The following is a 56890-nucleotide window of genomic DNA, read 5'->3' on the forward strand; positions in this document are numbered from 1 at the left end:
TTAATATTTTAAAATTAGTCATTTTGATATAATTGATATTATTAAAAATAATTAACTATGAGGTTTTTAATATGAAATATTTAGGGTTTGTTAATGTAGAAAAAGGGTGGAAATGGTTAAAAAGTTTAGAAAGTAAATTAGAAAAAGAAAGATGGAATAGAAAAATAAATTGTAGTGGTAGAAAGTGTTTGTGGTTTGGTGTAGGAGTTGAGTTAGGTTTTAAAAATAGTATTTTTGTAGGGGAAAAAATTAATAATGGTTTGAGAAAAAGATGTAATGAGTTATGGGGTGGTGAAGATTGGAATAGTATTTTAGTTTATAAATATGAAAAGGGTGTAGAGTTAAAAGATCATATAGATAGAGATATTTTTGATAATAAAGTAGTAATTATTAATTTTTGTAAAGATTTGATGAGTGGTTTTAGATATGACGGTGATATTTATTGGTTAAAAAATGGTGAAGTAATAGAAATAGATAATAAAAAAAGACATGGTGTTTGTAAGGTTAATGAAGAAAGATGGAGTGTAAGTATTAGAAAAGTTATTTGTTAATAAATAATATTTAATAGTTGTTGTGGTAAAACAAGACCGCGTTCTAAAAAAGCTGTCGGTGGGGCAGTCGCCTGGCGTTTTTTTTTCTTTTCAAGATTCATAATTTAAACATTTTCACTTCGGTTTGGCGAAAAAAAAATTCACTACGTCGCACAGGCGACCGTTAATGGGGGAAAAATTTTCAAATGTATCAAAATAACTAACTTGCGCGATGGCTGTGTCCCTTGCTGTGGCTGGGTTTTTGCTTGTTTTTGCTTGTCAGTCGTGCTATAATTGTTGTTGTTGGTTCTTTTGTTTTGCTGTGTCTGTCCTCGCTTCGTCGTCTGTTTTTTCTGGGGTTGTGTCCGTTGGTTTTTCGGGTTCTCGTTCCCCGTCTGCTGCTGCTTCTGCTGCCTTGTCTGCGCTTTTGCGGGTCGTTCCTTCTGGTGTGCGTGTTTCCGTTGGTTGCGCTCGTGGCGTTGACTTGCTTTGTCGGTCTTTCTTCGCTGGTTCTCCTTCTCTGCTGATGTTCTCCGTTGCCTCTGGGCAGTTCGGTTCTGGTCGTTCTGCCTTTGCCCGTCGTTCTTCTCGCTGCGTGTTGTCTGTGGCTGCTGGTTTTCGCGGTCTGTTGGTGGCTCTGCCTTCTGCTGCCGTTCCTCCTGCTGGTGTTCGTCCTTCCCGTTCTTTCTTCGGTGGTGGTTCTGGTTCGTGGGGTTCGCTGGCTTTTGCCCTCGGTCGCGGTCGGCGGGTGTTGTTGTGGTTGCCCTCTGGCTGCTTGCCTCCTTCGTGGTCTGGGGTTTCTTGGTCTTCGGCTGGTGCTTTGGGTGCTGCTGATGGCTGTTGGTGGCTCGGTGTTCTCGTTCCTGTTGCTCCTGCCCCTGTGCAGTTGTCCCTATTTTAGTTTTCTTTGGGGGGTGTTTGCTCCTCCGTTACCCGTTCAATCTCAGAGGCGATCGCCCTTCTTGCTACCTCTTGCCAATCCTCAATTAATCCCGCTTTAATTGCTGCTTTCATCCCTTGAGGCATACGCAAAGTCATTTTTTCAGTACAAGGTTCGTCCCAGTCATACTTCTGCTGAAACTGATACTTTTCTAATTCTGGGTTGCCCCCTGGTCTACCTTTAGGCATTGTTATCATTATTAACTTCACCTCAATCATAGCAAGCCAGACATCCAAAAAAACTTTATTTTACGCGACCGTCATGCTATAATATCTTTAGTTCAACTAAAGGACACCGACCAATGAAATTAAAATTAAATCAATATCCCCAAGTCATTGCAGAGATAGAACTAAAAATCCTCAATGCTTCTTGTCAACTCGAAATTCAAACCGAGCAGATCGGCTTTATGGATGGAGAAATTGAAGTAGAAATCGCCTCTAATTCATCCTTGACTAACGAACAGCATCGCAAAGCCAAGCGTTTGGAGTTAAGACAGCAGCCAGACTATTTAGAATCTCTAGCAAAACTCAAAGCAATCAAAGAGCAAAGAGAAAAATTAACCATTAAATTAAATCAGCTACGCAATGAATTTTCAGTTGCCAAGCTCGAAACCAGAATGACCATTGCTCAACTTGAAGCAGCAGCTTAATAAAACAACCAAAGCCGAGAGGGACACCGACCAAAGCATCTTTCTCTCGGCTTACCTACATCAATTTTAATGAGGTAATTATCATGTTAAACGATTCAGTTTTAAAAGTTTCCCCAAACGGAAGCTTTAAAGTTACGCAACTATGCCAGAGTGTAGCAATTTGTGAAGCCCTCAAAGAAGACCGTCACAATTGGGGCAATGCTACCGAAACCGAACCAGCTTTTATAGTTTATCTAGGCTGCAAAAAAGACGAAATAGCCGAAAAAATCAGATATTTAAATCAAGCTCTTGGGTGTTATTGGTGTGAAATTCGCGAACCAAAGTATCTTAAAGAATTTGAAGCTGAAATCAAAATCAGAGGAATGATTAGACATTCGACTGAAGAAAGGAATGGCTTAGATTTTTTAGTTTGGGCTGAAAACGATTTTAATTATATCGAATTCGACGAGTACAACTACTACACCACAGGCTACCAACCACGCTGGTAAGCATCAAACAGTAACGGGGCGTACAAGCCCCTGAATTCGATTCAGGGGACAGCCCCTCACCAGTAAATAACGCTGGTTACTTCCCTTCAACGATTAAAGTTTCAAGAGTTTCCAAGAAGATGATTATCCGATCTAAATCCTTCCAAAATTGGTTTAAAACCAACCTAAAAGAACACGCTGAAGACATCGCCTTACATGGGGCTGACGCAGGATATCCATATATTACCTATACCGCCCATACTGTCAAAATTTTCGATAAATTTGCTGACGAAATTTGGGAGATGGCGGTAGAAGATGCCGAAGCGATGGGCTACAAAAACGTAGCTGCGATGATTGCTGAGTTTGGGCGTAGCGATATGCTCTCTAGCATTGACTCTTTTAAAAATCTCATGGTGTGGTACGCCTGTGAGAAATTCGCTCAACAGCTAACTGACGGTAACTGATGACTCATCCCTGGTGTAGTCAAAATCTGACTACACCCATCATCAAAACTTTTCAAACATAAATTCAAGTTCATTCCAGGAAATAATTCACTATGACTCAGAAAACAGACCGATACACCATTTCTCTATCTGATTGTCTCGAAGACATCGCCGAAAACTTTATCTATGCAGAAAGTGAATACAGTCACGTTCCCTCCTTCGTTTTAGTTCCCCTAATGTATGAGGCTGTAAACGATTTGATTGACGAATTCTCAACCAATCCAGAGAAATATATTAGCGATCGCCTTCGTCAAAAGATAGATGAAGCTGTAAGCGAATATCTAGCAGCATAAACCCACCATTCAAGCCATCGCGGACATTCAATTCAAGATTTCTCGCGGTGGCTAATCAAGGCATTTTCAGGCTCGACCGAAATGAATTACATACAGCTATCCCTCGACCTTCCAGGCTATCAAATTCGACCTAACACCCGCGTCCTAATCCTTGCCCCTCATCGTGAAGCAGGAAAAACAGGAAGAATCAGCATGAGATTTGACAGCGATTACTTAACGGACATCTCACGGGTTTGAGGAGACCTCAAACCCCGTGTCCTCATCAATCTGCGCGGGAAAGTCACCAGTTGTCATCGCAACCAACTAGAAATCATCGACAAACGCAGGGGATTTAGACAGGGAAATCATACCTATCCTGCTCGTTGGCAAAGGTACACCTACTACTAACAACATTCACACCCTGGCTTACTGTCAGGGCAATTTGGAATTCGTCTGATGATGCGGTCTCAGCTTCGCTGAGGCACTTCGTGGTCAGGCTTCGCCTGGCGCGTACGCGATCGCTTGGGCAGCAAAAAAGTTACCCGACATTCCCCGCGATCGCTCTTTAGCTGAGTTTAATTCTCTCGATAGTAGAAATGGTAAAAAAGCTTTAGCTTGGATTAAATATATCGAGCGACAAACGCAAAATTTCTAAATAAACCACCTTACTTTAAAGTAGTTTTCTGATAACATTTTTGTTATCGTAGGAGGTAAATAATCTAGTGACTCAATGGAAGATTGAGTTTTATCAGTCCCCCAGTGGCAATCCTGTAGTCTATGACTGGTTTCTAGAGCAAGAAGCCAAAGTCAAAGCTAGGTTTGCCCAAATCTTCGATCTACTTCAGGACAAAGGTACATCGGTAGGAATGCCTTACGTGCGTCCCATCGTTAACACCAAACTGTATGAAATTCGAGTCGAACAAAGTACCAATATCTATCGCATTTTCTATTTTGCCTACACTGGACGACGATTTATTTTATTACATGGATTTCAAAAGAAGACTCAGAAGACACCAAAGAAAGAGATTGAATTAGCTGAAAAGAGAAGAAAAGAGTTTCTAGCTCAAGAAACACAAGTTCAGCAGCCGAATAATAGCAAAACTAAGAAAAAGAGGAAAAAATAATGAGTGCTAATACTATTACCTGGGATTCTATCCGCGATGAAATATTATCCGATCCACAAGTAAAAGCGGAATATGATGCCCTCTCCCCTGAATTTGAGCTAGCCAGGGCAGTTATTACTCTGCGAGAAGGAATTGGTTTAACTCAAAGAGAATTTGCTGCCAAGGTAGGTATGAAACAGTCTCAATTAGCCAGAATTGAATCGGGAAAACAAACACCGAAATTGAAAACTTTAGCCAAGCTTGCTGCTGCTGCTGGTTATGAGGTTGAGGTTAACCTCGTTCCTGTTGAGGGAGAGCATGAAGGAAATGCTAAACCATTACGTTTGACTGCTAATGAATTGGTTAATAGTTGAAAAAAAGCGACAAGTCATATTTGCTTCAATACTTTTTACTTTTTTCTCCAGCCAATGTAGTCAAAATTGGTTCAATTGCTTCAACATTCAACTGTGTAAGCATTACAGCTTCAACGTTTGCTTCAACAATTGCTTCAACATTTCTCACAACTGCTTCAACGCAATCGCGCTTGTCGCTTTTATCTTCTCAAACAAGCAACTGTCATTCAAAGATAAGCAAAGTTATATTGGTTAAGCAGTAATTAAGAACGGATTAGCCCATGTCTTTAACCTAATTTCTCTATATTAGTCAATATAAATCATAAATATTAATAAATTTGAGATTATTTAGAGAATCTACCCCCTAAAAGAATATAAATATGAAAACTACTAACAAAAATACCAACCAGCAACAGATTCCAGTTTACAATTCTCTTATCTGAGTAAAAAACTTAGAAAGCAGTTGCCCAACTGACCAAAGTTAACAACTGCTCTCTGAATGTAAACCCCGCTTTCTCTGTAATTAGAGATGGCGGAATCATCATATTGAAAATACATACACCCATGATAACAGAAAATCTTCAGCAAGTAACCAAGCACAATCCCTGTCCTCACTGCGGAAAACCCGATTGGTGCTATTTTCTAGGCAATCTGTCAGTTTGTAAACGCGATGCAGAACCCGCTCCCAGTTGGAAAATGACCAGCAAACAAGATTCTGAGGGAAGTTATTATTATGCCCCAGAAGATAAGCCCCAAAAAGCCATCAGACCTGCTCAAAAAAGAACTTGGGAGTATCCCGATCGCCAAGGAAAGCCTTTAGTCCGCGTAGTTCGCATCGATGACGGCAAAGGTAGCAAACCCAAACGCTGGCAAGAACGCTGGAATGGTCGAGAATGGGTAAAAGGGTTAAAAGGAATCGAGCGAGTAGATATTCCTATTTATCGCTATCGGGAAATAAGAGAAGCGATCGCCCAAGGAAAAACTATTTTTATAGTAGAAGGTGAAACGTGTTATACGCCAGATACAGAAGTCTTAACACCTGAAGGATGGGTAAAATTAGAAAACTACAAAGAACAATCAGTTCTTCAATACAACTCAGACGGAACATCAAGTTTCGTTAATCCCTCAAGAGTCATCAAAAATTCTTATTCAGGGGAAATTATTCACACCTATGTCAAAGGACTGTCAATTATGACAACCCCAGATCATGACATGGTGGCATTAGATTATAAAGGTCGATTATTCAAACATAAAGCAGAACAAAGACCCGCTTTCTGTTCTTTTTTACCCCGCACAACCAAACACAGTGGCAATGGAATAAATCTAGCTGACAGCGAAATCCAATTAGCTATAGCCATTAGTGCTGATGGGCATTTTGTTCGGCGCAAAAAGTCTTCTAAATGGTCAGAAGAAGAACATTATCATGTAACCATTGAAATCAAGAAAGACAGAAAAAAACAACGACTCAAACAAATACTAGAATCAAGTGGTATCGATTATGATGAACAATACAGACAGAAAGAAAACTTTACTGCAATAGTATTCAGTCTTCCTCTTGATTTTCCTTGTTTCCGCGAGTTTCCTTGGGATTGGTTAGAGCAAACAACACTACAACAAAAAGAACTGATTTTATCAGAGTTAGTCCACTGGGACGGTAATAGTGTTCCCAATCGCCAACAGCACGAATATAGCTCAAAACATCACTCAAATGCTGTTTGGGTTCAAACCTTAGCTCATCTTACAGGAAGAATTTCAACTCTGATGCACCGCCAAAACCAACTTGGCAGTTGGTATAAAGTTTCTATTTTGCACACGAAAAAAACTAATAGCTGGCAAGCAATCCAACAGACAAAATTACCCTATGAAGGTTTGGTTTATTGCCTAACGGTATCTTCAGGAATGCTGCTCATCCGTAAAGACAATACTATCTCAATTTGTGGAAACTGTGCCGATGCACTTTGGAATTTAGACTTACCCGCTACTACTAATATTGGTGGTTCTGGCAAGTGGCAAGCGTCAGATACCCAAGATTTAAAGGAGGCTAAAAAAATTGTCCTCTGTCCCGATCGGGATGAACCAGGAATCAAGCATATGGAAACCATAGCTACTGACTTTAAAGATGCCCAATGGCTCTATGCTTTTCCTAACTCTCCTTTCTGGCATAACTTACCTTCATCTGGAGGAATCGATGTAGCTGACTGGATCGAAGACTACAATTTAACTAAAGCCCAAGTCTGGGAAGCTATCGAACCGTACCGAGAAGAACTTCCTAACCCAGAAGTTCCCACAACACCGCCCCCATCCGCAAAGAAGTATCCCCAAATGTGTATAGACACTATTTTCTCCGACACTCACTGGATCTCTTTTAACGGCAAGCTTTATCAGTGGGTTGGCACTCATTATCAAAAGGCTTGTCGAGTTAAAGCCAGAAAACGAATCGTTAATTGGTGCGACACCACTCCAGTAGAAACCAAAACAGGTTGGAAATACGCCTACGCCGATGCTACCCATGTCGAAAATATCTGGAAATGGGTGCTGGAATACTTTGAAGTTGCTCCCGAACAAATCAATCCTCCAGGTATTAACTGTCTCAACGGAGTAGTTAAAATTAACTGGAACAATGGAGTTGCTTCCTGGGAATTAGTACCCCACGACCCCGAAGTAATTTATACCTACGTCAGCGAATTTAACTTCGACCCCGATGCCGACTCTACCCAATGCGACAGGATGTTAAGCTGTCTCGAACCCGAACAGCAGCAGCTATTCATTCAGACAATGGCAGCTTCCTTGGATTTAGCCACCATTCGCAAATACCGAGGACGAACAGTTAAGGCTTTACTATGCAAGGGAGACGGTAACAACGGTAAAGATACTCTCAGAGAAGCAGTTAGATTGTTGTTCGGCGAAATTGGCATGAGCGACGCTACTATTGGTGACTTTAAAGCTTATGACAATGGTAGAAAATTCGATCTTGCCAAGCTAGAAGGAACGAGAATTAACTGGAGCAGTGAAAACAGTAGTTATGACGAGCTAGACCGCATTGAATCTCTTAAAAAAGCGATTACTGGTGAATCTTTAGATATGGAACGCAAAGGGGTAGATTCCCATACCATGAATCTATCTACCGTATTTTTGTTCAACGTCAACGAAACCCCCAATCTCAAAGCTGGACTAGAAGCAATTCAATCTCGTTGGGCGGTACTCAACTTCGACAAAACCTACAAGGTTAATGCCGATCCATCCAAAGGGGAATTAGAAGCCGACAGCCGTTTTCGCTACGACCCCTACTTTATTAAAGAGCAAGTTTGCCCAGCCCTACTCAACAAAATGTTGAAGGCATTAAAAAACTTAGCAGTCAATGGTCTTGACTATAGCTGCACCGAACAGGCACTACAAGATATTCAAAAAGAAACCAACCACCTTTGGGCATTCGCTCAAGATATGGGTTTGGAATATCAAACTGGCAGCAAAATCTATATTAATGACCTTTGGGAATCACTCAGGGAATGGTATATCAACAATGGCACATTAGAAATTGTTGCGACAGATAAGGGCAAAGAGAAAAAGATTTGGCACGACCAGCCAAGACGGGGCGATCGCAACGTCAAAGCTCCCAATCAGATCTATCAACGATTTGCCGAACTATTTCCCAAGATTAAGAAACAACGAGAAAAGAAAGATTCTCAGAGAAAAGGTCAATTTTATTTAACCGACATCAGCTTTAGTGAAGCAAATCGGATAGCTAGTGAAGCAACAGTGAAGCAATCAGTGAAGCACCAAACCCAGTCGCAGAGCGAGAATGAAGCAAATGAAGTCAAAAATTCCATAACTCAGGCAAAAAAAATTATTGGTGAGTTAAATAAATCGGAGCAAAAAGCTTTAATTTCCTGGTTGACAGCCATTGAGAAGAGTGAATCTAATTGTTCAACCGCTAATAAAAATTTATCTGCTAATAAAAATTCAGCGAAAGGTGAAAAAATTGCTTCACCTGCTTCACCTTTAGATACAGTAAGCGTTACAGCTTCACCAACTGCTTCACTAACAGCTTCACCAGACGAAATCACTGCTTCACTAATTACGAAGAAGCATTTTGCTTCACTTAGTTCAACAGTAGATAGAGAAGGAGTTACAACTTCTACCAATGGTTCACGCTCCGAATCATTAACCTTTGAAATAGGTTCTTCCGTCGCTAATAACAACCCTGAGAAAAATTCCTATAACTGGCACGGTACGATTGTTGGTTTTGACGGAGATGGTGCAGATGTTCGTTGGGATGAGCGCAAAGGAATGAAAGGAGGTCAAGTCCTTTGGCATAACTTATCCGAATTACGGCTTTTGTAAGATTGGGCGATTTGTTTCCATTAGTTTTATCTGTCGCATATCAGGCTAAATAACAGTGGTGAAGCAGTTGATTCTGATGTTGAAGCAAATGCTGAAATAAACGCTGAAGCTGAAAGCCTTATAGATCGAGATGTTGAAGCAGTTGAGTCAAATATAGCTACTTTGTCTTCTGAAGTTGAAGCAAAAGATGTTTTAGAAATTATCGATCTATTATCCTCACAAGATAAAAACCTAATCAAACAAAGGCTTATAGAGGATTTAGCAGACAGTGAAACCTAAAAAACAAAATTGAAAATTTAAAGTAACTTTTTTCCTGGCTGAAGTTGATAAAATTGCTTTAATTGCTTCAACAGTAGACTGTGTAAGCCTTACAGCTTCAACAACTGCTTCAACAATTGCTTCAACATTTAAGTTGACTGGAGAGAGTGCATCGATTCGGGTAAGTAACCCACAGATTTCGTAAGTTGGGTTAAACAACTACTAGCTCGACTTTCTCACCCAACCTTCGCCCTTAACTTCCCATTGTTCGGTTAATGCTTTGGCTAAAGCTTGTCCTCTTGGCTTTTTGCCTTTGACTCGATAATCACTAATTAAAAGATTGCTGACACCTAAAAGCTCTGATAACTCCATATCACTCAGTATCTTCTCATCCCCTGTCGTCTCTGATTTTGCTATCGGTGCAGTAATATTAACTCCCAATAACTTATTTTCCACTGTCCTCAGTCGCAAGTTAAGAAGTTCAATTTGTTGCCGTAACTCATCTGTTACCTTTTGGTTGGTTAAATCTTTGGTTACAGGTAACATTGATTCTATATGTGCGATACCAATTTTAATCAGTTCCAAAATGGTTGGGGTAACTTCTGGTTTGTTGCTACGATGATGGATTTTGGCATTGAAATGATGGAGAGCGATCGCTACAATCTCCTCATAAAGTTCATTGGGAATGCGAACATCGACCCTAGTAACATTTTCTGTCCTTCTGCTCATCATATCGGATAAGATCGGTATTTATCGGATAAGACTGAGCGTATCATGTAAACTCAATCAACAAGTAGAATTATTTCGCGAAGAAGTAGAAGTAGCTGTATTTAACCGAAACGATCTTGAAGATGGTTATGTTAGAGTAATCTTTGCTGCTAAGTTTCCAGAGAAGGTGTATATAAGAAAATAAAGAATAATAATATTTTTAAATTAAAAACAATAAATAAGAATTCCGAAATTAATACTTCAAATCTCAAGTTTTATTTGATGATTATTGTGACGGAGAATCATCCCGGTCTTGCTGAAAGTGTAGTTTGTAAAAATATAATTACATTAGGTAAAAAGCTTGAGGTAGGTGTACATTTAATCGATCCTATTGAACTATCTTAGCTTGTAATGAATTCTAAGAATAAAGATAATTTTTGGCAATTATTAGATCATAGATGGTTTCTGTCATCTACGAAAAGAACAGTTCACTTTAAATATCAAGATTAATCAATTTTTTATTAATGTTATCAATAGATAAAAACTAATTTTGTAGAAAAAAACTAACCAGATTTAACTGGAGATTTGTGTTTCCTACCCCGCTTATCCACTCGTTTAGCTTCTGGCTTAATTTCGCCAATTTCAATCATATTTTTTCGCACTTTACCTACGAAGGGAGCAGAGACTTGGCATTCAGTAGCAACTGCGCGATCGCTCCTGTTAGAATCCTTTGATAAACAATTGAATACCCTGTCCCATTTTTCCTGAGTCACTTCATCGGTGAGCAGGGTTAATAATTCGCATTTTTCCTCATAGCTAAAAAGTTTCTTAATCAGCAGCATCACGCCTGAGACATCAATTGAACTGATAGGTTCACTTGAATTCAATTCAAGTGCTTGCCTAGCAGCGCATTCCGCGCTTTTATGATCAACTAACTGTAAATTCTTTACAGTAGATAAGAGGCTGTCATCTGAATTTACTTCAGGTGCTTGAATGCTTCCTTCGGTTGCGGAGGGCGCGTCTTCCGAATTTACTTCGGAAGCTTGTGTCGCCCGTGATATTTCTAATTCTGCGGTGGATGTTGCTAATGCTTCAGAATCTTTATCTGTATTGCCATTAGATGTTTCCCCAAACGTTGCCGATGTTTCCTCATCTTCATCTTCATCCTGTTCATTATCTTTTTTAAACCAGTCTGGTTTACCAACAATATACAAAGTAGATTTACTACGAGTGAGGGCAACGTAGAGTAAATTATCCTCCTGCTCTTTTTGCCATCCCAGTTGTCTTTCCCAAACCATCGGCATATCTTCGGGCTTGATAATAAAAATGCGATCGCCTTCTAAACCCTTAGCTCGATGGCAGGTAGAAAGGGTAATAGGAGACTCGTCATCGGAAAATAGATCGTCAATATAATTGCAGAGATGTTCGATACAGGTGGCATTGGGTTGGCTACTGTAAATCGTGAAGAGTGCGTTGAGTTTGTCAGCAAGATTCTCCTTCAGTTGCTCGGCATTGTCTAAGTTCTCGTAGGTTTGAAATTTGAACTCGCGGTATTGTTCTACGAATAAATTAAACTCTTCATACCGAAAGCCTGTAATGTCGGCAATCGCCTCTAGTTCAGATTTGATTTGCTTACCAATATCTTTGCCCTTAACCGTCGCAGCAATTCCTTGACCAATTAACCTAATACACAAACTAACTAATGGTGCAGTCTTGCGAGACAGAACCATATCCCCTACTTTAAGATGAGCCTCATGTTGATCCGACCACAAATCATTGTTGTCGATTTGCTCTAAAATTCCTTCTGGTGCATCCTCCGATGGCTCAATAGGAATATCTGGAAAGATGCGATTGACCAAATTAATATGACGAGTAGGACAGCGATAACAAAGAGAGAGGGGTAATTCAGTTGCTTGTGTGCGCTCTACTATCTTTTGATAGCTTTGATTATCTGCTCCACTGAAGCCATAGATAGCCTGACAATTGTGAGTAACAATTCCGTCCGCTACATAAGTATGATATTTTTCTACATCCAGACTAAAGACAGAACCTTCATATCTTTCCTTTGATACGGTTATTTGCTCCCAATCCTTTTTGTAACAGTGAGGATGATTTTTATAAGGAAGCATCAAGCAACCATCTACTAGATTTGAGGCTTGTACTACCATCGGACGCTTTAGGCTTTGCAGCCATTGCCGATCTCTTTTGAATAGTGGATAGCGAATATCTCGACCAAAGTAATCGAGGCACTCCGCAGCACGCTCGAAATTATTGCCAATGAACTGCCAAGCTTTTTCTAATAATTGTGGGGTTCTAATTGGAGCATCTGAAAACACTAACTGTGGCAATCCAAACCTACCTGATATCGCTTGCTCCATGATGAATGCTTCATCTCGACTTTCATAAAATTCCAGAATCCACATTGCATCTGCACCTTCGTTTCTCAGCCGAGCTACTGGTCCCGTTCCTCCACTCTCGTTTATCGATACTTTGCTCATTCCTACCCGAAACTGCATCCCAAGCTGCATCAGATAGACACAATAATGATTTTTAAATGGTTCAAAGGATGCTATGCAGTGGTGATTTTTGGTATATTTGCTTATCAGTCCAGATTTGGTTTTGACAACTACCAATTCGTCTTTATAGTATCGTTCGGTAATTCCTGTAACCTTACAAGATGTGTAAAAATGCCCATCTTGAGCAGAATAAGAATAAACACAATCTCCTACTTTTAAATCTTCAATCTTCACCCATTCAGTTTTGATTTTGTGTCTTCCCCTGGGACGCTTTACAATCTTCAATACCTTAGTACCTGGTGGCTGACAGGGATCTCCAACATAGAGCATTCTTCCATTATCACCAGCCAGCATCAAACTCAGTTCTAGCTGCGCTGCATTTAAGTCCTGGCATTCGTCAGTGAGAACGAACTGGTAAGTCTGAAACCAGCTTTTTTCATTTAACGCCCATTCTACAGGCAGCCAAACCATATCTGTAAAGTCAATCCGATGGTTATTAATTGCCTGTTCCTGACCCTCTATCAAAATATCAGCGATCGCCCTACTGACTCGTTTGAAATCGTGAATTCCCTCAAGATTATGATGATAGGCAATTCTTTCAATGGATTCAACGGACAAATCCGATAAAGTTAGTCTGGCGAGGTCAATGAGAGTTAAAAAATGTTCGACTCTGCTAATGGCTTTACTTTCGGTCAATGAACCTTTGTAAGTTCTCTTTTTGGTTTTTCTAGGTATGAGCTTTTTTTGTTCCGCTATCTGACGGTATTTAGAACTAACTACCCGTTCATCTCTACGAAACTTACCAATTTCCTGTTGTAAAATCTTGAAACCTACTGAATGTAAAGTTTGAATTGAAAATTTCCACTCTTGACCAAACTTGGCAATTAAATCGAGGCTGTTTTGTTTGCCGAAGACAATTACCTTGATATCTCTAGGTTCGAGTCCCATCGAACGCAGTTGTTGGGCTGCCAGCTTTAATGTGGTGGTTTTTCCCGAACCTGCCACCGCATTACAGGTAGCATTCCCCTTGCCATTAGCTAACCAATCTAAAACCCTTTGCTGATATTTACTTGGCTTCATTTATCTAACTAGCGATCGCCAATCATTTATTTATGATTGCTTAACCTTTATCTAGTGTAAACAGTTTACACTAGAGATAAAAATATTCCGACTATTTGTGAAACTGCAATCAATATGAAAACTCTTGTTTGCTCTTACAAAGAAGCAGAACTTTATCAAGAATACTTTCCTAACTTTGCTGTCGAGCGCGATAAATACACTTTCGTAATTAGAGCAAAAAAAAGTAAGCTTCACCCCTTGGGAATACACGACGGTTTAGGAAATATTCCCATGTCGAAGGAAAAGGCTATCAAGAAATTTAAGGAAAAAATTGATAAACATATTTACGCTCAAGAAAGGAATGAAAATCTAGACGATCTGCTTGAAATGGAAGATTATCAGAGAGAGCATACTGGATTACTACAATGGGAATCTGACCAAGCTTTTGATGGTGGTGGTGACTACGATGAAATAGATTAAGCAATCGCCCGCAAGTATATCGCCTGAAATACCAGTACCGCAAACAAGTTCGACAAGGCGCGATCTCGCGGAGCGAGCCGTTTCACGATCGCTTCAGTTGTCACAGGCTTCTTGATTGCAAGGCGACTTTTTGAACGGCAACAATTGCAGTTTAAACTGGATTATGACTGTAGATTCTGAACCAAACAAATCCAACCAATACGATAAAACCCAATGTTCTGCGAAAATAATTAACGCCTTGAAATAATTCAAGCCACGCCCAGGTAAACAAAGAACCAAAAGCTATTAAGTCTAATGCTATATTAGTCAGACCACTGGTAAAAACCAGCTTGAGCAAACTAGCCACGCCCCAGAGGATAATAGGTGGGTTTGGTGATTGAGCGATGACAATATTGCCATTGCTATCGCAGAAGAATTTATCGAACAACGTCTTTTTTTCCATAGTTTTTTTTTCGGTGTTTATCACTTAGTTTCACAGTTTGAAGAGAGATACACACGACCCAAAAGAAAGATTTTTCGTAGATTGACAGACGCTAATTCAAATTTTTTGTACAGATGTTATCCTGGCAGTCAACAGATACTATTACGGTTATAAATACTGCCATACCCGTACAGGCTCAGGATAGAAAAACCAAGAAATGAGCAAGACGATCGCCATTTTTAATCAAGCGGGCGGAGTGGGCAAAACCACTCTTACCCACAATCTCGGCTACCATTTAGCCAAACGCTCTCATTCCGTGTTGCTAGTTGACCTCGACCCCCAGGCTTCTTTGACTACTTTTATGGGTGTCGATACCGAAAGCCTAGAAAAAACTCCTTTTGATGCCCTAATTAACGAAGAACCTTTATTTATCCTCAAAGATATTGAGGGAATAGACCTTGCTCCCACTAATATCACTCTCAGCGTGGCAGAGATTCAACTGGTTAATCTAGATTTTCGTGAAGTTCGTCTCAAAGAATCCCTCGAACCAATTCGAGATGATTATGATTTTATTCTCATCGACTGCCCCCCTAGTTTGGGGTTACTCAGCTACACCAGCCTAGTAGCTGCCACCCACGTCCTCGTCCCCATCGAAACTCATTTCAAAGCCTTCCAGGGAACTAATTTATTGCTACAAACCATTGCCAAGGTCAGAAAACGAGGCAACCGCCAATTACAGCTAGCGGGTTTTGTTCCCTCCCGTTATGCTGTCAGCAATTCTCAGGATAAACGTACCCTTAAAGCAATTCAGGAACAGTTTGGTACAGTTGCCCCAGTCTACGAACCAATTCCCCGTACCACCGCTTTTGCTGATGCCTCAGAACAACAGTTACCATTAGCTCTTTATGACCCCAAGCATTCAGCCTTGAAGATTTTAGATGGACTAGCTACTCAGATAGAAAAACTATGACGGTTTTTAACAATTAATCAAAATGCTGTTACCAAAATAATATTACCAATAACGTTATTGGTAACAGTGAAACCCAGCCAAGACAAAGTGTTACCAAATTATTGGTATCGCTCAAGGTAAAACTATAAGTCATGTGTTACCAATAATCTACCCCGCTCAAAATCACTCTTTCTCTCAAATAACTGTTTACTGATGACTGATAACTGAATATGACTCCTACTAAAAAAACTACCCGTAAAAGCGATCGCCCGTACAATGCCACAGCTAATCTAGACGTTTTATTTGGCGATGAGGAAGCAACAACTAGCCCCCAAATAGTGAAAATTGATTCTATTTCACTACCAGCTTCTCAACCCCGACGTTATTTTGACCCTCAGAAATTAGAACAGCTAACTCAATCGGTCAAAGCACACGGCATCTTAGAAAATCTTCTCGTCAGACCTTTAGCAGGAAAAGAAGGAACGTATGAGTTGGTAGCAGGGGAAAGACGTTATTGCGCTGCTCAAGTTGCTGAATTAACGGAAGTTCCCGTTACCATTCGCGAACTATCCGATGAAGAAGCTCTCTCGATTGCTCTAGTGGAAAACTTACAGCGAGAAGACCTTAATCCCGTTGAAGAAACAGAAGGTATTGTTACCCTACTAGGAATCGAACTAAAAGAATCACCAGAAGCAGTGATTTCATTGCTGCACAAGATGGATAACGAGCAAAAAGGTAAAGTTACCAATAACGTTATTGGTAACGACGAAAAGCAAAAAATTGAGTCGGTATTTGACAACCTGGGACAGAATTGGCAGTCCTTTGTAAATAATCGGTTGCCCCTGTTAAAGCTACCCGAAGATATCATAGAAGTGCTGCGTCAGGGAAAAATAGCCTACACCAAAGCTAGGGCGATCGCTAAAATCAAAGACGAGCAGCAGAGAAATAATCTAATTGACGAAGCTGTTACCCAAAATCTTTCTCTGGTTCAGATTAAAGAAAGAATCAAAGCACTCTCAACTGAAGATAATTCTACTTCCTCACCTTCTACCCAAGTAAAAACCATAACCAGTCGTCTCAATCGCTCAAAACTATGGGAGAAAAACCCGAAGAAATGGAAGCAAGTACAGAATTGGTTACAAAAGATCGAAAATTTACTAGAAGACACATGAGTTTTTTCTCTAGTGAAAACTGGTAAGCTAATTTTCAACGGTTGAGATACAAAACGATAGTTATGTACCAAGTAGAGAAATGGCAGTATTCATCTTGGCAAAAAGACACTCGTTTTTACCTTCTGGAACTGTGTCAAGATTTATTTGGCAACTGGATTATCAAATGTACCTGGGGTAGTGCAGTCAAACAAGATTTTGGTCGCTCCAATTCTACAATTTGTCCCGATTATCAAACGGGTTTACTTTGGTACGAGAAACAACAAAACCGCCGTAGTAAACGAGGATATAGCCGACAGTTATGAGATTATTGATGTACAGGAAGAAAAATATCAATAAATAACTAATAAATGAACTTAAATAGCAATCTTATAATTGACGAAGCAAAAATCAAGTTATTTCAAGATTATTTATACTTAAAAACTGATTTTTATAATTGGTTTTCAAAATTCAATTTTTGTGAAGTGTATTACGATGGTTTGGATAAGTTTATTAATGTCATCAGTGAGTCTGAGCTTAATGGCTTAATCAAGAAAGATGGTACAAAACTGTTTGATGACCGAGAAATTAAACTTATTCTAGAAGCCAAACAATTTATTTCAGAACCTAATCACAAAATTGGATTATATCGATGCAAAGTCCGTTCCACAGTTACGCTATCGAGAGAAGTTGAGGTGGAATTTAAAGTTATAGATCGGGATTGTGTCAATATTAAGCAAGCCACTCACGAAGAATTTATTAAACAAGAAGCATTTGAAAAATATGACGAACTTTTTCCTGAAGAGGATTATTCAGAGTTTGAATTTGAAGAAGGAGAAAGTGATGTAATTGAAATTGAATACTTAGGCTCTTAGCAATCTGATTAAAGTTGCTTCAGATTTCAATTTTCAGAAAGTTTTTATAGATACACAGAAAGTTTTCAGCATGGGTAGCTCCTAATTTCTGAATCTCTTGGGGGAAATCATTCAAAGATACTGTGTTGCCTCCAATACCTAGTTTCTTTGCACCCTCCGCAGCCCCTGCGTGTAAATAAACCATAGTAGGCTGCATACTTAACCATGCTCCTAATCTTCGAGCAACATCATAGGCTGTAGTAACACCAAGACCTTTAACTCTATCGGTAACTGACTTAATCCAAGAATAAATGCTCTCGAAGTTATTAAAATCATCGGACTGAATATTGTCGCTTAGAGAAACTTCCAAACCCTCCTCTAGCTTATGAGCAACCCGACGCTGATGACCGTGCATCTTGCCATTTTCAAAGCGAGATCGCCATGCTCGTTCAATTGCTTCTGACCAAGTAATATTTTTGTCTCCCCACCATTTATCTTCCCAGTCATAAGAATTGCCATATTCCTCAAGATACTCATCAACTATATCCGCTAAGGTACTATTCTTAGAATCGTTGTTTTTGCTGTTACAGCTAGCAATCAGTTTTTTGCTCTGACATTTTTGAGATATTGAGTTCATTTGTATTTCAGAGTAGCGATCGCTATTTCTAAAAAGTTGTATCTAAACTCAAAGTACCCATATCGAGTGACTTAATTCCCCTTCCTCCTACCAAAAATCAAAGTTTTAAACCCAGTTCCGTTTCGTAGTAGTTCCGTTTCCCCAGCCCCTATAGAAGCAGAAAAAAATTAATTTTTTAACTATCGACGAATAATTACTGTTTTCAGATTGTAGGGCTGAAGCTTATAAAGGAGATGAAAGTCTATCTCTGAGAATAAATGAACCAAAGAAACAACGAGCCGAGTGAGCTTGAAACCAGATTATCTTCCAATGCTATCGATGCCGTAGCTAAAGCTTTTAACTTAGGAATGTCGCCCCAGGAACTTAAAGAATTCAAGCAGCAGACGATCGCAGATGCTCAGGCAATAATTAATGAGTGGGAAATCGAACAATGCCCATTAAGAGACACAGAAGAAAGCTAGCTAACGGCGAAGAGAAGATTTATACCTATGTAGTGTCGGGGGATGGTTCGCGCCGACAATCTCTGTCTGCCCGTGACAGTTCGGACTCGCTACAAATCTACAGGGGTAAAGAATTCCGTCGCATCGTGGCAGCACTTCAGGCAAATTCTAGTTTGTTAGTTGTGGGGGAAGCTGGTTGTGGCAAAACTTTCTTAGCTCAAGCCATTACCGCCGAATTAATTGAAATGAACTTTCAGGTAGCCGTCACCAAACCAGGAACGGTCAAGCAAATTCTAAACGATTTAGCCGAGCAATTGGGAGTGGATACGGAAAACCTCGACGGTAAGGCACTCTCGACAATGGGACTAATGAAGGAAATAGCTGACTGGTTATTAGTTAATACCGCATTTCTCATCTGCGACAATGCCCATCGCTTTCCCATCTCTTTGCGCTGTTGGTTAGATAAACTCCACACCCAAGGACAACCAATTTTACTACTAGCTACCTATCCTCCTGCACGAGACATTTTTCTCAAGCTACCCAGAATCGAACTACAACCGATGAAAGATTCGGCTACTAGAGCGATTATGTTAGAAGCTGCTGCGGAATTAAACCTGGAACTCACACCCGCCCAATTGTCTTCCCTACAGCAAAGAGTTGGAGGCAATCCCATGTTAGCCAAACGAGTAGTCAGAGAAGAATATTTAGGTTTAGACGGTCAGGCATTAGACCATACTCAATGGTTAGATATTACTCCCTACATCATTGCTGCTTTGATGTGTTTGGTACTGGTGCGCTTTATCGGTTTGGGATTCAACAACAAATCATTGTATCTACTAGGTGGCATCATTACCGTATCGGTAGCTGTAATTCGCCTCATTTTATACAGCTTGCCTCGTAGTAAAGGACGACTGGGACAATGATGTCGCGGACTCACATAGTCCTGGCTGTAGCTGCTACTTCTCTTATTTTAGGTACGGCTGACCCAATTGTCTTGAGTCTGGGGGCAGTTTGTTCTCAATTACCCGATGTAGATACCACTAAAAGTTTTTCAGGACGAATCCTATTTCCTCTCAGTAGCTATTTAGAAAAGCGTTTTGCCCATCGTTCCATTACCCATAGTTTTCTAGCATTATCTTTCTTTGCTATTCTTATTTTCCCCGTCACCTTCTTCGGCTATCAATACTATCTGGGTATGGTTTCTGGTTACTTCTGGGGCTTTTTTGGCGATGTCTTTACCAAATCAGGAGTAGCACTGTTTTATCCTTCTAAAGTTAGGGCTATCTGTCCCGCCAATCCCAGGTTGAGATTATCTACTGGCAGTAGTGCAGAATGGTTTGTCCTGTTTATCTTGGTAATCTTTGCCATTCTCAGCATTCAGATTAATTCAGCAGGAGGTATAGTTAGGAGCTTCAATCAAGCATTAGGCTTACCGTCAGGGGCAATAGAAACCGTCAACTCTGACGCATCCCGTTACTTACTCAAAGCGCACATCAAAGGACGTAACGCCATTACTCAAGAGCCAATAGAGAAGGCATACGAAATTATTCAACCTCTCAATCAAAATGACTTACTGGTTAAAGATGAACTGGGAACTACCTATCGGGTGGGCAATTCTCAAGAAAGCCAAATTATTGCCAGTCAAATGAAGATTGATCGAGTAGCACCGATAACTACTACCGTAACTAATATTTTCCTCGATGATGAGGACTTATACGAAAAGATCGCAGCCTTACCCCAAGAGCGAACCTATCTCAGTGGTACGCTAACTATCTTCGATACCGATGGTCTGATTATTCCCACCCACATAGACCGCTATGACACGATTACTTTACAGCCAGCCAGCGATATTGCCTATGCAAGGTTGATTGCTGCTACTCCACAGGAAGTGTTGAGGTTGTTGGGGGATTATTATGCCAGTGGGAATTTAGTAGTAAGGATTGTAAAGGGAAAATAGAAAATTTTATCAAAGTGTGTTTTTGTAAAAGAGATTTTGGGGAATTATAAAGCTATCAATACTAAGCTAATACCAAAATCATGATAAATCTTAAACTAAAAACAATCATACAATATTTAACTATTTTAATATCTATTTTAGCAATTTGTAAAACGGCATTAGCACAAATACTAGAGGTAGGAAATTCAACTGACACTTATATCTCTGCTAATCAAGGTAAGTTTATATTTAATAACTTGAAACTTGAAATTAAACACGGCTTCATGCCTTATCTTAGTGGAAATATTACTAATGATACGGATAGAGGATGGATAGACGCAAAGTTTGAAGTTATTCTTTACGATAAAAAAAATGAAATAATTGCAAAATCCATATTTCCTATAAACATATATGACTTGCCTAAAGGAGAGAGTCAACAAATTGGAGATATTGGGTTAAATGAAAAAAGCTTAAGCTCAAATTTTTCTTTCTCTGATCATGTCAAAAAAGCTAAAACATATGAAATGAAATTTGTAGGTGGTACTTATGATTCTGACTATAGTATCACTATGACCAAGCCAATATCAAACCAAAATTTAGAATTTGAAGATGATAATATAAGCTTGAACTGGATATTTGATGAATCACAATTAGTTTTTATTTTAAGAAATAAAACAGAAAATCCAATCAAAGTTGACTGGAATCAGGTTTCTTATATTGATGTTACTGGAAATGCTCAAAAAGTAATTCATGAAGGAGTAAAATACGTTAATCGTAATGAATCTCAGATTCCTACAGTGATTCCTCCAACTGCAAAAATTCAGGACATTATATTTCCTACTAATAATGTTAGTTATGTTTCAGGACAATATGGTGGATGGAGAGAGAAACCAATGTTTCCAGAAGGAGAAGAAGCAAAGATGTACGAGGGAAAATCATTTAGTGTTTTTATGCCTTTAGAAGTAAACGGAGAAACTAAAAATTACACATTTACTTTTGATATCACCAATGTATCTCACTAAAAATGATTGCTATTGCCTTATAGCTTAATCCAAAATCCAACCCAGATCACGGCTAAAACCCACAACCATAACCGATAACTGGTATTAGAACTCGATAACTAATACCCGCCGATGTTTGCCAGGAAAGAAAAACCCTTACCAATAGCCGTCCTCAAACCCGAACCCATCAACACCCAACAAACAAAAGGTGAAGGCATCCACTTAGGAGAGGGTTATTACTGGAATCCCGAAGCTTTACCCAACGGTCATATTGTGGCTATTGGTGCGTCTGGCAGTGGGAAGACGCAGACCCTCAAGGCGATCGCTTTTTCTCTCCATCAAACCTACCCAGAGATGCAGGTTATTCTGCTAGATTTTCACGGCGACCAAGAAATCATTGGTGAGACTTACTATCCGATACACATGGCATCTCCTCACGGTATCAATCCTTTGGTAGTCAATCTCGACCCTGAAGGGGGGGGTTCTAATTTACAAGCAATACAGATAGCGGGGATATTGAAGAAATCCCTGCGCCTTGGTCCTAATCAGGAAGGGATGCTGATTGAGATTATTAAAACTTGCTATCTCAAACGGGGTATAGTTCAGGAGCAACGGTCAACATGGAGTTTCGAGCCTCCTAATTTTGATGATATCGAAGAAGAACTGAACCGCCGAGTAGCTACGGCATTTCAAGATGAAGAGAAGAAAGAACTAGCCGAAAGTATCTGTGTTCGGGATTTACCAGTGGGTAAGCCTAACGCCAGTGGTATTTATTTCATTTTCCATCACAAAGGTGCAGGGGGAGAAAATATACCTCAATCCCCCCCATCTTCCCCATCTCTCTTATACATCGGTGCAGCTAGAGACATTCAAAAACGCATCGATGGACACCACCACATTCGTTACCTCCTCAAAGAACATTATCCAGGGGAAACCTTTCAAATCCGCTACTACGAACATCTATCTGATTGGCAGGAACTAATCAAACTCGAAAACTACCTGATCCAAATCCACAAACCACCTCTTAACCAAACCACCCTCAGAACCGAATGCAAAGAAAGCCAGAAATTAAAGCTAAAGCTAGCAGCTACTTTTCAGTATGGAGTTTTCAGCCGTCCCCAACCAGAGTTTAACGAGAAGCTGGTACGGATCGATCTATCCAAATTACCCACCGAACTAAGAGCGATCGCAGCCGAGTCTTTAGCATGGCAACTAATGAACCAACATCGCTTACAGGGAGAAATACAGGGTAGACTTCCCCGCACCTTCCTATTCATTGATGAAGCCAAGGAAATGCCCAAAAAGGAAGGCAGTGCTTGCGACCAAATAATTGCTGATGGGCGTAAATTCGGACTGGCTCTAGTAATGGCATCCCAATCAGAACGTCATCTATCTGCTGATGTTATTGGCAATTCCAGCACCAAAATTGTCTTACCAGTTGATCAAACAGAAGTTAAAAAGGTATCCCAAAAGTTTAGATTTTCCGAGAAAAAAGTAGAAGCTCTTACTCCCCTAACTGCCCTCTGTCGGTTTGGTAAAGATGCCGAACTACTAAAAATCCAGCCCTATTACCAACGTGAGCGAAGATGCTGAGTAAAGTTAGAAAGTTTCTCAAAAATAATTCTCCCGATTGGCTCAATACCGAAGTCAATAAAGACCTGCTGCAAAACCTTTCGGCAAATATTACAGCTTCCAAAAAAACCATTACCTCAACTAGCTATGACGATAATTACTCCCCTCGCCCAGAATTGGGAGAGGGGTTGGGGGTGAGGGCTAATAAACTAGACTCCAAACAGATTAGTAAACAGCCAATATCAACAACTTTAAACAGCGCACCGCAAAGCGGATCTCTTCGAGATCGCCCGCTCTTTACTGAAAACTATTTACAGTTCCCAACCCCAGGCACTCCACATTGGCGCAGAATCAGACAGGTATTTCAAGCACTCGACAACGCACCCCTTAACGCTTCTTATAACCAACTTATTGAATACGTCAGAAAAGCCACAGGCAAAGGTTGCTCCCGCAAACTTATCAGCAAATGGAAAAAACAAAAATTAAATTCAAATATTCCAGATAATAACTCAGGCGATCGCCATATAGAAGAAAGGACAGCAGCAATCTCTGCTTCACCAACAATAATTGATATCCCATCTAGTGTAAACAGTTTACAGTTAGCTGACAGTAACTCACTGATGTCTGTAAAAACTTGGTCGTATCTGGCAGCAGCAGGAATTATGGTTAGTTTAGTCGGCTGTGAAATCATCCCTTTTAACAATCGTTCGAGCGAAAACATTGCTATTGCTTCCGTTACTGCACCCATAACTCCCCTTCCCCCAATACCAGAAACAAGAAAGAATCGTTTAGAACCCCGCACCATCAAAATCGAACTCACTCTGTCTAATCCTCAAGACCTCAAAGTAAAACCAGGAGACAAGATAAGCGCAGGACAGGTATTGAGCGATCGCCTTAACGAACGTAACCGCCTCCAGGCTAAGAAAAAACAGCTACAGCTATCCCTAGAAAAACTCAACCTACCATTAACCCCAATTGCCCAACCCAAACCCATCCCCGAAATTAGTCCGTTACCTCCAGTTTCTTATGCTGAAGAGGAAGCAGCTATTAAACTCAAACAACAGAAGTTAACCGAAGCCGAACGAGCGATCGCCCTCCAGCAGAAAAAAATTGACTCCCTCACTCAACTTCAGACTTCCCCCAGTCATCGGTCTAAGGAAGAAGGCAATCTAAAACTTGTAATTGAACACGAACGAGCCAACCTAAAAAACCTAGAAGCTGCCAGACAGTCGGCACAAATCCAGCTAGAAGTGCAAGAGAGCAAACTTACTACCGCTAAAGAACAACGGGCATACATCGAATATCAAAGACAGCTAGAACAGACCCGAAGGGCGATCGCTATCGAACAAAGAAATCAAGCAATTGCCAGCCAGGAGTCTGAAAGAGAGCGACTGCTAGCAGAAAGGGAATACAGCCAAGCTCAAATTGAAACCCAGATACAAACTCTTGACCACCAAATAGAACAACTCAGCACCGTCAAAGCACCCTATGAAGGCACAATCAAAAAAATTAAATGGACTGGTCAATCTGACCATAATCTCACTGCCGTTGTTACTCTGGCAGTCAATGACAATCGCTCAACCATCGCCAACAGCACGGGCAAACCCACCCCAACTACAGAAGTTAGAGAAACCAGAGAAGAAGACAAATGATTCTCCAGAGTTACCCTGTTTGGATAGCAGCAGCGAATGTATTGAACTACTAGCAGAAATAGCGATCGCTAATTCCCCTGAATTAGTCACCCTAGACGAACAAATTGCCCTGATTGATAAGCGGTTAGAAGTAGCAGGAAAAAGGATCGAACACACATCCAAAAAACGTTGGACTAATTATCTTTCCACCGACCCCTTGAGAATAGCAGCCAATATTCTCGGTGGGGGAGACGTGCAGCGAAATAACATAGCGATCGCCGATTTAGAAGTTAAAAGTGCGGAATTGGAGGCATATCGAGCCAATCTGCACAGACGCAAAGCCGAGGTATCTTCGCAGTTACGAGAACAAGTTTTGGGTTTGGTGTTGGAATATGAAGCAGCAGTTAGGCAGTATTCATTAGTTGAATCTCAGTTAGCCAATCATCAGGTGCAGCAACAGATTATGGAGATTGATTATCGTTTTGGTAACGGTTCGACTAGCTCCTATCTTGCTCTTATTCAAGAAGAAGAAAAGTTAAATAATCAGTTAGTGCATAATCAGTCTACTCAATTGGAAATAGTTAGTAAGATTGGACAAATAACAGGATATAAGTTTAAAAATAAAGAAAATCTTTAAAATACTTGATTTACTTGCTTTTTAATGCGTTATCAGAGCTAAGTTGTTTAGAATGGAGCAGCATACAATACTAAATTACTAAAAAAGAATCAAATCCATTATGGTATATACAGTCTGGAGTGCATTTAATCGATTTAGAACAGATACCGTTGACCTCGCTCCAGATGTTACAGATCGAGCTAGAACAAGTCGTAATTATCTATTTGACCAGGTTAAAAGACTTGCGAATAATAACGCAGACTTTCCCAGACTAAAAGGTGGCTATTTATCATTTGGTTCATTTGCTAGAAAAACAAAAATTCAGCCATTAGATGATGTAGATATTTTGATTCTCTTAAATGATGAAAATACAGAAGTACAATCACTATACAACGAACCTTATACTTACTATTTAAAAGCTAAAAATAGCTTTGCTCCTTTATATTTATTTACTGATGATTATAACTATGTAAATTCAACAAAAATACTTAACAAAATCAAATATCATTTATCATCAATTAGTAATTATAAAAAAGCTGAGATTAAGAAGACTATGCAAGCAGTAACTCTTAATCTTAGTTCTTATGATTGGGTATTTGATATTGTACCAGCCGTACCTGCTTATAATTATTCTGGAAGTATAGCTTACTATTTGATACCAGATGGTAAAGGCAAGTGGATTAAAACAGATCCGCGAGTAGACTCAACCAATGTAACTAAAATTAACTCCAGACATAATGGTAAATTCTTACCAACGCTACGACTATTAAAGTATTGGAATCGGCGAACGCATAAGCCCAGACTTCAATCCTATTACTTTGAAACTTTAGCAATTCAAGTATTTCAATATGCTTCTTCAATTGATAATTTTCCTAATGCAATAAAATACTTTTTTGATAATTGTCCTTTTTATATAAATCAAATATGTTCAGACCCAAAGAATTTAGGAACAGCATTAGATTTATCTGTTCCTCAAAGCACAAAAGATAAAATTATTACTGCAATGTCCGAAGCCTCAACTTTTGCTAAATATGCTTTAGTCTATGAAGAGAAATCAGATAATAAAGAAGCTATTTATTGGTGGCAAAGAATTTTCGGCTATGAGTTTCCTTCTTACGGCTAGTAATAGATATAGTTAAATGATTATCAATGAATTCAATTACTCAAGAACAGTTAGAACATAAGCAGTTAGAGCGTCTCGCAGCCCAAAGACAAATTTACTCAGATGCCAAAAAAATTCAAGCAATTAACATGATTCTTAGTGTACCAGCAGTTATTGTTTGGTCTATTTTAGTGGTGAAATTTCCTGATTTAAAAATCTGGTCTGCTTTTTGGGGAATTACTGTAACTTTTTTAGGATTTATTGTATTTAATCCTTTCCAAAAAGAACTACAAGAAAAGGCTGCTAAAATTCAACAATTATTTGATTGTGATGTACTTCAATTAAGTTGGAATGAACTCAATTCTGGAAAGCGTCCTGAACCAGAATTAATTTGCCAAAAAAGTCGAAATTATAGACGTAATCATTCTGATTATTCAAAACTAAAAGATTGGTATCCAATTGGTGTAAGTCAATTACCAATTCATTTAGGTCGTTTAGTTTGTCAACGTACTAATTGCTGGTGGGATGCTCAATTAAGAAGACGGTATGCTTACTATATACAGTTAATAATTATTGGGTTATCAATATTTGTATTTTTAATAGGATTTATTAATGGTTTAACCTTAGAAAAATTTTTCTTAGCAGTATTTTTTCCTTTGACACCTGTATTATTTTTTGGAATTAATCAATATCGCGATAATATTGAAGCTGCTTCTAGATTAGATCGTCTAAAAGATGAAGCAGAAAGTTACTGGCGACAAGCTATTAATCAAAAATTAGTACCTCAAGAACTCACTCAATTATCTTATAAGTTACAAAATAGTATCTATGATAATCGTCGCCGAAATCCGTTAATCTTCGATTGGATATATAACCGTATTAGAGATGAAAATGAAGAACAAATGAATCAAGGTGCTGAAGCTTTGATTGAAGAATTATTTAAAAACCCTTAATATGAAGCGAAATATATCTCGTTTTTATTTGAATTATTTTCTTTACCAGATTATTCTTAACTCTACCCAAAATCCTTCACTTCAATTCATTTTAGGTAAAAATACGGTTTAAGAAATAATTAAGAATCTTCTACCCTGGTATTAAGACCGTTACCAGTTATTACCACTGTGACCACCCAAGCCCCCACACCGTAACCATTATGAGTAAAGACAAGAGAGAGCAAGTTTTCCAAGCCTGTCAAGAATTATTAGAAGAAGAAAAAAGCGTTACCGTCAGAGCAGTAATAGATCGCGTTGGTGGTTCTTCTCGCGACATTTCCCCCATCGTCAAAGAATTTAAAGAAAACCTCGAACAAGAAAGCTTTCTCTCCGTCTCAGAAAAAGCCGAAGTCGATTACAGTCATTCTGATGAAGAAGAACACATTAATGCTGACCCCGTAGCAGCTAATTTAGAAAGAGTGGACAGAGAGGCTCAACTAATTGCTGCCAGAAAGATTATTGCTACTGCTTACTACGAAAAAACGCAGCAGTTTAACTTACCAGGACTACAGGAAGAAGTAAATCAGGCATTATCGGAGGTTGATGCCTTAGTTAATTCCCAGACATTATCCCCAAAAGGGATGTTGAACTGGCTCAAGGGGAGACAGAAACAACCACAATATTAGAAGACAAACCCAAACTAGAGCAGCCAGAAATAGTTTCTTCACCAAAACCACAGAAGCACTCGGTATCGGATAAGTCCGATAAACCCGATAAACAAACTGACTCAATTAAACTCAAACAACCAACAGATTCCCATCCCACCCCTCAACTTACTTACTCTCAAGTTGCTATAGCTGAGAGGAGATCGCTACTTAAAACTTGGTTGGCATCTGTTATCGGTACGGCGATCGCTTTTGCCTTAGTATCTGGTATCAAAGACATTAGGGCATTAGTCACAACTTCCATGAGTGCTGGCAGCATTGCTTTCGTCGTTTCCGCCCTCAGTAACAATGGAAATAACAAGTGATATTTCGCATGGATGCAATCAAGCTCCACTGAATAATCATCCGATACTTCAGCTTATCCATCTTTAACGAGAGGAGATATTATTGACTGACTCTATGAGTGTTTGGCTTAACCACCGTAGCATCATCCCAAAAATCATCATCTGTCGGCTGACAATCAGGATCGGCTTTAGCTAGGGTTTCTATCTCTTCCTCGGTCATTTCTTTAACTTTTTGCCAATCAGTCAAGCTTTGGCTCTGTTTCACTTCATCCATAGATAGTCTGGTAATATTTGTTTCGCTCACGTTTGGTTGCCCTCAAGCGCACTAATAATTCTGCGTACCTCACCCCGCCACGTATAAACAACATAGAGAACTACGCCGTTTACTTCCCCCAAAGCAACAATTCTAGTCTCTTCACGGACATCTCACGGGGGCGAATTCGATTCGCCCCACGTGTCCTTATAATCATAACGATTGTCTACCCTTTCCAGCACGGGACGGTTAAATATCTTAGCTGCATCGACAAAATCAATACCGTGTTTGCTCAGATTAGACTGACGTTTGTTTTCATCCCATTCAAACTCCATAATCACCCACTTTCTTTGTTACCCTCTAATCTGTCAAACCAGAAAGCATTTCCGACAATTCCACCTGGTCTTTAGCCCGATTGTCATCATAAATCATCAAAGTATCGATCTGACGGTGACGGGACAACTTCTGCACCTTCCGCACATTCCCATCGGTAGCATCCAAAGCAGCCGTAATCGAACTGTGCCTTACCCGATGGGGACTCATCCGTTTGGTTATCCCTGCCTCCCGACAATAGCGACGCACCAGCTTATAAATTCCATCCCCAGTGATCCGATGTCCCTTGTGCTTAAAATCTAGAGCCACAAACAACGGTTCTTTCTTCTTCTTGTGCTTGTATGCTTTACACCAATCTAGCAGCGCGTTGGTAGTAGAGGTACTCAAGCCGATAATCTCCGTCTGCGTACCCTTGCCCTTCCCTAATATGGTTAATTCCCTAGATAAAGGCTCAAAATCCCCATAATTTAACAAACTAACCTCATTTCGTCGCAGAGCATTGTCCCACAGCAGCTTCAACAGGGCATAATCCCTAATCCCTTGTAATGAAGAGCGATCGCAAAGATCGAGAACCTTGCGATACTCTTCTGGACTAATCCCCGTCGTATCCCTGTATTGCTGAACCCGTTCCCCCTTCACATCTTCCAGGGTAAACTGACAGATACCCAACTTACGACCCATGCTACACAGAGTTTTAATCGAAGCCAACCGCCGATTGACCGTCGCTTCCGATAATCCCTTATCAAATAATTTAGATTTGTAATTCAGCACCACTCCCACCGCAGCCGAACGTTCTAAGTGCAAAAACTCCAGCACCGCATCTAAGTTGGCAACCTGACCCGTAGTGACTCGAAAAAAGTCATTGAGGTCTTTAGCATAAGCCTTTCTGGTACTGGGATTGCGTTTGTCGAGAAGGAATTGAGCTAGCACGTCAGGTTCGGTATGAGTAAAATGTCTCTCAATTTTGGCATTGAAAGAGTTTTCTAGATGTGATGGAGTATGATGAGTAATTTTTTCCATTCTATGATATCGAAAACCGCTCTTTCCAATAGCGCAGTCGGTAATATCCTTACTGTACCGTGATTTGGGACTGTTTGTTATTACCGATAATTTTTAACTAAAATGACCCTTACTATCAACTTTTTATTTTTTAATAGAGAACAAAATCCTGTGAGATACAACTACTCATGATTGATGGCGGTCGCCTTCGGCGCAGCGAAGCTGTCCGCATCGCGCCTCGCGTTTGAGCGAGATCGCGCCTAAAAAACTACTCTCTTAACAGTACGCGGGCAACTTTACCAAAAATTTAGACTTCACAAGTTATATATGAAGGAAATTTCACTTAATACCCAACAATACCGCCTAATATTGGGAAAAATACTTATTTATACTCTCTCAAATCTCTTTATCCCAATTTGAGCTTATTTGCTCTTAGTTATGAAATTAAAACAAATATTCAATACCACCATTCTCACTATTGGCTTGCTGCTCGCTGGCTACTCCTATTTAAAGTCGCAAAATAAACTCTCCTTGGACTTCGCTTCTACCACCAAATCAATCGACTCCAAGCCTTGGCTAATTAAAGACAATAGTAGCATCTACGATGGTGACACTCTGCGAGTAGTCCGAGGTTCGGAAGAATTAAAGATTAGGTTCTGTGGTATCGATGCCCCAGAACGCGACCAAAAGTTGGGAATTGAATCTAGAGATTATTTGCGAAGTCTTGTTGCTCAAGGAGACGGCACAATCTACGTTTTACCCATCGAAAAGGATAGATATGGGCGTACTGTAGCTGAGTTATGGATACCGATTAAACCCGACTATGAGCGAGAAATACATCTAAATACAGCAATGGTTGAAGCTGGTATGGCATGGCATTACGAGAAGTATTCAGGTAATTGTGAGAGTGCTGAGAATTTGGTCTGGGCAGAAAAGATTGCCAGAGAAGATAAATTAGGAATTTGGGCAAGTAACAGTCAACCACCTTGGGAATTTAGAGCATCTAAAAAAGCTAATAAATAATGCCTAGAGTATTAAAAGTTTATTTATTAGAAAAAATTAAACTATACACACTTACTACGCAAACCCCATTAAACACTCTACCGTTGAATCATTTGAATGTAAGTAAGGGTTTGTTGGTATCCAGCCATATTTCCTGAATCCAAGAAAAGTTTGGCTGCGTGTTGTAAATCTTCTAAACCTTCTTGGTTATCTCCTAACTGAGCGCGGATCAATCCACGATTGCCATAGGCTTCTGCTAAAGTAGGATCGAGCTTAATCGCTTGGTTATAATCAGCAATTGCACCTTGAAAATTTTTTAGCTCAGTACGTGCTTTGCCCCGATTGTAGTAAGCATCAACAAAATTAAAATCAAAATGTAAGGCTTGGTCAAAGTTGTCTACTGCTTGGTATAGATTGCCTTGCTGTGCAAGAACGATTCCTTTTCTGTTAAGAGCATCAGCATGACGGGGAGCAACTTTTAGTGCCAGATCGAATTGGGCGATCGCTCGCTCTAAATTTCCTAAGCCAAAGTACGCAATTCCTCACCGACAATCCTCCAAAAGTTAATGTCATCACGGACATCTCAGTCTCGCGAATTCGATTCGCCCCACGTGTCCTCCCCAAGATAATGCCTGATGTCTTCATCGGTTTCATGGCTGGATTGTTCTTGCTGTAACTCAGAACAAAAAAATTACCTCTCAATACCATTCTAGTAACAGAACACAGAATTAATCTGACATCAGACTTCTTTGATGATTTAGAAGTTAACAAGCAATGCCGTACCGTACATAACTATTAATCCCGCACTAAATCCCGCCAAACTAATCTTAGATAACCATGTACCACCGATTTTACTGGCGGTACGTGCCAAATACGAACCTACTTCTACGATTACCTGTAAAATCGCTCCCACACCAATGCCCATAAAGATTGCTGCCCAGTGAGGAGAAAAGGCAAAAACGCCCAGCCAAGTTCCTAATACCGCAGGTAGTCCCGCTAAAGCAGTCAAGCCTAGAAAAGTAATGAAGGTCGGTTTAGATTTAACCAAAGGTGCAGCAATACCAATCCCTTCTGTTAAGTTGTGCAGAGTAAAACCAACTACCAAAAGCGAACCGAGGGCAGCTTCTCCGACAGCAAAAGCCGTACCAATTGCTAGTCCTTCTCCTAAATTATGAATGCCAATACTGAAAGATAGGTAAGTAGATAGGCTTTGTCCTTCAGGAGCTTTACCTCGACTGCGACCGATAGTTAGAATCGTTAGAAAAGAGATAGCTGCGATCGCCCAAACTAAAATACTGCCTGAAAATGCGTTGGCTGCACCTCTAGCAAGTTCTAGCCCTTCTTCAATAGTATCTACCAACAGAAAAGCCAGCATTCCCAAGGTTAAAGCGAGAATAAACTTCATTCCTTCTCCACCTAAAGACTTGAGAGACGGATAAAACAGCATTCCCAATCCTACGGGGACAACACCAACATATAACCCCAGTAAAGTAAAGCCCCAAAGACGGCTCAAGGAAAATTGAGGCGTAGCTACAGCTACATCGATAGTATGTTCAAAACTAATTCCCGTATTGGTAATCAAGTTAAGATGATGGGTTTCGTTTTCTACCCAAGGATAGGGCAGATCGATCCAAGCAGTTGAGAGTCTAGGTAAAGCACCTGAAGGCTTTTGGGTGAACGTCCAGTAAGAACCATCTACCTGCACTTGGGCAATTTGCATTGGTTCTGAACCTTCTGCCCTCACTAACAAGGAAATACCGCGATCTGCTAAGACAGTTCGTTCTACGGTCAGATTTTCTAGAGGAGGTGCAGAAATACCTAATGGACTGAGGGGATTGGTAGAAAGGAAAATACCAATCGAAGTAACTAGTGCTACCAATGGCAAAACAGCCCACAACCAAGTTTTTTTCATGCCACCACCTCAAAGGCACTCATCCAGCCGAGTTCGAGGAATTCTGACTGATGGGCGTGGAACATATACTGTCCTGGGGCGTGTTCTTTGAAGGAAAATTCTAAAATACCTCGCTGTCCCTGGCACTGCATCACGGTATCGATGGTGCGAAGAGTAGGCGTTAGGGTCGTTCCACTATCGTAATAGTCAAAGAAATTACCGTGAAGATGAAAAGAGTTAACTGGGTCAAACTCCGTCACGTTAATTAAATAAACTCGCACGGGGCGATCTCGTTCGATGCGGAGAGGTCGCTTCATAAATTCGTGGGGAATTGTATTAACGGCATAAAATTCGTTTTCCTCATCAAAGTTGGTGTCAAACGCATTCATCACCATTAAAAATTCCTGCCACTGTTGATTTTCGGGAGTTCCTAATAAACGCGATCTCGCCTCTTGTTCGGCTTCGGGATGGCTTTTGGGGTCAGGATCGATAATAAATGCGCCGTAAAGTCCTTTGTGTAGGTGTCGCTTAAAAGGGGCAGAATGACAGTGATAGAGATGACAGCCAAAAGGTTTAGCATCAAATTCGTACACTACTTCTCCTCCTGGCATGGCTTCTAGCGTCCCAGGAACGCCATCTTGTCTGGCAGAATGAATACCGTGAAAGTGAATGGTGTGGGGATGTCGGCTTTTATTGCGGAAATTAATCTTAACGCGATCTCCTTCGGTTACTCTAATGGTAGAACCAGGAACTCGACCGTTATAAGTCCAGGCGGGGTAAAATACCCCAGGTGCAATTTCAATTTCCCGTTCTTCAACAGCAATATCATATTCTCGCCAAGTCTGACCGTTAGGTAGTTGAGAGACTTTTCCCCCGTCCCAATCGTTTAGAATATCGCGGGGACTAAAACCATTGCGATCGTTATCCACATCACCTACCGTAGTGCTGCCACCGTGAACTGCACTATTAGTAACTTGAGAATTATGCTGTTGGGAATTTTGAGCTAATGCTTTATTGGGTAAAAACTTTCCTAAGATACTTCCCCCTCCGAGCAAACCCAGTTCCAACAGCGATCGCCTGGAAACATTAAATATCATTTTTAAGACTTTTCATATTCTTCTCATAATCTTAGCAGAAGTTAGAGATTGATAAATTTTGTTCGTGATAACTATGGTAGTCTCAAGAGAAGAGTAGGTTCTAATGAGGAACAGCCATTAGAAGTAATGGGGAAAGTTCGGTGTAAATCCGACGCTGTCCCGCAACTGTAAAGAGACTGAATACTTACGTTTCTAAGTCAGGATGCCCGCCACTCGGTTAAATTAAATTGATATCTGCGAGGTACAGATCGTGATTAGTACAAGTAATTTTTGGCAACACACCCAGCGTTTTGTTTTATCATTGCCGATGCAGGTTGTCTTGTTGGTTAGTCTGTGCATGATAATTCTCTGGACGCTTTATTTCTCTACATATCCTCCTGTTCACGACGCACTACACGAAACTCGTCACCACACTCTGACAGTCCCTTGTCATTAATTAGGGGGAAGACATGAAATCAATTAAATATGCTTTGTTAACCCTAGTAGCGATCGCGTTTTGGGGACTAATTTGCTTATCCAACTCAACTTCGGTTGTCTCTCAACCAACAGTACAGCTTAAAACCGAGCCACCACTAGAACAGGTGATTCCAGATGATACGGTAGTTAAACTGCAACTTCAGGCAGTCGATACTAACAAACAGCCTTTACCCAATGCTAAGGTTCGGGTTCGCATCTTAACCCCAAACAAAACCCCCTGGTTTACTTCAGATTTTCCCATAGTCGAGGAAACAGAATTACTCAATTTAGAAGCGATCGCTCCTCAAGGCAATCTAGAGTTCGAGCAAGTATTACCGATTCGCGGTAACTACAGTATGAAAATAGGAGTAACTCCTCAAGTTAAAGGGACATTCGAGGCTTTTGAACAATCCTTAACCTTAAGTATCCCCGAAAATGCTGTGAAATATCGCAATCTGGCAATTTTAGCTGCTATTTTGTTAAGCACTGGCTTTGGTGGCGGTTGGCTCTTAGGTGGCGAGCAAAATGTACGTGATGGGGAAATTGCGCCTCAACCAGTAAGAATGTTGTTAAGTAGCATGACAGTAGTGGCGATCGCAGTTTTATTTTTGGTTAACTGGAGTGCAGAAACAGCAGCACATCATAGTGCAGGCGATGCGGTTACGTCTTCTACTCCTTCTGCAATTATTAACAAGAATCAAGCAGTACAAGTAGAGTTATTAGGAAATACCCAAGGGGTTGTCGGTAATTTAGCGACTAAAACAGTTCAAGTTACCAATTCCACCACAGGCAAACCAGTAACGGATGTGCAAATTGGTGTTCAGTCAATTGCTTTAGAGAATAACGCATTGATGTTTGCCTATCAAGGTATTCCCGATACTACGGGTAAATTGACTTGGCAAGAACAGTTTTTTGATGGCGCACCCCACAACGTGACAGTAGAAGTTACTCCTTTAGAAAATTCTTCTCAGCAGTTTACGCCATTAAAGATATCTCAGGAAATAGAAGTAGAAGCTATTGCTCCGCCACTATTACGTCGGTTTATCAGTCTGTTATATTTTACCCTTATTTTTGTGGTGGGATTAATCGCAGGATTATGGAGACGGAGACGGCAAAAAGTGCCAGTTTCCTAGTTTGAATATGCGATCTAATTTCTTCTTGACATTAGAGTTAACTCTAAGGTTTAAGCTAAATCTAGAACTCCAATTTCAAGAGGAAAAAGAGATGACAAAACGATTAGTAGAAGTATTTGTAGCTGGTTGTCCTCTATGCGATGAAACTGTCAAGCTGGTGCGAGAATTAGCTTGTTCTAATTGCGAGGTGAAAATCTACGATCTACATCAGGAAAGTGCAGCAGAAAAAGAAAAAAGGACACAATATGGAATTTATCGCGTTCCTGCGGTAGTAGTAAATGGCAAACTAGCAGAGTGCTGTTCCTCTCAACAGCCTGTATCTCGCGAGATGCTTGTAGCTGCTGGTATTGGTCAAGGTTAAGGCAAAATGGCAGGTAAAGAAGGCTGGTTGATTGGCGAGTTAAGCGATCGCGTGGGGGTATCGGCTCATACCATCCGTTATTACGAACGCTTGGGATTACTTGAACCTCCCAGGCGCACCGAATCACAATATCGCATCTATGGTCAAGAAAATGAAGAACGCTTGCGCTTCATTCAAAAAGCCAAGAGATTTGGACTTTCCCTAGATGAAATAAAACAACTAATTGCTATTAGAACTCAAGGAACACCTCCTTGTGCCAGTCTCAAAACAATGGTCAAGCAACGCTTAGACGATTTAAACCGCCAAATTGAGGAAATGATGTCTTTACGTCAAGAATTAGCCAGTCGGTACGAGGAAATTAGTAAATTATTACCCAATGCGTCTACTCTCCCGACTGAAGAAATCTGTCAGGGTAAAATCTGCGGGCTAATCGAATCTATTGAGTGATTCAGCTAAAAATGATGAACCCTAAAACCGCTCTCATCGTTAGTATAAGTGGCACAATTCTGGTGGCTCTTTGCTGCTTTACTCCGATTCTAGTTATTCTTTTAGGAGCAATTGGTTTGAGTGCGCTAGTAGGTTATCTTGACTACGTTTTATTGCCAGCCTTGTTGATCATGCTTGCCTTAACTGTTCTTTCCTACAGTCGTTATCGTCGTTGCTATGAGCGTCATAAATAATTTATCATGACTGAAACTTGTTGTTGCCCTCCCCAGCAAACTTCCTGGGATAAAACTTGTCCTAGAAATGGAATAAGAGGAAAAATGGTTCAAACTATTACCTTAAAAAGTTTGCTCATACCTTCAGCTTTAGAAAACCTCAATCCAAATACAGCTTATTATTTCTGTACTGCACCAGATTGTCCTGTAGTTTATTTTAATGAAGAGGGTCAGACATTTAGCACCGAACAGGTAAAAGTTCCCGTATTTCAGAAGGATAAGGGTTTAAATGTACCTGTATGTTACTGTTTTGGCTGGAGTCGCAGTCGCATCCAACAGGAAATTATCAAGACGGGTAAAAGCAGTGCCGAGACTAATATCCGCAGTCACATCCAAGCTGGACGCTGCGGTTGCGAAGTAAATAATCCTCAAGGAAGCTGTTGCTTGGATAATGTTCGACAACTAGCGCAAAACTATGAACATTAATGAAGTCAAAGTCAAAACTCAATACGATCGCCTTGCTGATATTTACGATTTACGCTGGCGCAACTACATCGTCAACACACTTACCTTCCTGCACAACTGGGAGGAGATTGAACCACAGTCTACAATTCTAGATGTTGCTTGTGGTACAGGTGAATTTGAACGACTTTTGCTCAATCAAAATCCGACACAAAAAATTACAGGAATTGATATATCAGAGAAGATGTTGAATATAGCCAGGGAAAAATATCGGGCTTATCCTAACATTGAATTTCATCAAGCCTCAGTTCATTCATTGCCCTTTGCTAGTGAATCTTTTGATGTGGTGGTATGCGCTAATGCTTTTCATTATTTTGATGAACCTGAAGTAGCATTAGCAGAAATGAAAAGAGTGCTAAAACCCAATGGCAAGGTAATTATTCTCGACTGGAATAAAGATTATCCAGTATGTAGAATCTGCGACTGGCTCTTACAAATTTTCGATCCCGCTCATCAACAATGCTATACACAAGACCAATTACATCAGCTCTTGCTATCTGCTGATTTTAAAATTTACCGTGCAACTAAAGTTCGTTTTGGAGTTATTTGGGGACTGATGGCTGTTACGGTTTTATCATCTAAAATTAGCTGATTTTTGACAATCGCGATCGCAGAGAAAGAGCGAACCTCTCGCTCGTTGTGCCAGCGAAGCCGAGCTAGTAGTAAGATTTACTACAATTAGAGAATGTCACTGGTATTTAGGCAGTCGAATTATAAAGTTACTTCCTTTACCAATCTCACTTTGTACTTCCAGACTGCCGTTGTGGGCTAGAGCGATCGCCCTTGCTATAGCTAACCCTAATCCAGAACCACCTTGACTTCTAGAACGAGCTTTATCTACTCGATAGAAGCGGTCAAAGATGCGTTTTTGTTCGTTTTTAGCAATACCGATGCCCGTGTCTCGAACAGAAATTACTGCCTGACGATGTTCTTCTGTCAGACTGATAATGACTTGACCCCCTGCGGTCGTGTACTGAATCGCGTTTGTTACCAGATTAGTAATCAAACGATATAGCTGAGTGCGATCGCCAATTATCTCGATAGGTTGAGATACTTTAATTTGGGAACTAAACTCAATTTCTGAAGCCATTGCCAAAGCTGCCAAATCTTCTTCTACTTCAATAATTAAGTTTGCTAGAGCAACTTTTTCTCTTTTTTTGCGAGAGTTGTTGCTATTTATCTCCCCATCGATACGACACAGGATTAATAGATCTGCTACCAAATAAGATAATCGCTTGTTCTGTCTCACGATATTTTTGAGGGTATCCTTGGCTCGATCCTCAGATAAATTGGGCAGCATGAGATCGGATTGAGCCGTTGCTTGAATAGCTGCGAGGGGTGTTCTCAGTTCATGGGCAGCATCGGCGGTAAACTGCTGCATCTGCTGATAGGATTGGTATATCGGGCGGATTGCTAAACCTGAGAACCACCAGCTAGCAGACATTACTAATAACACCACTAAAGGCATTCCCAACAGTAAGATCGACTTAACATTAGCAACATAGCGATCGACATCTTGGAGACTTCTACCAACTTGAAGATAACCCCAATTCTTACCTTGTTGAGTGTGTAAAAGAAAAGAAATTTGCCGATAGCGAGTACCTTTAACATCGGTTAAAGTTTGCCACTCCTGCTGGTTAGATACCTGGGGTAATTCAGGCTGCATTCCTGCTACAGCTACTGAATCCCCTGATAAATCGAAGAGACGTAAATAATATTTGTCTTGTCCAATTACCCCTAATTTATAAGATTGAAAACGAGCTTGATTGTAACAACCTGTTTCGACGAGACAAGTATCGGGTAATAACTCTTTTACTTCTGGTTCTATTTTCCCTGGCTGCTTGAGAATAGGTAAAAAACTGTCATGAAGAGTCCCCGCCACCGATTTTAGTTCTTGATTAATGGTAATACGATGAGCATGGGCAACAGCTTCACAAACTCCCAAGGCACAAATCAAGAGAACTATGCCTAGTATGGCTGCATACCAGCTAGCTAATTGCCAGCGCGATCTTGAAAAAAGTCGGTTTTGCTTCACATCCAATAAAATTAGTCTTTCTCCAAAAGCACTTAGAGCCAAAAACTGACGACTGATGCGTTAATAAATCGGCTTTATGGTTTGAAACGATAACCCAGTCCGTATACAGTTTCTAGCATCTCATCGCATCCATATTTGGTCAACTTGCGTCTTAGCAAACATACCTGGGCTGCTACTACATTACTAGGTGGTTCTGCCCCAAATTCCCATAAACGGTCTAAAAGCTGTTCGCTGGTAACGATTTGTTCGGGATGCTGCATAAAATACTCTAACAACTGAAATTCTTTTTTGGTCAGTAATACCTGTATTTCTCCCGATTCTTCTTGCAACCAAAAGGTATTAGTACCGTAATCTAAACTGAGATTTCCTACTTGTAACCGTTGGGGTTGTAATTGAGGAGTTCTTCTTTGTAAAGCTCTCAATCTTGCTAATAATTCTGGCATATCGAAGGGTTTAACTAAATAATCATCTGCTCCTGCATCTAAGCCTGTTATTTTGTCCTCCATGCTGTCTTTTGCCGTCAACATCAGAATGGGTAAAGGCTTTTGCTGCTGCCTAACCCGCTTGGTTAATTCTATTCCCGATATTCCAGGTAACAGCCAGTCAAAAATCCCCAGATGATATTCCTTCAGCTTAAAGTAATCCCAAGCATCAAGACCATCTACAGCCCAATCTACAACATGATTGCTGCGATCTAAACTCTGCTTGATAGCAGCCCCTAAATCTGGTTCATCTTCGACTAGCAATATTCTCATACAAGACATTGGTTCTAGATTATCAAGAGTTTTCGAGACAGATATAGCTGCTCAAATCCATAAATATTTATTCTGACATGAAGTTATTAAATAGGGATGAAAAAACTTTTTTTGGACAAAAATATTCAATTTCATTCTGATTTAATTATTCTATGCAAAAGTTGCAATTAATCAATTATTGCTTTTGTAAGCATACAAATAACTAATCAAATTACTTTAATTCTCAGAAAAAAAGATTGGTTTTTGGCTCTTATTTAATGTGCTTAACTCCCATAAACAAACAGTTTTTGAGGATTTAATTTAGCAATAATGATTAATAATTGTTAATTTTTGGACGCAAGATCATGTCAAATAAATTATTTATATCTTCTGTAATGGCAATTTCTACTATGGTTTTTGGAGCTAATTATTTGGTTTCTAAACCTGTAAATGCAGTGGAACTACTCGACGGACAAAAAGCTTTTGAAAGCTCTCCTCGCCTAACTCGCGCTGCTGCCACTTTTAGCAATCGCAATAATCCTGGAGCCAAATATCAATTTACGATTGAAGTTCCCGAAGATGCAGGAGAGGCTTTAAAATCGGTCAAGATTACTCAGAAGGAAAATTCCGATACTGTTGTTTTCAAAGCAGACAAGACTAAAGCGTCACTGGGCAACAGTTTATCAGGCGATAATATTCCTCTGACTGCGGTGGAGAAAGAGTCCAAGCCTGGAGACATAATTGTTCTCTTTGATACTCCTGTAGAGCCAGGAAATACAGTCACAATATCCATCAAACCAAAGCAGAATCCTTCGGTTGATGGAGTCTATTTATTTGGTGTTACCGCCTTTCCTACTGGAGAAAATAGCCCTGGGCTATATTTGGGTTCTGGTCAAATTCACATCACCAAATAATACTTTTAGGAACGAGAGCGATCGCTTCTCACCACTACAATCTACAACCAACTCAAGAGATTTCATGCTGATTTAATACTCTTGTGTCATCTTGGTTTAAAGATACGACTTTAGCTTGCAACTTTGCCCATGACCGCAAATACTACGAAGAATCAAGACGACGAGCGCGTTCCCTTGCCCCCATTCGAGGGTAAACGTCTTCCGTCGACGCGGGGTCGCTCGTCAATGTCAGATGACAATGAGAACTCGCTAGAAGATTCTCAAAAATCCAAATCTGTAACCGAAGAGGTTACGTATCCTTCAACTGTCGAACCAGAAAAATTAACAGAAACCGATTCTCAGCAGGATTCAGCTTCTAATTTTAAACTGGGCAAAACCCTTTTAGGATTAGGAGTTTTCGTCCTCCTGACGGGAAATATCTTGGTCTTAACCAACCACCTAAAGCCTTCTAGTTCGATGGCAGGGATGGAAGGAATGGATCATGGGGATATGTCTATGGAAGACATGATGGCGGTGGATGGTTCGTTTAATCCCAATCCTGTGCGGGTAGAAACCGTTAAACCCCAGGTGTTAGAAGCCAGTGTTAGCTATACAGGAACAATTAAACCTTATGAAGAAATTATGGTTTATCCCCGTGTGGCAGGACAACTGACGAACTATTCTGTCTATCCAGGCGATCGCGTTACCGCAGGACAACCTATAGCTACCTTGGATGCTTCGGAATTAACTACGGGAGTAGCTGAAGCAGCAGCAGAGGTTAGCACGATGGAAACCGATCTGGAGATGAGCAAAATTGAGGTAGACGAACAAAGAAGCGCGATCGCCCAGATTGAAGCCGATTTAGATTATCTCAACCTGAAAAAAGACCGCTTTGCCCGACTGGTTAAGGATAGGGTGATTTCCCAAGATGAGTTTGATGTAGTCGATAGCGAAGTCAGAAGTAAAGAAGCTGCCCTCAAACAAGCACGGGTTAAATTAGCGCGAATGGAAGCTCAGGTAACTAATAACCGAGCCAAGATTAACCAAGCCAAAGCTAAAGTCGATACTGCTAAGGTTATGCAGGGTTACACCACCATTAATTCTCCCATTTCGGGCATCGTGCAGGAACGGAACATCGATCCTGGGGTGGTGGTTCAACCCAGTATGGGCATTGTTAAAATCGGCAACTACGATCGGGTACGCTTACAGGCTAATGTCGCCCAGAGTGATGCCGTTAATATTCGTCCTGGGGCAACAGTGGTTGCTACTATTCCTGGTAGTAATATTGCGCCAATCAAAGGTAAAACTACCAGCATCTTTCCCCAAGCCAACAGTCAAACTCGCACCGTAACGGTAGAGGCGGTAATTGATAATCCCGACGGACAATTACTTTCTGGTAAGTTCCTCGAAATGCAAATTGTCACTGCCCGTAAACCTAATGCCATTACTATTCCCCAAGCTGCGGTGGTGGAATTTCAAGACCAACCTTCAGTTTGGGTAGTTGAAGGAGATACGGTAACAGCCCAACCAATAACATTAGGAATGTCTACAGGAGACAGAATAGAAGTTATCAGTGGCTTAGAGTCGGGACAAGCGGTAGTAACTTCGGGTCAAAATCGCTTGGTAGAAAATGCCCCCGTAGCGGTTATCAACCAGTCCGAACAATTTATACCAACGAATAAAGCTGCTAACCAGGACATTCAAATTCAGTTAATCAGTCCCGATAATAACGAGGTAGCAATGGGTGATGTCCAATTAATACTGGAAGTGAAAGACGATCGGGGTCAACCGATAGAGGTAAAAGATTTAGAGGTTAGCGCATCAATGCCCATGAAAAACATGGCACCGATGACGGCAAAAGTAGAAGTCCAACCCGCAGATAAACCTGGTCGCTTTCAAGTCGATACCTATCTCAGCATGAAAGGAGACTGGACGATTACTGCCCAAGTTAAAGACCCGAAAAATAAAGGTAAGCAAGAGTTTACTGTCAAAGTTCAGTAGCAATTCAAAGCTGCAAAAGTTTTCCCCTTAGCCCATAAAACAAACTATTCCAGCCAGGGACAGTTTGCCTATACAAATTTTTATCTACTAACTAAAAATACCAACCATGAAAAAACTAATCTTAATTCTACTTCCCCTAAGTTTACTCGCGATCGCCTGTAGTCCCGCTCAAAGTGATACTAATGTTACTTTTACTGCTTCAACGGAAAAGGCACAAAATAAACAAGCCAATACAGCTACCGTAAATTTAGTTAGTCCCGAACCCCAAACAGAAATCCCTATGGGTGAAGCCGAGATGATTTTAGAAGTGGTAGATAGCAATGGCGAACCAGTAAAAGTAGAAACCTTAGATGTCAGCGCGACTATGCCAATGGACGGCATGGAAGACATGATTGGCAACGTAGAAGTTACACCAGCAGACGAACCTGGTCGTTTTAAAGCGACTACCTATTTTGGAATGCAGGGAACTTGGAATATAGTTGCCAGCGTGAAAGATCCTCAATATCAAGCGAACCAAGAATTTACTTTTGAAGTGAAATAGTTTGATTTCTCTAACTAGCAAAGTCATTTAATCTGCCCCAAGTCTCTACTCCATGAAAACCTTTTTTACTCGTTGGTCAATCCGCAACCCTGTAATTACTGTCGCCCTCTATATCGGGGTGCTGATTCTTTCTGTTCTCACCTTAATAGTCATTCCCGTGCGGATGATGCCCTACGTGCAGAGTCCTCTGGTAGCAGTAATTACCAGAACTCCAGGTTCTTCGCCAATGGAAGTGGAAACCTATATCAGCAAACCCATTGAGCAACGCATGACTGTTCTGGATGGGGTGCGTTTTGTGCGTTCTAGTTCCCAGCAAGATTTATCGCTGGTGACGTTGCAATTTGCCTGGGGTGGGGACATTAATAAAGCGGTTCGGGATGTGCAAAGCGTGATGAAATCGGCGGAGGGAGATTTGCCGATGGATGGGATCAATACCCGTTCTTATTGGGTGTTGCCCATCGATCCATTAAACCGTCCCGTGCTGACTCTGGCATTTAAAGCTGAGGGTTGGGATCGGGTAAAGTTAAGAGAGTTTGCCGATAATACCCTAGTCGATCGCCTGACTAGCGTGCAGGATGTACAGTCTGTTTTCATTACAGGGGGTTATCGCCGACAGCTACAGGTAATAGTCGATCGCCAGAAGCTAGCAGCCTACGGACTTTCGATTCTTCAGGTTAGAGATGCGATCGATAATAATAATGTCAGTAAGGGTGCAGGGGTATTAACTCAAGGTGAGGAAGAAATCTTAGTACGGGCAGACGATCGCGCTCTTAATGCCCAAGTAGTTAGGAATTATCCCATCTTGGAAATGGACGGGCAGATTGTCTATGTTCGAGATGTGGCAGAAGTAAGGGATACTTATGAAGAACGACGCAGTGCCTATCGTTATAATGGGGAATCTGCTTTAGCAGTTAATGTCATTCAAAAACCTGATTCTAGTTCCCCACAAGTAATTGCCAGAGTGAGAAAGGAACTGGAAAAAATTGAATCTCAGTATCCAGGGTTAGAGTTTGAAGAGGCTTATGATAACTCTTTCTTAGTAGAGTTAATCAAAGATAGCACTACAGGAGAATTATTAATCAGTGTGGCATTGGCGGGGTTAGTAATTCTGCTGTTTTTAGAAGATTTTCGGGCAACGGCGATCGTCATGATTTCTATTCCCACTACTCTCGCTCTTTCCATGCTGCCCTTTATTCCTTCCTCGATGTCCCTCAACTCTTCAACTTTAGTGGGGATGATGATGGCAATTGGGAAATTGGTGGATGATTCGATTATTGTCATTGACTCGATTGATCGCAAGTTAAAAGAAGATAAAACACCCCGACAAGCAGCCATTCAAGGTACGGGTGAAGTATTTCTCGCCAGTGCTGCTGCTAGCTTGGTGATGATTGCAGCTTTAATGCCTACCATTCTCTCTGGTGGTTTGACGGGGTTGATGTTTGCAGGGTTAATCTTACCGATGGTGTTTGCTTTTATTGCCTCGCTGTTGGTTTCAATTACCCTGATTCCTCTATTGGCAGCTTTTTTCCTCAAACCAATCGGGGAAACACAGGGAAATCGTAAGACATGGTTGCAATGGTTATTAACTCCTTTCCGTTTGGGTTTTGAGGCATTAGAAAAGGGTTACGGTTGGTTATTAGATATCTGCTTGAAAAATCGGGAAATTACCCTAGCGATCGCTACTGCTACCATTGTGTTAGCCTTTGCTCTTTATCCCCTAGTTCCTCAAGAGATGATGCCTCTGGGAGATTCGGGACAATTTATGGCAACCATCGAACTAGAAGCAGGAGCATCTTTTGAACGAACCAACCAGGTAGCACAACAGTTTGAATCGATACTGTTAGAACAGCCTGAAATTGAAAAAGTATCTTCTAATGTTGGTTTTGAAATGACTCGTAACAGTACCTACTTTAGCGGTTACAGTATGGGTAGCGTTAATACAGCTTCGGCGATCGTCACTCTCAAAGATTTGAATGAACGTAACCGTGATATTTGGCAGATTATGGATGGGGTGGAAGCTGAGGCTCGTCGCACTATCCCTGGTTTACGGCGCATTGCCATTAAGGAAATGGGGGTAGACGTAATGGCAACTTCTGCTGCACCGATTCAAATTGCGGTATACGGCGAAGATTTAGATGTTCTTTACCCTCTAGCAGAAAAAGTCTTAAAAATTGCCGAAGACACCCCTGGATTGGTAATGGCACATACCAGTTCTTCTCTATCTCAACCCGAATATAAACTAGAGATAGATCGCCGTCGCGCTCAGGAATTGGGCTTAAATATCGAACAAGTAGCCGAACAAGCCCGTTACGCTCTCAATGGTGGTTTTACTCGTAAATATTATAATCGTCCCAACCTCAGACAGAATGATATTTTAGTCCGCTACCACCAAAGCGATCGCGCTTACGGTCAGAATCTCGCTGCTACCTACATTACAACCCCCAACGGACAGCAAGTACCTTTAAGTACCGTTGCCACTTTAAAACGGGAATTTGGTCCGACTTTAATCGAACACATTAACGGCAAACGAGTAGTCTACGTCAACGGTTACTATCGTAAATCCAGTCCTGCTTCGATGGATTTATCAATGGCGATCGCTATGCGGGCGGGAGAAGAATTAGATTTCCCTCCAGGCTACGGTTTAGATTCGATGGGGGATATGACCGATATGATGATTGAATTTGATCGCCTTCTTAAAGGGTTAATCGTTTCCATCATTTTGATTTACTTAATCTTGGTAATTCAATTCGGTTCGTTTATTCAACCCTTAGTTATGATGCTGTCAATTCCCCTACAGTTAATCGGCGTATTTGGCGCATTGTTACTGGCAAAACAAACTCTTTCGACAGTTTCAATCTTGGGAATAATTATTCTTTCTGGTATTTCCGTCTCTGCTGCCATTTTGCTACTAGAATTAATCCTTACTAAGCGACAGGAAGGTGTACCCAGAGCCGAAGCCATCCGCCAAGCTGGACCAGTGCGACTCAAAGCCATCTTTATGACCACCCTAACCACCATGATTGTGATTGTCCGATTGGCATTTTATCCCGAAACGGGCATGGATGCCTATTCTCCCATTGCCACAGTGATTTTGGGTGGACTGACTGTTTCTACTCTGCTGACTTTAATAGTGATTCCCATTGTTTATACCTTAGTTGATGACATTACTCAGGGATTAGCTATGTTTAAAAGGAGGCGATCGCCTAAATCGGTTACTGAGTTACAATAAAATGGTTGCTATATCAGAGAATATGTTGAGTGTGGCTAGGGAAAAATATCAGACTTATCCTAACGTTGAATTTCATCAAGCCTCAGTTCATTCACTGCCCTTTGCTAGTCAATCTTTTGATGTAGTAGTATCAGCTAAATTTGAAATTAACCGTGCTACTAAAGTTCGTTTTGGGGTTATTTGGGGACTGATGGCTGTGACTGCTGTACCATCTGAAATAAGTTAAGTAAAACAAAAATATCATACTTTAATAATTTGCATTTGATTAGTCAGCCTTTCAGGTATGAGATCACCTTCAACACTAGATTGCAATTATGCCTTCTTCTTAACTGCCACACCAATAATCTGAGGACTGACAATTACTGGAACATTTGCCCGAAAATGCTGGTAATCGACTCGCTCAAATCCTGCATTTTCTAATGCGACCCAAGTTTCGCGATTGGGATGACAACCATCGCCCAGAACTGTCCAGACAGGCTGTATCCAGTTTTGAATTCGTCGCAGTCCCGTTCTCCGTGGTGCAGCTACGTGTTCGAGAAAGAAAAATTGTCCGTCTGGTTTAAGTACCCGAAGAATTTCTTGCAGTACAGAAGATAGATTCTCTACCGAACACAAAACTAGCGTGCTGACTACCGCATCAATGCTATTGTCTTCAGCATCCAATCGTTCGGCAGTTCCACTTTTGATGTTAATGTCTAATCCCAGTCGCTCTGCTTCTTGCTGAAGATAGGGATACATATATGAGTTAGGCTCAACTCCAGTCCAATGAATATCGCTTGGATAGTAACGCAGATTAGGTCCAGTACCAGGTCCAATCTCTAGGACATTGCCGTGCAGATCGGCAAACAGTTCACGCTTGCGATCGCTCATTTCTGCTTCATATTTAGCATTACCATGAGCCAATAGCCAAGCAAAGAACCGTTGATACCAGCCTGGAGTAGATGTAGTAGCAGATTTGATGTTTATTTCTTTACTCATAGAATTTAGTTAGCTTACTCTACACTCAATTTGAGGATGTACGCTTAGTTGATGAAAGTTGTCTGCTTACAAACCAAACGATTAACGGCGGGATTATTAACCACTGAAGCACTGGTGATAAACCAGTTCCCAAAAAGGGTAATGTTGGCATAATATCCTCATATTGCCATCTGTTCAGAATTCCTGTGGCTAGGGCTTCAAAAATTATTGTTATGACAATTCCTACCAAGATAAAAATACTAACTTGCCACCAGTTGGGTTGAAGAATCCAGCGACGCGACTTCGATAGAACTGCTACAGTTCCAAAAGCAGCAAGTGAAATTCCCACATCTCCTACAGTAGCCAGAGTACAATTGTTGACTACATCTGTGCAGGTAAACTCAGGTGAAACTTTAAAAAAAGGCATTTGCTGCATTTCCCACAAGAAATTAAGCAGAAAAGAGAAAATAGCAACATTTAATTCGGGTAAGTTAAGCCAACTCATAGAATCAATGTTATTCAACCTCCTGGAACTGCATCTAAATAAAAGCGATCGCTTATCAAATACTTAGTACGCCAAGGAGCATGATGGCAAGATAAACTAAGTAAATGCTGTCAAGAGCTAATATCTGCCCTGCCAAAGCTGACAATACCAGTAACTAACTATCGGGCAACGTCTGAGAGTCTTCTGGCAGAGTCTTTACTAAAGAGGAACAATGACCGTTTGGTAAAGCAAAAATACCTGTCAAGAAGCTTAACAAAACTATTGCTGCAATCGCATTGCTGAAGCTTTCAAAGATTTTTTTCCGCTTTGCCTCACGTCTTTTTTTCTTCTGAATCTGCTTTGCTGCTTGCTCGATAAATTCTGGTGAGATATTAGCTTCTGCTCCAATTTGTACTAATTCGGCTATCGAATAGTTCTGTTCGTGTTGAACCTGAAGTTTTGCAGCCAGAGCGAAAATTTCTGATGTGTATTCTTGAGGAATTTGTCGATCTAGTTTAGTCATAATAAATAGTTATCACTAATTGAATTTAAGTTTTATTTAGAAAAATAAATTCTTGAATTTCCTGTTTTATCTAGGCTTTTTTATTTAAAAGCTGCAAATCGTGCCACGATTCAGTTAAATGTCAGTGGCAATGCCGTGTAAGTCACCGAAAATTAGCGTAATGTTACTAGGCGCGATCGCTACATTGATTCTTGTACCAATTACCATCCCTACGTCCGCACTACTAAGCATTAATCATCAAATTGCCCATCATGCCCAAATCCTCGTGGTCGAGAACATGACAGTGATACACGGTTTTACCTGTAAAATCTCTAAAGGGAATGCGAATGCGAACAGTTTCACCTCTAGGCACTAGCACCGTATCTCGCCAAGCCAGTAATGATTCTGGCTGTCCGTTACGACTAATTACTTGAAAAGCATTATTGTGAACGTGGAAGGGATGATCCATCATTCCCGTATTAGTGATTTCCCAATCTTCTACTGTATCTAGTTGTACTTGAGTATCGAGGCGATCGTGATTATAAGCTTCACCATTGATTAGAAAAGCCATGCCCACGGCGGGATTCATGCCATGATTGAGTTCAAAGCTTCTTACTGTCTGAGGTTCTGGCAAGGCAGAAATTGAAGCAAGTTGGGTTGGGATTGAAAGAGACTGTCCTTGGTCTTCGTAGCTAATCGTTACTAAAACTATGGGTTCATCGCGGTTGTTTCTGCCCATCATGCCACCACCCATCATACCCATACCACCGCGATCGTAAGGTAAGTTTAGTAAGCGGTATTGCCCAGGTTGGCGATCGCCTTTAATTAAAACTTCGGCTCGTTGTCCTGGTATCAGTAGTAATTCGTTAACTTCTATAGGTTCGTTTAACGCACCTCCGTCAGTAGCAATTTGATAAAAAGAATGATTTTCTAAAGAGAGTCGATAAAAACGGGAAGGAGAGGCATTAAGAATCCGCAAGCGCAATAATCTTTGTTCGGGTAAAGAAAGACTGGGATTTACTTGTCCGTTAGCGGTAATTATGTCACCTTCTCTTCCCATCATCAGGGACATATGCGCTGAATTGATTAGTCTGCCATTATTATCCACAGCAAAGTCTTGCAGTACCAAAAACTCTTCTTTTGCTGCTTTAACTTCGGGAATTTCATCTAACTGACCACGCACGATAAACAAACCTGCCAAACCACCAAATAATTGTTCGGCAACTAAACCATGCAGGTGGGGATGATACCAAAACGTTCCCGCTGGATGATTGGGTGGTATCTGAAATTCGTAAGTTAGTTTTTCTCCTGGTTTGATATGAAGAAAAACATTATCCGCATTACCCGTAACGGGAATGTGCAAGCCGTGATAATGAATATTAGTCGGTTGAGAGAGATTATTAGTAAAGTGAAGGCGAACCTTATCTCCTGGTTGGGCTTCCAGGCGAGGTGCGGGGACTTGTCCGTTATAGGTTAATAAATATGCTTGTCTCCCAGCCAAATTTACGGGATTTTCTTTAGCTATAATGTCTAACTCTAATAACCCATCTCGACTCTGATAGACACCGAATGCACTAGCAGATGAAGAGGGTAAAGGTTGACTAGAAATAGTTTCTTGACCTAACCAATGACCTACTAAAGCTGTCCCTACACCAGCAGCACCTAATGCAATAAACTGGCGACGGTTAATTTTAACCATGATTAATTTAAACTACTTTTTCTTAGTAAGATTGATATTCCTTAAATACTTCGACTTCTCCCCGCTCGTTAAACGCCAAAATTTGAAATGGTTGCTTGATATCTCTAGCTTCCATTCCTGGTGTACCGATGGGCATTCCTGGTACGGTTAAACCAGCTAGTTCGGGTTGTGCCGATAGAAAACGTTTAATATCATCGGCGGGAATGTGTCCTTCCATTACATACCCATCAATAATAGTTGTATGACAAGATGCTAGTTCAGTCGGCAACTTGTATTTTTGCTTTAAGGCTGCCATATCCTCGGTCTTAATATCTTTGACTTTAAAACCATGCTTTTGAGCGTGTTCGATCCATTCTCCACAACAGCCACAATTCGGACTACGATATACGGTCATTTCTGTCGTTCCTGCATAGGAGGGTTCGGTTTCTTTGTCCCAAACGCTAGTTAGAGTAGCTGTGTTGGTATCGTTAGCGATCGCACTATTGTTACTGATACTTTTACCTTGAGCCGAAGTCAAATAAATTGTTCCTCCAATCACAGAGGCGATCGCCATTGAAGTTATAGTTATTTTAGATACGAGTTTTGACATGATGAATTAAGCTGATAAATGATCGTGTATTAGATTTCGAGCTTAAACTCTCTAGTTAGCTGAAGAGTCCAGTAAATTTATATAAATTTATATAAAAGTGGGGCGGGGACGAGTAATGTGAATTTCCCATAAAGCTTTGGCGTTAGCTAACATTTCCCGTAATAAATAGGGAATCATTCCTCTCAGCCCATAAATTTCTCGATCTGGCGTTCCCAAACCAACTGCGTTTACTCCTAACTGATGACAAGTGTAGACAGCACGAGGTAAATGATAGTTTTGGGTAATCACTACTGCTTGATGTACGTCAAAGACTTTATGAGCGCGGTAACAACTCCATTGGTCACAAATTAAGCTTAAAAAGTCCTTATCAACTGGGTTTAAGAGCTAAACGAGAAAAAGAAATTATTTACGCGATTCTTTATTTCTCTTGACTTTCTTCTTTCTTTAACTTGTGACCAATGTTATGGTTATGACTCAACCGATACTTTCGGCGGCTCGTTAAGATGAAAGTTTTTCTCCAGGTCGGTTGATGCGTGTTTGGGAATCAGCCACTTGCCAAACTTAGCATAAAGGGCAGGAATCACCAATAAAGTTAAGACTGTGGAGGTAAATAAACCACCCAACACCACAATCGCCAAGGGTTGTAGAATTTCATTTCCCGCTCCACTAGCGATCGCCAAAGGTAGCATCCCCAAAGCTGAGGTGAGGGCGGTCATCAAGATCGCGTTTACTCGGTCTAGAGAACCGTTGACGATCGCATCTTTAAAGTCCATTCCTTGAGCAAACTTATTGTTGTAATTGTCTACCAATAATAAGCCATTGCGAACAGCAACCCCAAACAGAGTAATAAACCCAATTAAAGAAGCAATCGAAATCACCCCACCACTCAAGGCAATGGAGACAATGCCACCCACTAAAGCCAAAGGTAAATTGAGCATAATCGCGATCGTAGCAGGAAGAGATTTCACTGAGAAAAACATTAAGATAGCGATGACAATCGCTGCTAGGATACTAAACACCAGTAGGTTATTAGTAGCACGTTGCTCCGATTCAAACTGTCCGCCGTATTGAATAAAGTAGCCCTGGGGTAACTGTACCTTTTGGCGAATAGTCCCTTGAATATCCTCCACTACACTACCCAAGTCACGCTCGGCAACATTGGCGGAAACCACGATTAAGCGCGATACATCCTCCCGATTGACCACGTTTGCTCCCATGCCATAGGTTACTTCAGCAACGGTACTGAGGGGAATAATTTCTCCCGTGGGAGTAGAGATAGGAATAGCACCAATGGCATCGAGGTTGTTGCGAGCCGATTCCTGTAATCCCACAGTAATATCAATTAACTGTTGATTTTCTGCTACCTGGGAAACTACCCGACCGTTTAGAGCCGTTTCTACCACAGCCGAAATTGCCTCCATACTCAAACCATAATTAGCTGCTGCCCCTCGGTCGTACTGAATTTGTACCTGACGGATCGGCAGTTGGGGTTCGAGTTGCAAATCCACCACTCCTTCAATGGGTTCGATAGCATCGCGCACCTGTTCGCCAATTTGACGCAGTTCGCCGAGATCGGGACCAAAAATTTTAATGGCGATCGCACTTCTGACTCCAGACAACACTTCATCCATACGGTGGGAAATAAACCCGCCAATATTCGGGACAACACCTGGTAACTTCAAAAATGTCTCCCGCAGTTGCTTTACGCTGGCTTCGCGGTCTTTGAGGGCAAGGTCGCTGAGTTCCACATCAACGTGTGCCATACTTACTCCTGCCCCATCGGCATCGCCAGGAGCGCGTCCTGCCCGCACCTGCGCCCACTCATATAGGGGATTGTCCTTGAGGGAATTAGACAGTGCCATTCCTGCCCGATTCGTCATGTCTAGCGAAACTCCTGGAAACAACACCATGGAGTTAACCATCGATTTTTCCTGAAATTCGGGTAAGAAGACTCGTCCCAAGGAAGGAACGAGCGTCAAAGCAGCAACCAAGGCAGCTAGGGATAGACCGAGAATTAGTTGGGGCAAGCGCAGCGACAGGTTGAGCAGGGGGCGATACAAGCGTTCTGCCCAGCGCGAAACAAAAGTCCCTTCCTGCGGTAGGGTTTGATTAGCCAGCAGAATCGCACAGAGGGCGGGGGAAAGGGTCATGGCAACCAGGGTAGAAGCAGCAATTGAGAGCAAATAAGCCAACCCCATCGGCGCAAAAATCCGTCCTTCTACGCCCGTCAAACTAAAAATCGGGGCAAACACTACAATGATAATCACCGTGGAAAAAATCACTGCCAACCGCACTTCCACCGAGGTGTCATACACCACTCGAAAAGGATGCTTGGGATTGCCCTGTGCCTGGTTGGTACGGAGTCCGCGATAGCAGTTCTCCATATCGACAATTGAGTCATCCACCACCGAACCGATGGCAACCACTAATCCTCCTAACGTCATGGTATTAATTCCCAAACCAAACGCTTTCATGAACATTAAGCCAATCAACAGCGACAGGGGAATCGCACTCAGGGTAATGGCTGCGGTGCGCCAATTCATCAAAAATAGCAGCATGATCGCCGAAACGATGATTATACCTTCAATTAGAGAAGTGCTGACGTTGCCAATGGCAGAATCAATAAAATTGGACTGGCGAAACGTCCTAGTCACTTGAACGTCGGCGGGAAATGTCGGCTGTAGCGATCTCATCACCGCTTCTACTGCTTTGGTGACAGTAGGAGTATCTACATCGGGCTGTTTGTTGATCATCATCACTACCGCAGGTTGCCCGTTAAAGCTGGCATCACCGCGTTTGAGTGCCGACCCCGTTTTGACCTCCGCTACGTCTTTGAGCAAAATAGGTTTACTATTTTGTACCTTCACCACCGATTGTTGTAAATCTTCAATGGATTGCACTTGCCCCATGCCCCGTACCAATAGCTCTTGTCCCCCGCCAATTAAGAAGCCACCAGGAGCATTGGAATTTGCGCCCTTAGCTGCATCGGTTACTTCAGTGAGGGAAACATTGAGCGATCGCAGTTGGGCTGGATCGACTAATACCTGTTCTTGGCGTTCATCACCTCCATAAATTGTGACTTGAGAGACTCCTGGCACAGAGAGAATTTGATTACTAAAAGTAGCTTCCACCAAACGGCGTAAATCCATCAAGGAAGTTTGCCCTTGCCCGTTGAAGGTGAAGGCATATTGTAAAATCGTACCTAACGGGGATACCAAAGGGGAAATTTCAGGGGTATGAGTGCCTTCAGGCAGTTTTGTCACTTGTTGTAACTTTTCTGTGACAGATTGTCTGGCTCGGTAAATGTCTGCATTTTGGTCAAACACCACCTGCACCATTGATAATCCAACTTTAGAAGAGGATCTTACGGTAGTCACTCCAGGTAAACCATTAACGGCACTTTCAATGGGGACGGTAATTTGAGATTCCACTTCTTCAGGAGCAAGTCCAGGGGATTCGGTTTGAATATCGACTTGGGGCGGGGCAAATTCGGGAAAAACATCTAAAGGCATCTGGGTGACGCTGAAAACTCCCCATACCGTTACTAAAATCGCTCCGACCACAATTAACCAGCGTTGGGCGATGGAATTTTTGAGAATTTGATTCAAAATTGAGTTAAGCATTTTAAATTAGAACCCTCCTCTCTTGCTAGTTTGATTAGACAAAGAACGTTTCTTTTTGCCCCTGTCTCCTCTAAGAGCGATCGCTCCAAATCCTCCGATTACCAGTACCGCTCCTCCACCAATGACAGCAAATAATCCTAAAGGCAATTTACCCGACTCGACGAGATTGCCCGCATTATCATGGCTATGGGGAATTCCTTGAGCATCTGCTTGAGCATGAGCGTTATTGGTTTGGGGCGAGATAATTGGCTCTGGACTCGCCTTGGTTTTCTTTGATTCGGCATAAAGGGACAAACCGCCTTTGGTAACAAGATTTTCCCCCACCGTCAAACCTTGAGTCACTTCAACTAATTCTCCCTGAGTTGTCCCAGTCGTTACTTCTACGGGTTCATAAAAATCGTTATACTTCACAAAAACTAACTGTTGACCATCTGCATCTACTAAAGCGGTAACGGGTATTATCACGGCAGAACTACCATCTGAGGCTGAAGCAATCGGCTCGACTATAATGCCCAACATTTGGTCGGTTTCAGCCTTAACTGGTACGCGCCCAATCCCCCCTTCTGATTGGAATTCGTCTCCATGCCCAACGTGAGCTAACACGATGGTAGGCGTACTAATAGCTAAAGCAACAGACAGAATAGAACTAACAAGTCGAACGGGTTTCATTGTTTTCAGGATTCGCTCTAAAATTGAGTTACGCATTTTATTTAGTTTTCTTTGATTCAGCATAAAGAGATAAACCGCCTTGGGTTACGAGATTCTCCCCCACCGTCAAACCCTGAGTCACTTCGATCAGTTCCCCTTGAGTTGCCCCAGTGGTAACTGTCACTGGCTCGTAAAAATCATTATTTTTCACAAAAACTACCTGTTGACCATCGGCATCCACCAACGCTGTAACGGGAATCATCACGGCAGAACTACCATCTGAGGCTGAAGCAATCGGCTCGACTACAATGCCCAACATTTGGTCGGTTTCAGCCTTAACCTGTACGCGCCCAATCCCTCCTTCTGATTGGAATTCGTCTCCATGCCCAACGTGAGCTAACACGATGGTAGGCGCACCAACTACTAAACCGACAGCAATAATAGAACTAATAATTTGCATGGGTTTCATACTATCTCCTCATCAAAACTTCAGGTTGAACAAAAATCCTCTCCAGGTTGCCACAGGAGAGATGAAATTCAGGTGAACTGGCAGTGACTTTGGTAGAATTAGTTGCGTAGTTGAGGTGTCAGGCACAATGCGAGTTTTACTGGTGGAAGATGAAGAAGATTTAGCACTGGCAATTAAGCAAGTCCTGATCGGCGAGAAATATGTAGTAGACTGGGTGTCAGATGGAATTCAAGCCTGGGACTGTTTGGAATACCAGTGGACGGATTACACCGTAGCGATTATCGATTGGCTACTCCCCGAACTGTCAGGGCTAAAGCTATGCCAGCTACTTAGAGCGCACCAGAATCCTTTACCCGTGCTGATGCTCACTGCCTTGGGTCAACCTGAAAACCGCGTAACTGGACTGGATGCGGGGGCAGATGATTACTTAGTCAAACCGTTTGTCATGGAAGAATTACTGGCGCGGTTGAGAGCTTTGCAAAGGCGATCTCCCCAATTTATGCCCCCAACCCTGACCATCGGCGAATTTTCCCTAGATTATGCTAATAATGCCCTGAGTGTTGGCTCGAATTCACCGTCTCATACAATTCCTCTAACTAATAAAGAATTTCAAATCTTGGCATATCTGATGCAAAACCCCAACCGCATCATTCCAGGTAGCAAAATTCGGCATCAACTTTGGGAGCTTGAAGAAGAACCCATCAGTAATGTAGTGGCAGCCCAAATGCGATTGCTGCGTCGTAAGTTAGCCAGCTATGGCTGCGACTGTCCCATTGAAACAATTCCCAGTCAAGGTTATCGCTTCAATTCATGCCGATGAACGGTCATCACTTATTTCGCCGTAGCCGTATCCGTTTGGCACTCTGGTATGCCTTCGTGATGGGAGCGATTTTAAGTTTGTCTGGGTTGGGGATGTATCGGGCAATGGTTCGGGTAAAATGGACATCTCTAGAACGGGAAATCGAGTCGATCGCGGGAACGCTGCACGATAGCTTAGAACCTATGTTACCCGTCTCAGAAGCCCCCACGCCAGTTTTGCAGCAGATTTTTCCTGACTTGTGTTTGACTGGGCAATTTTGTAACCTCAAACCCACCCTAATTCCACGACATACCATCGGCATCGGCGATCGCGACCTTTACTATCTTCGTCTGTTCGACCATTACGGTAAACTGTTGGCTTTTTCTCCCAATCAACCTGCACAACTGCCCCAAACTCTCAATTCTGCTCAGTGGCAAACATTTAATGTTGAGGGTATTCGCTATCACCAGTTCACCATTACCCTACATAGTGCCAATACCCATCATCTTGCCACTGGGAATAGCTCCCATCCATCCTGGGGCTATCTGCAAATT

General features: G+C 41.3%; 62 protein-coding genes, 3 pseudogenes and 1 riboswitch (1 of these 66 cut by a window edge). Of the genes and pseudogenes, 40 read left to right on the plus strand and 25 right to left on the minus strand.

Annotated features, from left to right (window positions below; genetic code table 11):
• Positions 1–71 precede the first annotated feature (71 nt).
• Positions 72–551: a hypothetical protein gene (locus STA7437_RS24100; protein WP_015195705.1), complete on the plus strand. Its 480-nt coding sequence runs from the start codon at positions 72–74 to the stop codon at positions 549–551.
• A 340-nt stretch (positions 552–891) separates the two neighbouring features.
• On the plus strand, positions 892–1431 hold the full coding sequence (locus STA7437_RS24105; protein WP_245562224.1) for a hypothetical protein: 540 nt from the start codon (positions 892–894) through the stop codon (positions 1429–1431).
• Here the strand turns inward: STA7437_RS24105 and STA7437_RS24110 are convergent.
• Positions 1428–1667, minus strand: a complete 240-nt coding sequence (locus tag STA7437_RS24110) for a hypothetical protein (RefSeq protein ID WP_015195708.1) — start codon at positions 1665–1667, stop codon at positions 1428–1430. The two genes, STA7437_RS24105 and STA7437_RS24110, sit on opposite strands and share 4 nt — an antisense overlap.
• Before the next feature lie 104 nt (positions 1668–1771).
• Here STA7437_RS24110 and STA7437_RS24115 point away from each other — a divergent pair, with 104 nt between their 5' ends.
• The 8 genes from STA7437_RS24115 (at position 1772) to STA7437_RS24145 (ending at position 9158) form a co-directional block, all read left to right on the plus strand.
• Positions 1772–2119: a hypothetical protein gene (locus tag STA7437_RS24115; protein ID WP_015195709.1), complete on the plus strand. Its 348-nt coding sequence runs from the start codon at positions 1772–1774 to the stop codon at positions 2117–2119.
• Positions 2120–2202: 83 nt separating this feature from the next.
• Positions 2203–2607: a hypothetical protein gene (locus tag STA7437_RS24120; protein ID WP_015195710.1), complete on the plus strand. Its 405-nt coding sequence runs from the start codon at positions 2203–2205 to the stop codon at positions 2605–2607.
• 119 nt (positions 2608–2726) lie between these two features.
• Complete coding sequence (locus tag STA7437_RS24125) at positions 2727–3050, plus strand: DUF7222 domain-containing protein (RefSeq protein ID WP_015195711.1); 324 nt, start codon at positions 2727–2729, stop codon at positions 3048–3050.
• A gap of 92 nt (positions 3051–3142) precedes the next feature.
• A complete protein-coding gene (locus STA7437_RS24130) occupies positions 3143–3382 on the plus strand; it encodes a hypothetical protein (protein WP_015195712.1) in 240 nt (79 codons plus the stop codon).
• An 81-nt stretch (positions 3383–3463) separates the two neighbouring features.
• Entirely contained in the window at positions 3464–3619 is a 156-nt protein-coding gene (locus STA7437_RS26735; RefSeq protein ID WP_171815492.1) for a hypothetical protein, read from the plus strand.
• A 464-nt stretch (positions 3620–4083) separates the two neighbouring features.
• On the plus strand, positions 4084–4485 hold the full coding sequence (locus STA7437_RS24135; protein ID WP_015195713.1) for a type II toxin-antitoxin system RelE/ParE family toxin: 402 nt from the start codon (positions 4084–4086) through the stop codon (positions 4483–4485).
• Positions 4485–4838, plus strand: a complete 354-nt coding sequence (locus tag STA7437_RS24140; RefSeq protein WP_015195714.1) for a helix-turn-helix domain-containing protein — start codon at positions 4485–4487, stop codon at positions 4836–4838. The genes STA7437_RS24135 and STA7437_RS24140 overlap by 1 nt, the downstream gene beginning before the upstream one ends.
• Positions 4839–5381: 543 nt before the next feature.
• Entirely contained in the window at positions 5382–9158 is a 3777-nt protein-coding gene (locus STA7437_RS24145; protein WP_015195715.1) for a DUF5906 domain-containing protein, read from the plus strand.
• 258 nt (positions 9159–9416) lie between these two features.
• Here STA7437_RS24145 and STA7437_RS24150 read toward each other — a convergent pair whose 3' ends face one another.
• The 3 genes from STA7437_RS24150 to STA7437_RS24160 all read right to left on the minus strand — a co-directional run bounded on the left by STA7437_RS24150 (position 9417) and on the right by STA7437_RS24160 (position 13720).
• On the minus strand, positions 9417–9635 hold the full coding sequence (locus STA7437_RS24150) for a hypothetical protein (RefSeq protein WP_041620661.1): 219 nt from the start codon (positions 9633–9635) through the stop codon (positions 9417–9419).
• Between the two features lie 3 nt (positions 9636–9638).
• Complete coding sequence (locus STA7437_RS27285) at positions 9639–10148, minus strand: hypothetical protein (RefSeq protein WP_015195716.1); 510 nt, start codon at positions 10146–10148, stop codon at positions 9639–9641.
• A gap of 539 nt (positions 10149–10687) precedes the next feature.
• Positions 10688–13720 (minus strand): UvrD-helicase domain-containing protein, encoded by a 3033-nt coding sequence (locus STA7437_RS24160; RefSeq protein WP_015195718.1) that lies wholly within the window; start codon positions 13718–13720, stop codon positions 10688–10690.
• A 114-nt stretch (positions 13721–13834) separates the two neighbouring features.
• Between STA7437_RS24160 and STA7437_RS24165 the strand changes: the two genes are divergently transcribed.
• The gene (locus STA7437_RS24165) at positions 13835–14179 is read left to right on the plus strand and encodes a hypothetical protein (RefSeq protein ID WP_015195719.1); all 345 of its coding nucleotides are present in this window, start codon (positions 13835–13837) and stop codon (positions 14177–14179) included.
• A 151-nt stretch (positions 14180–14330) separates the two neighbouring features.
• Here the strand turns inward: STA7437_RS24165 and STA7437_RS24170 are convergent, their stop codons facing one another.
• Complete coding sequence (locus STA7437_RS24170; RefSeq protein ID WP_041620663.1) at positions 14331–14621, minus strand: hypothetical protein; 291 nt, start codon at positions 14619–14621, stop codon at positions 14331–14333.
• Positions 14622–14817: 196 nt separating this feature from the next.
• On the opposite strand from STA7437_RS24170, the gene STA7437_RS24175 reads away from it, so the two are divergent.
• The 4 genes from STA7437_RS24175 (at position 14818) to STA7437_RS24190 (ending at position 17572) form a co-directional block, all read left to right on the plus strand.
• Positions 14818–15570, plus strand: a complete 753-nt coding sequence (locus STA7437_RS24175; RefSeq protein ID WP_015195721.1) for a ParA family protein — start codon at positions 14818–14820, stop codon at positions 15568–15570.
• A 209-nt stretch (positions 15571–15779) separates the two neighbouring features.
• Positions 15780–16721 (plus strand): ParB/RepB/Spo0J family partition protein, encoded by a 942-nt coding sequence (locus STA7437_RS24180; RefSeq protein ID WP_015195722.1) that lies wholly within the window; start codon positions 15780–15782, stop codon positions 16719–16721.
• 62 nt (positions 16722–16783) lie between these two features.
• Entirely contained in the window at positions 16784–17023 is a 240-nt protein-coding gene (locus STA7437_RS24185) for a WGR domain-containing protein (protein ID WP_015195723.1), read from the plus strand.
• Between the two features lie 45 nt (positions 17024–17068).
• On the plus strand, positions 17069–17572 hold the full coding sequence (locus tag STA7437_RS24190; RefSeq protein ID WP_015195724.1) for a hypothetical protein: 504 nt from the start codon (positions 17069–17071) through the stop codon (positions 17570–17572).
• 19 nt (positions 17573–17591) lie between these two features.
• Here the strand turns inward: STA7437_RS24190 and STA7437_RS24195 are convergent, their stop codons facing one another.
• The gene (locus tag STA7437_RS24195) at positions 17592–18188 is read right to left on the minus strand and encodes a hypothetical protein (RefSeq protein ID WP_015195725.1); all 597 of its coding nucleotides are present in this window, start codon (positions 18186–18188) and stop codon (positions 17592–17594) included.
• A 257-nt stretch (positions 18189–18445) separates the two neighbouring features.
• On the opposite strand from STA7437_RS24195, the gene STA7437_RS24200 reads away from it, so the two are divergent.
• The 10 genes from STA7437_RS24200 (at position 18446) to STA7437_RS24245 (ending at position 28104) form a co-directional block, all read left to right on the plus strand.
• Entirely contained in the window at positions 18446–18649 is a 204-nt protein-coding gene (locus tag STA7437_RS24200; RefSeq protein ID WP_015195726.1) for a hypothetical protein, read from the plus strand.
• Complete coding sequence (locus STA7437_RS24205; protein WP_015195727.1) at positions 18619–19551, plus strand: AAA family ATPase; 933 nt, start codon at positions 18619–18621, stop codon at positions 19549–19551. Before STA7437_RS24200 ends, STA7437_RS24205 begins: the two co-directional genes overlap by 31 nt.
• The gene (locus STA7437_RS24210) at positions 19548–20585 is read left to right on the plus strand and encodes a metal-dependent hydrolase (protein WP_015195728.1); all 1038 of its coding nucleotides are present in this window, start codon (positions 19548–19550) and stop codon (positions 20583–20585) included. Before STA7437_RS24205 ends, STA7437_RS24210 begins: the two co-directional genes overlap by 4 nt.
• A gap of 80 nt (positions 20586–20665) precedes the next feature.
• Complete coding sequence (locus tag STA7437_RS24215; protein WP_015195729.1) at positions 20666–21586, plus strand: hypothetical protein; 921 nt, start codon at positions 20666–20668, stop codon at positions 21584–21586.
• 111 nt (positions 21587–21697) lie between these two features.
• The gene (locus tag STA7437_RS24220; RefSeq protein WP_015195730.1) at positions 21698–23158 is read left to right on the plus strand and encodes an ATP-binding protein; all 1461 of its coding nucleotides are present in this window, start codon (positions 21698–21700) and stop codon (positions 23156–23158) included.
• On the plus strand, positions 23152–24789 hold the full coding sequence (locus tag STA7437_RS24225) for a hypothetical protein (protein WP_015195731.1): 1638 nt from the start codon (positions 23152–23154) through the stop codon (positions 24787–24789). Before STA7437_RS24220 ends, STA7437_RS24225 begins: the two co-directional genes overlap by 7 nt.
• Positions 24704–25405 (plus strand): hypothetical protein, encoded by a 702-nt coding sequence (locus STA7437_RS24230; RefSeq protein ID WP_150109208.1) that lies wholly within the window; start codon positions 24704–24706, stop codon positions 25403–25405. The genes STA7437_RS24225 and STA7437_RS24230 overlap by 86 nt, the downstream gene beginning before the upstream one ends.
• 100 nt (positions 25406–25505) lie before the next feature.
• The gene (locus STA7437_RS24235) at positions 25506–26507 is read left to right on the plus strand and encodes a nucleotidyltransferase family protein (protein WP_015195733.1); all 1002 of its coding nucleotides are present in this window, start codon (positions 25506–25508) and stop codon (positions 26505–26507) included.
• 26 nt (positions 26508–26533) lie between these two features.
• Complete coding sequence (locus STA7437_RS24240; protein ID WP_015195734.1) at positions 26534–27439, plus strand: S-4TM family putative pore-forming effector; 906 nt, start codon at positions 26534–26536, stop codon at positions 27437–27439.
• Positions 27440–27639: 200 nt separating this feature from the next.
• Positions 27640–28104 (plus strand): DNA-binding protein, encoded by a 465-nt coding sequence (locus STA7437_RS24245; protein WP_015195735.1) that lies wholly within the window; start codon positions 27640–27642, stop codon positions 28102–28104.
• Here STA7437_RS24245 and STA7437_RS26740 read toward each other — a convergent pair.
• The 5 genes and pseudogenes from STA7437_RS26740 to STA7437_RS24260 all read right to left on the minus strand — a co-directional run bounded on the left by STA7437_RS26740 (position 28073) and on the right by STA7437_RS24260 (position 30033).
• Entirely contained in the window at positions 28073–28243 is a 171-nt protein-coding gene (locus STA7437_RS26740) for a hypothetical protein (RefSeq protein WP_171815493.1), read from the minus strand. The two genes, STA7437_RS24245 and STA7437_RS26740, sit on opposite strands and share 32 nt — an antisense overlap.
• Positions 28244–28261: 18 nt before the next feature.
• Positions 28262–28402: a hypothetical protein gene (locus tag STA7437_RS26745; protein ID WP_171815494.1), complete on the minus strand. Its 141-nt coding sequence runs from the start codon at positions 28400–28402 to the stop codon at positions 28262–28264.
• A 125-nt stretch (positions 28403–28527) separates the two neighbouring features.
• Positions 28528–28731, minus strand: coding sequence for a hypothetical protein (locus STA7437_RS26375; protein WP_071882449.1), 204 nt, complete (start codon positions 28729–28731; stop codon positions 28528–28530).
• A pseudogene (locus tag STA7437_RS24255) lies at positions 28694–29015 on the minus strand (BrnT family toxin). Before STA7437_RS24255 ends, STA7437_RS26375 begins: the two are co-directional and overlap by 38 nt.
• A 25-nt stretch (positions 29016–29040) precedes the next feature.
• Complete coding sequence (locus STA7437_RS24260; protein ID WP_015195737.1) at positions 29041–30033, minus strand: tyrosine-type recombinase/integrase; 993 nt, start codon at positions 30031–30033, stop codon at positions 29041–29043.
• 417 nt (positions 30034–30450) lie between these two features.
• Between STA7437_RS24260 and STA7437_RS24265 the strand changes: the two genes are divergently transcribed.
• Positions 30451–31035: a thermonuclease family protein gene (locus tag STA7437_RS24265; RefSeq protein ID WP_015195738.1), complete on the plus strand. Its 585-nt coding sequence runs from the start codon at positions 30451–30453 to the stop codon at positions 31033–31035.
• Positions 31036–31112: 77 nt separating this feature from the next.
• Here the strand turns inward: STA7437_RS24265 and STA7437_RS27550 are convergent, their stop codons facing one another.
• The 3 genes from STA7437_RS27550 to STA7437_RS24280 all read right to left on the minus strand — a co-directional run bounded on the left by STA7437_RS27550 (position 31113) and on the right by STA7437_RS24280 (position 34002).
• Positions 31113–31553 carry a tetratricopeptide repeat protein gene (locus STA7437_RS27550; protein WP_083856904.1) on the minus strand — a complete coding sequence of 147 codons (441 nt, stop codon included), beginning with the start codon at positions 31551–31553 and terminating at the stop codon, positions 31113–31115.
• 218 nt (positions 31554–31771) lie between these two features.
• Positions 31772–32926 (minus strand): ZIP family metal transporter, encoded by a 1155-nt coding sequence (locus STA7437_RS24275; protein WP_015195739.1) that lies wholly within the window; start codon positions 32924–32926, stop codon positions 31772–31774.
• Positions 32923–34002, minus strand: a complete 1080-nt coding sequence (locus STA7437_RS24280; protein ID WP_041620668.1) for a multicopper oxidase domain-containing protein — start codon at positions 34000–34002, stop codon at positions 32923–32925. Before STA7437_RS24280 ends, STA7437_RS24275 begins: the two co-directional genes overlap by 4 nt.
• A 77-nt stretch (positions 34003–34079) precedes the next feature.
• Positions 34080–34230: riboswitch (cobalamin riboswitch) on the plus strand.
• 22 nt (positions 34231–34252) lie between these two features.
• Here STA7437_RS24280 and STA7437_RS25740 point away from each other — a divergent pair.
• The 7 genes from STA7437_RS25740 (at position 34253) to STA7437_RS24310 (ending at position 37725) form a co-directional block, all read left to right on the plus strand.
• A complete protein-coding gene (locus tag STA7437_RS25740) occupies positions 34253–34438 on the plus strand; it encodes a CbtB domain-containing protein (protein WP_245562222.1) in 186 nt (61 codons plus the stop codon).
• A gap of 13 nt (positions 34439–34451) precedes the next feature.
• Positions 34452–35591: a hypothetical protein gene (locus tag STA7437_RS24285; protein ID WP_015195741.1), complete on the plus strand. Its 1140-nt coding sequence runs from the start codon at positions 34452–34454 to the stop codon at positions 35589–35591.
• A gap of 91 nt (positions 35592–35682) precedes the next feature.
• On the plus strand, positions 35683–35952 hold the full coding sequence (locus STA7437_RS24290; protein ID WP_015195742.1) for a thioredoxin family protein: 270 nt from the start codon (positions 35683–35685) through the stop codon (positions 35950–35952).
• 6 nt (positions 35953–35958) lie between these two features.
• Positions 35959–36399, plus strand: a complete 441-nt coding sequence (locus tag STA7437_RS24295; protein WP_015195743.1) for a heavy metal-responsive transcriptional regulator — start codon at positions 35959–35961, stop codon at positions 36397–36399.
• An 11-nt stretch (positions 36400–36410) separates the two neighbouring features.
• On the plus strand, positions 36411–36632 hold the full coding sequence (merF, locus tag STA7437_RS24300; protein ID WP_015195744.1) for a mercury resistance system transport protein MerF: 222 nt from the start codon (positions 36411–36413) through the stop codon (positions 36630–36632).
• A gap of 6 nt (positions 36633–36638) precedes the next feature.
• Positions 36639–37097: a putative iron-sulfur cluster-binding metallochaperone gene (locus tag STA7437_RS24305; protein ID WP_015195745.1), complete on the plus strand. Its 459-nt coding sequence runs from the start codon at positions 36639–36641 to the stop codon at positions 37095–37097.
• Positions 37087–37725, plus strand: coding sequence for a class I SAM-dependent methyltransferase (locus STA7437_RS24310; RefSeq protein ID WP_015195746.1), 639 nt, complete (start codon positions 37087–37089; stop codon positions 37723–37725). The genes STA7437_RS24305 and STA7437_RS24310 overlap by 11 nt, the downstream gene beginning before the upstream one ends.
• Positions 37726–37821: 96 nt before the next feature.
• On the opposite strand, the gene rppB (STA7437_RS24315) is transcribed toward STA7437_RS24310, so the two are convergent.
• Together rppB (STA7437_RS24315) and rppA (STA7437_RS24320) are read right to left on the minus strand one after the other, a co-directional pair.
• Entirely contained in the window at positions 37822–39168 is a 1347-nt protein-coding gene (gene rppB / locus STA7437_RS24315; protein ID WP_041620700.1) for a two-component system sensor histidine kinase RppB, read from the minus strand.
• Between the two features lie 74 nt (positions 39169–39242).
• Positions 39243–39923, minus strand: a complete 681-nt coding sequence (rppA, locus tag STA7437_RS24320) for a two-component system response regulator RppA (RefSeq protein WP_041620670.1) — start codon at positions 39921–39923, stop codon at positions 39243–39245.
• A gap of 344 nt (positions 39924–40267) precedes the next feature.
• Between rppA (STA7437_RS24320) and STA7437_RS24325 the strand changes: the two genes are divergently transcribed.
• From STA7437_RS24325 to STA7437_RS24345, 5 genes are all read left to right on the plus strand, one after another.
• Positions 40268–40816, plus strand: a complete 549-nt coding sequence (locus tag STA7437_RS24325; RefSeq protein ID WP_015195749.1) for a DUF2808 domain-containing protein — start codon at positions 40268–40270, stop codon at positions 40814–40816.
• A 129-nt stretch (positions 40817–40945) separates the two neighbouring features.
• Entirely contained in the window at positions 40946–42796 is a 1851-nt protein-coding gene (locus tag STA7437_RS24330; RefSeq protein WP_015195750.1) for an efflux RND transporter periplasmic adaptor subunit, read from the plus strand.
• A 106-nt stretch (positions 42797–42902) separates the two neighbouring features.
• On the plus strand, positions 42903–43337 hold the full coding sequence (locus STA7437_RS24335) for a FixH family protein (protein ID WP_015195751.1): 435 nt from the start codon (positions 42903–42905) through the stop codon (positions 43335–43337).
• A 52-nt stretch (positions 43338–43389) separates the two neighbouring features.
• Positions 43390–46566: an efflux RND transporter permease subunit gene (locus tag STA7437_RS24340; RefSeq protein ID WP_015195752.1), complete on the plus strand. Its 3177-nt coding sequence runs from the start codon at positions 43390–43392 to the stop codon at positions 46564–46566.
• Between the two features lies 1 nt (position 46567).
• Positions 46568–46792: a class I SAM-dependent methyltransferase gene (locus STA7437_RS24345; RefSeq protein ID WP_041620674.1), complete on the plus strand. Its 225-nt coding sequence runs from the start codon at positions 46568–46570 to the stop codon at positions 46790–46792.
• Between the two features lie 86 nt (positions 46793–46878).
• Here the strand turns inward: STA7437_RS24345 and STA7437_RS24350 are convergent, their stop codons facing one another.
• The 9 genes and pseudogenes from STA7437_RS24350 to STA7437_RS24390 form a co-directional block, all read right to left on the minus strand.
• Positions 46879–47544 carry a class I SAM-dependent methyltransferase gene (locus STA7437_RS24350; RefSeq protein ID WP_015195753.1) on the minus strand — a complete coding sequence of 222 codons (666 nt, stop codon included), beginning with the start codon at positions 47542–47544 and terminating at the stop codon, positions 46879–46881.
• 25 nt (positions 47545–47569) lie between these two features.
• Positions 47570–48028, minus strand: a complete 459-nt coding sequence (locus tag STA7437_RS24355) for a hypothetical protein (protein WP_015195754.1) — start codon at positions 48026–48028, stop codon at positions 47570–47572.
• Between the two features lie 154 nt (positions 48029–48182).
• A complete protein-coding gene (locus STA7437_RS24360; RefSeq protein WP_015195755.1) occupies positions 48183–48530 on the minus strand; it encodes a hypothetical protein in 348 nt (115 codons plus the stop codon).
• 223 nt (positions 48531–48753) lie between these two features.
• Entirely contained in the window at positions 48754–50208 is a 1455-nt protein-coding gene (locus STA7437_RS24365) for a multicopper oxidase family protein (RefSeq protein ID WP_015195756.1), read from the minus strand.
• 22 nt (positions 50209–50230) lie between these two features.
• Entirely contained in the window at positions 50231–50797 is a 567-nt protein-coding gene (locus tag STA7437_RS24370; protein ID WP_041620677.1) for a DUF411 domain-containing protein, read from the minus strand.
• Between the two features lie 87 nt (positions 50798–50884).
• Positions 50885–51130: pseudogene (locus STA7437_RS24375) on the minus strand (SanA/YdcF family protein); the annotation flags it as partial.
• 134 nt (positions 51131–51264) lie between these two features.
• The gene (locus STA7437_RS24380; RefSeq protein ID WP_015195758.1) at positions 51265–54420 is read right to left on the minus strand and encodes a CusA/CzcA family heavy metal efflux RND transporter; all 3156 of its coding nucleotides are present in this window, start codon (positions 54418–54420) and stop codon (positions 51265–51267) included.
• A 6-nt stretch (positions 54421–54426) separates the two neighbouring features.
• Complete coding sequence (locus STA7437_RS24385; protein WP_041620706.1) at positions 54427–55089, minus strand: efflux RND transporter periplasmic adaptor subunit; 663 nt, start codon at positions 55087–55089, stop codon at positions 54427–54429.
• Positions 55090–55129: 40 nt separating this feature from the next.
• Positions 55130–55537, minus strand: a pseudogene (locus tag STA7437_RS24390) (cobalt transporter); the annotation flags it as partial.
• A 127-nt stretch (positions 55538–55664) separates the two neighbouring features.
• On the opposite strand from STA7437_RS24390, the gene rppA (STA7437_RS24395) reads away from it, so the two are divergent.
• On the plus strand, positions 55665–56357 hold the full coding sequence (gene rppA / locus STA7437_RS24395) for a two-component system response regulator RppA (protein ID WP_015195761.1): 693 nt from the start codon (positions 55665–55667) through the stop codon (positions 56355–56357).
• Positions 56354–56890, plus strand: partial view of a two-component system sensor histidine kinase RppB gene (gene rppB / locus STA7437_RS24400; protein WP_015195762.1) — the 5' portion only. It continues 828 nt past the right edge of the window; only the first 537 of its 1365 coding nucleotides appear in the window; the start codon lies at positions 56354–56356; its stop codon lies off the right edge, out of view. The genes rppA (STA7437_RS24395) and rppB (STA7437_RS24400) overlap by 4 nt, the downstream gene beginning before the upstream one ends.

Origin of the sequence: Stanieria cyanosphaera PCC 7437, assembly GCF_000317575.1 — a bacterium.
GTDB lineage: Bacteria > Cyanobacteriota > Cyanobacteriia > Cyanobacteriales > Xenococcaceae > Stanieria > Stanieria cyanosphaera.

Bases quoted from the DNA above. Each gene is read 5' to 3' on its own strand.
- STA7437_RS24170 (WP_041620663.1), bottom strand. From the start codon at position 14,621: ATGGAAAAAAAGACGTTGTTCGATAAATTCTTCTGCGATAGCAATGGC.
- rppA (WP_041620670.1), bottom strand. From the start codon at position 39,923: ATGAGAATATTGCTAGTCGAAGATGAACCAGATTTAGGGGCTGCTATC.
- STA7437_RS24125 (WP_015195711.1), top strand. From the start codon at position 2,727: ATGATTATCCGATCTAAATCCTTCCAAAATTGGTTTAAAACCAACCTA.
- STA7437_RS24140 (WP_015195714.1), top strand. From the start codon at position 4,485: ATGAGTGCTAATACTATTACCTGGGATTCTATCCGCGATGAAATATTA.
- STA7437_RS24165 (WP_015195719.1), top strand. From the start codon at position 13,835: ATGAAAACTCTTGTTTGCTCTTACAAAGAAGCAGAACTTTATCAAGAA.
- STA7437_RS24380 (WP_015195758.1), bottom strand. From the start codon at position 54,420: ATGCTTAACTCAATTTTGAATCAAATTCTCAAAAATTCCATCGCCCAA.
- STA7437_RS24275 (WP_015195739.1), bottom strand. From the start codon at position 32,926: ATGAAAAAAACTTGGTTGTGGGCTGTTTTGCCATTGGTAGCACTAGTT.
- STA7437_RS24110 (WP_015195708.1), bottom strand. From the start codon at position 1,667: ATGATAACAATGCCTAAAGGTAGACCAGGGGGCAACCCAGAATTAGAA.
- STA7437_RS24120 (WP_015195710.1), top strand. From the start codon at position 2,203: ATGTTAAACGATTCAGTTTTAAAAGTTTCCCCAAACGGAAGCTTTAAA.
- STA7437_RS24145 (WP_015195715.1), top strand. From the start codon at position 5,382: ATGATAACAGAAAATCTTCAGCAAGTAACCAAGCACAATCCCTGTCCT.
- STA7437_RS24360 (WP_015195755.1), bottom strand. From the start codon at position 48,530: ATGACTAAACTAGATCGACAAATTCCTCAAGAATACACATCAGAAATT.
- rppA (WP_015195761.1), top strand. From the start codon at position 55,665: ATGCGAGTTTTACTGGTGGAAGATGAAGAAGATTTAGCACTGGCAATT.
- merF (WP_015195744.1), top strand. From the start codon at position 36,411: ATGATGAACCCTAAAACCGCTCTCATCGTTAGTATAAGTGGCACAATT.
- STA7437_RS24215 (WP_015195729.1), top strand. From the start codon at position 20,666: ATGATAAATCTTAAACTAAAAACAATCATACAATATTTAACTATTTTA.
- STA7437_RS24365 (WP_015195756.1), bottom strand. From the start codon at position 50,208: ATGGTTAAAATTAACCGTCGCCAGTTTATTGCATTAGGTGCTGCTGGT.
- STA7437_RS26745 (WP_171815494.1), bottom strand. From the start codon at position 28,402: ATGCTGCCAGCACTCATGGAAGTTGTGACTAATGCCCTAATGTCTTTG.
- STA7437_RS24235 (WP_015195733.1), top strand. From the start codon at position 25,506: ATGGTATATACAGTCTGGAGTGCATTTAATCGATTTAGAACAGATACC.
- STA7437_RS24210 (WP_015195728.1), top strand. From the start codon at position 19,548: ATGATGTCGCGGACTCACATAGTCCTGGCTGTAGCTGCTACTTCTCTT.
- STA7437_RS24325 (WP_015195749.1), top strand. From the start codon at position 40,268: ATGTCAAATAAATTATTTATATCTTCTGTAATGGCAATTTCTACTATG.
- STA7437_RS24100 (WP_015195705.1), top strand. From the start codon at position 72: ATGAAATATTTAGGGTTTGTTAATGTAGAAAAAGGGTGGAAATGGTTA.
- STA7437_RS24260 (WP_015195737.1), bottom strand. From the start codon at position 30,033: ATGGAAAAAATTACTCATCATACTCCATCACATCTAGAAAACTCTTTC.
- STA7437_RS24370 (WP_041620677.1), bottom strand. From the start codon at position 50,797: ATGTCAAAACTCGTATCTAAAATAACTATAACTTCAATGGCGATCGCC.
- STA7437_RS24355 (WP_015195754.1), bottom strand. From the start codon at position 48,028: ATGAGTTGGCTTAACTTACCCGAATTAAATGTTGCTATTTTCTCTTTT.
- STA7437_RS24220 (WP_015195730.1), top strand. From the start codon at position 21,698: ATGTTTGCCAGGAAAGAAAAACCCTTACCAATAGCCGTCCTCAAACCC.
- STA7437_RS24115 (WP_015195709.1), top strand. From the start codon at position 1,772: ATGAAATTAAAATTAAATCAATATCCCCAAGTCATTGCAGAGATAGAA.
- STA7437_RS24310 (WP_015195746.1), top strand. From the start codon at position 37,087: ATGAACATTAATGAAGTCAAAGTCAAAACTCAATACGATCGCCTTGCT.
- STA7437_RS24290 (WP_015195742.1), top strand. From the start codon at position 35,683: ATGACAAAACGATTAGTAGAAGTATTTGTAGCTGGTTGTCCTCTATGC.
- STA7437_RS24200 (WP_015195726.1), top strand. From the start codon at position 18,446: ATGAACCAAAGAAACAACGAGCCGAGTGAGCTTGAAACCAGATTATCT.
- STA7437_RS24265 (WP_015195738.1), top strand. From the start codon at position 30,451: ATGAAATTAAAACAAATATTCAATACCACCATTCTCACTATTGGCTTG.
- STA7437_RS24205 (WP_015195727.1), top strand. From the start codon at position 18,619: ATGCCCATTAAGAGACACAGAAGAAAGCTAGCTAACGGCGAAGAGAAG.
- STA7437_RS24185 (WP_015195723.1), top strand. From the start codon at position 16,784: ATGTACCAAGTAGAGAAATGGCAGTATTCATCTTGGCAAAAAGACACT.
- STA7437_RS24245 (WP_015195735.1), top strand. From the start codon at position 27,640: ATGAGTAAAGACAAGAGAGAGCAAGTTTTCCAAGCCTGTCAAGAATTA.
- STA7437_RS24130 (WP_015195712.1), top strand. From the start codon at position 3,143: ATGACTCAGAAAACAGACCGATACACCATTTCTCTATCTGATTGTCTC.
- STA7437_RS24240 (WP_015195734.1), top strand. From the start codon at position 26,534: ATGAATTCAATTACTCAAGAACAGTTAGAACATAAGCAGTTAGAGCGT.
- STA7437_RS24280 (WP_041620668.1), bottom strand. From the start codon at position 34,002: ATGATATTTAATGTTTCCAGGCGATCGCTGTTGGAACTGGGTTTGCTC.
- STA7437_RS26735 (WP_171815492.1), top strand. From the start codon at position 3,464: ATGAATTACATACAGCTATCCCTCGACCTTCCAGGCTATCAAATTCGA.
- STA7437_RS24295 (WP_015195743.1), top strand. From the start codon at position 35,959: ATGGCAGGTAAAGAAGGCTGGTTGATTGGCGAGTTAAGCGATCGCGTG.
- STA7437_RS24330 (WP_015195750.1), top strand. From the start codon at position 40,946: ATGACCGCAAATACTACGAAGAATCAAGACGACGAGCGCGTTCCCTTG.
- STA7437_RS24285 (WP_015195741.1), top strand. From the start codon at position 34,452: ATGAAATCAATTAAATATGCTTTGTTAACCCTAGTAGCGATCGCGTTT.
- STA7437_RS27285 (WP_015195716.1), bottom strand. From the start codon at position 10,148: ATGATGAGCAGAAGGACAGAAAATGTTACTAGGGTCGATGTTCGCATT.
- STA7437_RS24160 (WP_015195718.1), bottom strand. From the start codon at position 13,720: ATGAAGCCAAGTAAATATCAGCAAAGGGTTTTAGATTGGTTAGCTAAT.
- STA7437_RS24305 (WP_015195745.1), top strand. From the start codon at position 36,639: ATGACTGAAACTTGTTGTTGCCCTCCCCAGCAAACTTCCTGGGATAAA.
- STA7437_RS24225 (WP_015195731.1), top strand. From the start codon at position 23,152: ATGCTGAGTAAAGTTAGAAAGTTTCTCAAAAATAATTCTCCCGATTGG.
- STA7437_RS24345 (WP_041620674.1), top strand. From the start codon at position 46,568: ATGGTTGCTATATCAGAGAATATGTTGAGTGTGGCTAGGGAAAAATAT.
- STA7437_RS24190 (WP_015195724.1), top strand. From the start codon at position 17,069: ATGAACTTAAATAGCAATCTTATAATTGACGAAGCAAAAATCAAGTTA.
- STA7437_RS24385 (WP_041620706.1), bottom strand. From the start codon at position 55,089: ATGAAACCCGTTCGACTTGTTAGTTCTATTCTGTCTGTTGCTTTAGCT.
- STA7437_RS24175 (WP_015195721.1), top strand. From the start codon at position 14,818: ATGAGCAAGACGATCGCCATTTTTAATCAAGCGGGCGGAGTGGGCAAA.
- STA7437_RS24335 (WP_015195751.1), top strand. From the start codon at position 42,903: ATGAAAAAACTAATCTTAATTCTACTTCCCCTAAGTTTACTCGCGATC.
- STA7437_RS24230 (WP_150109208.1), top strand. From the start codon at position 24,704: ATGACAATCGCTCAACCATCGCCAACAGCACGGGCAAACCCACCCCAA.
- STA7437_RS24180 (WP_015195722.1), top strand. From the start codon at position 15,780: ATGACTCCTACTAAAAAAACTACCCGTAAAAGCGATCGCCCGTACAAT.
- STA7437_RS24340 (WP_015195752.1), top strand. From the start codon at position 43,390: ATGAAAACCTTTTTTACTCGTTGGTCAATCCGCAACCCTGTAATTACT.
- STA7437_RS24350 (WP_015195753.1), bottom strand. From the start codon at position 47,544: ATGAGTAAAGAAATAAACATCAAATCTGCTACTACATCTACTCCAGGC.
- STA7437_RS24195 (WP_015195725.1), bottom strand. From the start codon at position 18,188: ATGAACTCAATATCTCAAAAATGTCAGAGCAAAAAACTGATTGCTAGC.